This is a genomic window from Blautia intestinalis (genome assembly GCF_014297355.1).
In the GTDB taxonomy this organism is placed as follows: domain Bacteria; phylum Bacillota; class Clostridia; order Lachnospirales; family Lachnospiraceae; genus Blautia_A; species Blautia_A intestinalis.
On record NZ_JACOQE010000001.1, the window covers coordinates 173,015 to 230,685 of the forward strand.

General features: G+C 44.9%; 55 protein-coding genes and 1 riboswitch (2 of these 56 running past the window's edge). Of the genes, 51 read left to right on the plus strand and 4 right to left on the minus strand.

Annotated elements, in window-relative coordinates; genetic code table 11:
• Positions 1 to 510, plus strand: partial view of an Rpn family recombination-promoting nuclease/putative transposase gene (locus H8Z79_RS00730; RefSeq protein WP_118039328.1) — the 3' portion only. The gene continues 600 nt to the left of window position 1, outside the view; 510 of the gene's 1,110 nt are visible here — the last part of the coding sequence; its start codon lies off the left edge, out of view; its stop codon occupies positions 508 to 510.
• A 313-nt stretch (positions 511 to 823) separates the two neighbouring features.
• On the opposite strand, the gene H8Z79_RS00735 is transcribed toward H8Z79_RS00730, so the two are convergent.
• Positions 824 to 2,239 (minus strand): GH1 family beta-glucosidase, encoded by a 1,416-nt coding sequence (locus tag H8Z79_RS00735; RefSeq protein WP_118039329.1) that lies wholly within the window; start codon positions 2,237 to 2,239, stop codon positions 824 to 826.
• 42 nt (positions 2,240 to 2,281) lie between these two features.
• On the minus strand, positions 2,282 to 3,649 hold the full coding sequence (locus H8Z79_RS00740; protein ID WP_118039330.1) for an MATE family efflux transporter: 1,368 nt from the start codon (positions 3,647 to 3,649) through the stop codon (positions 2,282 to 2,284).
• Between the two features lie 171 nt (positions 3,650 to 3,820).
• Between H8Z79_RS00740 and H8Z79_RS00745 the strand changes: the two genes are divergently transcribed.
• The 30 genes from H8Z79_RS00745 (at position 3,821) to H8Z79_RS00890 (ending at position 32,959) form a co-directional block, all read left to right on the plus strand.
• A complete protein-coding gene (locus H8Z79_RS00745; RefSeq protein ID WP_118039331.1) occupies positions 3,821 to 5,821 on the plus strand; it encodes a beta-galactosidase in 2,001 nt (666 codons plus the stop codon).
• Positions 5,822 to 6,095: 274 nt separating this feature from the next.
• Positions 6,096 to 6,359, plus strand: a complete 264-nt coding sequence (locus H8Z79_RS00750; RefSeq protein ID WP_072522107.1) for an AtpZ/AtpI family protein — start codon at positions 6,096 to 6,098, stop codon at positions 6,357 to 6,359.
• Positions 6,360 to 6,383: 24 nt separating this feature from the next.
• Positions 6,384 to 6,821 carry a hypothetical protein gene (locus tag H8Z79_RS00755; RefSeq protein WP_118039332.1) on the plus strand — a complete coding sequence of 146 codons (438 nt, stop codon included), beginning with the start codon at positions 6,384 to 6,386 and terminating at the stop codon, positions 6,819 to 6,821.
• Between the two features lie 39 nt (positions 6,822 to 6,860).
• On the plus strand, positions 6,861 to 7,622 hold the full coding sequence (locus H8Z79_RS00760; RefSeq protein ID WP_015541872.1) for a F0F1 ATP synthase subunit A: 762 nt from the start codon (positions 6,861 to 6,863) through the stop codon (positions 7,620 to 7,622).
• A gap of 99 nt (positions 7,623 to 7,721) precedes the next feature.
• A complete protein-coding gene (gene atpE / locus H8Z79_RS00765) occupies positions 7,722 to 8,000 on the plus strand; it encodes an ATP synthase F0 subunit C (RefSeq protein WP_118039333.1) in 279 nt (92 codons plus the stop codon).
• A 70-nt stretch (positions 8,001 to 8,070) separates the two neighbouring features.
• A complete protein-coding gene (gene atpF, locus H8Z79_RS00770) occupies positions 8,071 to 8,574 on the plus strand; it encodes a F0F1 ATP synthase subunit B (RefSeq protein WP_015541873.1) in 504 nt (167 codons plus the stop codon).
• Complete coding sequence (atpH, locus tag H8Z79_RS00775; protein WP_015541874.1) at positions 8,571 to 9,110, plus strand: ATP synthase F1 subunit delta; 540 nt, start codon at positions 8,571 to 8,573, stop codon at positions 9,108 to 9,110. The genes atpF and atpH overlap by 4 nt, the downstream gene beginning before the upstream one ends.
• A 65-nt stretch (positions 9,111 to 9,175) precedes the next feature.
• Positions 9,176 to 10,705 (plus strand): F0F1 ATP synthase subunit alpha, encoded by a 1,530-nt coding sequence (atpA, locus tag H8Z79_RS00780; protein ID WP_118039334.1) that lies wholly within the window; start codon positions 9,176 to 9,178, stop codon positions 10,703 to 10,705.
• 23 nt (positions 10,706 to 10,728) lie between these two features.
• Positions 10,729 to 11,586: an ATP synthase F1 subunit gamma gene (atpG, locus tag H8Z79_RS00785; protein ID WP_015541876.1), complete on the plus strand. Its 858-nt coding sequence runs from the start codon at positions 10,729 to 10,731 to the stop codon at positions 11,584 to 11,586.
• A 22-nt stretch (positions 11,587 to 11,608) separates the two neighbouring features.
• The gene (gene atpD / locus H8Z79_RS00790) at positions 11,609 to 13,003 is read left to right on the plus strand and encodes a F0F1 ATP synthase subunit beta (protein WP_015541877.1); all 1,395 of its coding nucleotides are present in this window, start codon (positions 11,609 to 11,611) and stop codon (positions 13,001 to 13,003) included.
• Positions 13,004 to 13,015: 12 nt separating this feature from the next.
• Positions 13,016 to 13,417, plus strand: a complete 402-nt coding sequence (gene atpC / locus H8Z79_RS00795; RefSeq protein ID WP_015541878.1) for an ATP synthase F1 subunit epsilon — start codon at positions 13,016 to 13,018, stop codon at positions 13,415 to 13,417.
• Between the two features lie 127 nt (positions 13,418 to 13,544).
• Complete coding sequence (gene cls / locus H8Z79_RS00800; RefSeq protein WP_118039335.1) at positions 13,545 to 15,104, plus strand: cardiolipin synthase; 1,560 nt, start codon at positions 13,545 to 13,547, stop codon at positions 15,102 to 15,104.
• 348 nt (positions 15,105 to 15,452) lie between these two features.
• Complete coding sequence (locus tag H8Z79_RS00805) at positions 15,453 to 16,214, plus strand: nucleotide-binding protein (RefSeq protein WP_118039336.1); 762 nt, start codon at positions 15,453 to 15,455, stop codon at positions 16,212 to 16,214.
• Positions 16,211 to 17,494 carry a nitrogenase component 1 gene (locus H8Z79_RS00810; RefSeq protein WP_118039337.1) on the plus strand — a complete coding sequence of 428 codons (1,284 nt, stop codon included), beginning with the start codon at positions 16,211 to 16,213 and terminating at the stop codon, positions 17,492 to 17,494. Before H8Z79_RS00805 ends, H8Z79_RS00810 begins: the two co-directional genes overlap by 4 nt.
• The gene (locus tag H8Z79_RS00815; RefSeq protein ID WP_015541882.1) at positions 17,491 to 18,528 is read left to right on the plus strand and encodes a nitrogenase component 1; all 1,038 of its coding nucleotides are present in this window, start codon (positions 17,491 to 17,493) and stop codon (positions 18,526 to 18,528) included. Before H8Z79_RS00810 ends, H8Z79_RS00815 begins: the two co-directional genes overlap by 4 nt.
• A 150-nt stretch (positions 18,529 to 18,678) precedes the next feature.
• Complete coding sequence (gene hypF / locus H8Z79_RS00820) at positions 18,679 to 20,991, plus strand: carbamoyltransferase HypF (RefSeq protein ID WP_118039433.1); 2,313 nt, start codon at positions 18,679 to 18,681, stop codon at positions 20,989 to 20,991.
• A 1-nt stretch (position 20,992) separates the two neighbouring features.
• Complete coding sequence (locus H8Z79_RS00825) at positions 20,993 to 21,202, plus strand: HypC/HybG/HupF family hydrogenase formation chaperone (protein ID WP_015541884.1); 210 nt, start codon at positions 20,993 to 20,995, stop codon at positions 21,200 to 21,202.
• Positions 21,202 to 22,257 (plus strand): hydrogenase formation protein HypD, encoded by a 1,056-nt coding sequence (hypD, locus tag H8Z79_RS00830; RefSeq protein ID WP_015541885.1) that lies wholly within the window; start codon positions 21,202 to 21,204, stop codon positions 22,255 to 22,257. The genes H8Z79_RS00825 and hypD overlap by 1 nt, the downstream gene beginning before the upstream one ends.
• 17 nt (positions 22,258 to 22,274) lie before the next feature.
• Positions 22,275 to 23,291, plus strand: coding sequence for a hydrogenase expression/formation protein HypE (gene hypE, locus H8Z79_RS00835; protein ID WP_015541886.1), 1,017 nt, complete (start codon positions 22,275 to 22,277; stop codon positions 23,289 to 23,291).
• 596 nt (positions 23,292 to 23,887) lie between these two features.
• Complete coding sequence (locus H8Z79_RS00840; RefSeq protein ID WP_015541887.1) at positions 23,888 to 24,160, plus strand: TM1266 family iron-only hydrogenase system putative regulator; 273 nt, start codon at positions 23,888 to 23,890, stop codon at positions 24,158 to 24,160.
• Entirely contained in the window at positions 24,153 to 24,920 is a 768-nt protein-coding gene (locus H8Z79_RS00845) for a nitrogenase iron protein NifH (protein WP_015541888.1), read from the plus strand. Before H8Z79_RS00840 ends, H8Z79_RS00845 begins: the two co-directional genes overlap by 8 nt.
• Positions 24,914 to 26,317, plus strand: a complete 1,404-nt coding sequence (locus H8Z79_RS00850; RefSeq protein ID WP_015541889.1) for a nitrogenase component 1 — start codon at positions 24,914 to 24,916, stop codon at positions 26,315 to 26,317. The genes H8Z79_RS00845 and H8Z79_RS00850 overlap by 7 nt, the downstream gene beginning before the upstream one ends.
• The gene (locus H8Z79_RS00855; protein WP_118039338.1) at positions 26,314 to 27,552 is read left to right on the plus strand and encodes a nitrogenase component 1; all 1,239 of its coding nucleotides are present in this window, start codon (positions 26,314 to 26,316) and stop codon (positions 27,550 to 27,552) included. Before H8Z79_RS00850 ends, H8Z79_RS00855 begins: the two co-directional genes overlap by 4 nt.
• Positions 27,553 to 27,586: 34 nt before the next feature.
• Positions 27,587 to 27,874, plus strand: coding sequence for a type II toxin-antitoxin system RelE/ParE family toxin (locus H8Z79_RS00860; RefSeq protein ID WP_015541891.1), 288 nt, complete (start codon positions 27,587 to 27,589; stop codon positions 27,872 to 27,874).
• 62 nt (positions 27,875 to 27,936) lie between these two features.
• Entirely contained in the window at positions 27,937 to 28,233 is a 297-nt protein-coding gene (locus H8Z79_RS00865) for a helix-turn-helix domain-containing protein (RefSeq protein WP_015541892.1), read from the plus strand.
• Between the two features lie 228 nt (positions 28,234 to 28,461).
• Complete coding sequence (locus H8Z79_RS00870) at positions 28,462 to 28,836, plus strand: RidA family protein (protein WP_118039339.1); 375 nt, start codon at positions 28,462 to 28,464, stop codon at positions 28,834 to 28,836.
• Positions 28,837 to 29,005: 169 nt separating this feature from the next.
• On the plus strand, positions 29,006 to 29,671 hold the full coding sequence (locus H8Z79_RS00875; RefSeq protein WP_118039340.1) for a ribonuclease H1 domain-containing protein: 666 nt from the start codon (positions 29,006 to 29,008) through the stop codon (positions 29,669 to 29,671).
• Positions 29,672 to 29,751: 80 nt separating this feature from the next.
• Positions 29,752 to 30,303 carry an ECF-type riboflavin transporter substrate-binding protein gene (locus H8Z79_RS00880; RefSeq protein WP_015541895.1) on the plus strand — a complete coding sequence of 184 codons (552 nt, stop codon included), beginning with the start codon at positions 29,752 to 29,754 and terminating at the stop codon, positions 30,301 to 30,303.
• 111 nt (positions 30,304 to 30,414) lie between these two features.
• Positions 30,415 to 32,139: an ABC transporter ATP-binding protein gene (locus tag H8Z79_RS00885; RefSeq protein WP_118039342.1), complete on the plus strand. Its 1,725-nt coding sequence runs from the start codon at positions 30,415 to 30,417 to the stop codon at positions 32,137 to 32,139.
• The gene (locus H8Z79_RS00890) at positions 32,129 to 32,959 is read left to right on the plus strand and encodes an energy-coupling factor transporter transmembrane component T family protein (protein ID WP_015541897.1); all 831 of its coding nucleotides are present in this window, start codon (positions 32,129 to 32,131) and stop codon (positions 32,957 to 32,959) included. Before H8Z79_RS00885 ends, H8Z79_RS00890 begins: the two co-directional genes overlap by 11 nt.
• A 693-nt stretch (positions 32,960 to 33,652) precedes the next feature.
• On the opposite strand, the gene H8Z79_RS00895 is transcribed toward H8Z79_RS00890, so the two are convergent.
• On the minus strand, positions 33,653 to 34,327 hold the full coding sequence (locus tag H8Z79_RS00895) for an energy-coupled thiamine transporter ThiT (RefSeq protein WP_015541898.1): 675 nt from the start codon (positions 34,325 to 34,327) through the stop codon (positions 33,653 to 33,655).
• 96 nt (positions 34,328 to 34,423) lie between these two features.
• A riboswitch (TPP riboswitch) is annotated at positions 34,424 to 34,532 on the minus strand.
• A gap of 281 nt (positions 34,533 to 34,813) precedes the next feature.
• Here H8Z79_RS00895 and H8Z79_RS00900 point away from each other — a divergent pair.
• Positions 34,814 to 36,217: an alanine/glycine:cation symporter family protein gene (locus tag H8Z79_RS00900; protein ID WP_118039343.1), complete on the plus strand. Its 1,404-nt coding sequence runs from the start codon at positions 34,814 to 34,816 to the stop codon at positions 36,215 to 36,217.
• Between the two features lie 26 nt (positions 36,218 to 36,243).
• Here H8Z79_RS00900 and H8Z79_RS00905 read toward each other — a convergent pair whose 3' ends face one another.
• Positions 36,244 to 36,801, minus strand: a complete 558-nt coding sequence (locus H8Z79_RS00905; protein ID WP_118039344.1) for a hypothetical protein — start codon at positions 36,799 to 36,801, stop codon at positions 36,244 to 36,246.
• Positions 36,802 to 37,030: 229 nt separating this feature from the next.
• On the opposite strand from H8Z79_RS00905, the gene H8Z79_RS00910 reads away from it, so the two are divergent.
• The 19 genes from H8Z79_RS00910 to H8Z79_RS01000 form a co-directional block, all read left to right on the plus strand.
• Entirely contained in the window at positions 37,031 to 37,762 is a 732-nt protein-coding gene (locus tag H8Z79_RS00910; protein WP_118039345.1) for a FadR/GntR family transcriptional regulator, read from the plus strand.
• 1 nt (position 37,763) lies between these two features.
• Positions 37,764 to 38,936: an NAD(P)-dependent malic enzyme gene (locus H8Z79_RS00915; RefSeq protein WP_015541902.1), complete on the plus strand. Its 1,173-nt coding sequence runs from the start codon at positions 37,764 to 37,766 to the stop codon at positions 38,934 to 38,936.
• 27 nt (positions 38,937 to 38,963) lie between these two features.
• Positions 38,964 to 40,040 carry a histidinol-phosphate transaminase gene (gene hisC, locus H8Z79_RS00920; protein ID WP_118039346.1) on the plus strand — a complete coding sequence of 359 codons (1,077 nt, stop codon included), beginning with the start codon at positions 38,964 to 38,966 and terminating at the stop codon, positions 40,038 to 40,040.
• Complete coding sequence (locus tag H8Z79_RS00925; protein WP_015541904.1) at positions 40,028 to 40,528, plus strand: COG2426 family protein; 501 nt, start codon at positions 40,028 to 40,030, stop codon at positions 40,526 to 40,528. Before hisC ends, H8Z79_RS00925 begins: the two co-directional genes overlap by 13 nt.
• 242 nt (positions 40,529 to 40,770) lie before the next feature.
• On the plus strand, positions 40,771 to 42,204 hold the full coding sequence (gene rho, locus H8Z79_RS00930) for a transcription termination factor Rho (RefSeq protein WP_015541905.1): 1,434 nt from the start codon (positions 40,771 to 40,773) through the stop codon (positions 42,202 to 42,204).
• Between the two features lie 109 nt (positions 42,205 to 42,313).
• Positions 42,314 to 42,517 (plus strand): 50S ribosomal protein L31, encoded by a 204-nt coding sequence (gene rpmE / locus H8Z79_RS00935; RefSeq protein ID WP_015541906.1) that lies wholly within the window; start codon positions 42,314 to 42,316, stop codon positions 42,515 to 42,517.
• 107 nt (positions 42,518 to 42,624) lie between these two features.
• On the plus strand, positions 42,625 to 43,623 hold the full coding sequence (locus H8Z79_RS00940; RefSeq protein ID WP_015541907.1) for a DUF1385 domain-containing protein: 999 nt from the start codon (positions 42,625 to 42,627) through the stop codon (positions 43,621 to 43,623).
• A complete protein-coding gene (gene prmC / locus H8Z79_RS00945) occupies positions 43,610 to 44,482 on the plus strand; it encodes a peptide chain release factor N(5)-glutamine methyltransferase (protein WP_117942521.1) in 873 nt (290 codons plus the stop codon). Before H8Z79_RS00940 ends, prmC begins: the two co-directional genes overlap by 14 nt.
• A 16-nt stretch (positions 44,483 to 44,498) precedes the next feature.
• Positions 44,499 to 45,575: a peptide chain release factor 1 gene (prfA, locus tag H8Z79_RS00950; RefSeq protein WP_117942522.1), complete on the plus strand. Its 1,077-nt coding sequence runs from the start codon at positions 44,499 to 44,501 to the stop codon at positions 45,573 to 45,575.
• Positions 45,576 to 45,643: 68 nt separating this feature from the next.
• Positions 45,644 to 46,561 (plus strand): nucleotidyltransferase family protein, encoded by a 918-nt coding sequence (locus H8Z79_RS00955; RefSeq protein ID WP_117942523.1) that lies wholly within the window; start codon positions 45,644 to 45,646, stop codon positions 46,559 to 46,561.
• Between the two features lie 42 nt (positions 46,562 to 46,603).
• A complete protein-coding gene (gene glmM, locus H8Z79_RS00960) occupies positions 46,604 to 47,950 on the plus strand; it encodes a phosphoglucosamine mutase (protein ID WP_187002657.1) in 1,347 nt (448 codons plus the stop codon).
• A gap of 9 nt (positions 47,951 to 47,959) precedes the next feature.
• A complete protein-coding gene (locus H8Z79_RS00965) occupies positions 47,960 to 49,015 on the plus strand; it encodes a tetratricopeptide repeat protein (protein WP_225876895.1) in 1,056 nt (351 codons plus the stop codon).
• Between the two features lie 2 nt (positions 49,016 to 49,017).
• Positions 49,018 to 50,271 (plus strand): GTPase HflX, encoded by a 1,254-nt coding sequence (gene hflX / locus H8Z79_RS00970; RefSeq protein ID WP_118039347.1) that lies wholly within the window; start codon positions 49,018 to 49,020, stop codon positions 50,269 to 50,271.
• Between the two features lie 195 nt (positions 50,272 to 50,466).
• Positions 50,467 to 52,842 (plus strand): ribonucleoside triphosphate reductase, encoded by a 2,376-nt coding sequence (locus H8Z79_RS00975; RefSeq protein ID WP_015541914.1) that lies wholly within the window; start codon positions 50,467 to 50,469, stop codon positions 52,840 to 52,842.
• A 219-nt stretch (positions 52,843 to 53,061) separates the two neighbouring features.
• The gene (locus H8Z79_RS00980) at positions 53,062 to 53,481 is read left to right on the plus strand and encodes an amino acid-binding protein (RefSeq protein ID WP_118039348.1); all 420 of its coding nucleotides are present in this window, start codon (positions 53,062 to 53,064) and stop codon (positions 53,479 to 53,481) included.
• 7 nt (positions 53,482 to 53,488) lie between these two features.
• On the plus strand, positions 53,489 to 54,199 hold the full coding sequence (locus tag H8Z79_RS00985; protein WP_015541916.1) for an AzlC family ABC transporter permease: 711 nt from the start codon (positions 53,489 to 53,491) through the stop codon (positions 54,197 to 54,199).
• A 1-nt stretch (position 54,200) separates the two neighbouring features.
• Positions 54,201 to 54,521 carry an AzlD domain-containing protein gene (locus tag H8Z79_RS00990; protein WP_015541917.1) on the plus strand — a complete coding sequence of 107 codons (321 nt, stop codon included), beginning with the start codon at positions 54,201 to 54,203 and terminating at the stop codon, positions 54,519 to 54,521.
• 217 nt (positions 54,522 to 54,738) lie between these two features.
• Complete coding sequence (locus H8Z79_RS00995) at positions 54,739 to 55,437, plus strand: ABC transporter ATP-binding protein (protein ID WP_118039349.1); 699 nt, start codon at positions 54,739 to 54,741, stop codon at positions 55,435 to 55,437.
• A gap of 12 nt (positions 55,438 to 55,449) precedes the next feature.
• On the plus strand, positions 55,450 to 57,671 hold the 5' portion of the coding sequence (locus H8Z79_RS01000) for an ABC transporter permease (protein ID WP_118039350.1). It continues 94 nt past the right edge of the window; the window shows 2,222 of its 2,316 coding nt (coding positions 1–2,222); it begins with the start codon at positions 55,450 to 55,452; the stop codon falls past the right edge of the window.

Sequence of the window (57,671 nt, forward strand, 5' to 3'; positions counted from 1 at the left end):
GATGAAATGTCACTGGTGATGCTGATTAATAAGATACAGACAGAGGAAGATCTTTCGGAGTTCAGAAAGGGTTCGGAGGAAATGGTGGAGTCTGTTTATGGAAATGCACCAGATGAGATAAAAGAGATATACAAGAAAATATTATGGTCATTACTGATGAAATTGAAAGTACCGAACGAAGAAGCCAGTAACATCATAGGCGAGATTGGAGGTCATGGTATGGGATATCTGTTTGAGAATATGGACGAAATAGATATTGGGGCTTTAAAAAGAAATACTGCAAGAGAAAAGCAGCGAGCAGATGAAGAAAAGCAGCGAGCAGATGAAGAAAAACAGCGAGCAGATGAAGAAAAGCAGCGAGCAAATGAAGAAAAACAGCGGGCAGATGAAGAAAAACAGTTAAGGATTGAGGCTGAAAAGAGAGTAGCAGATGAGAGAAAGCAAAGGAAAACGCTTGAGGATGAAGTTGCACGTCTGAAAAAGCTGTTAGAGATTCAGGAAAAGAAGTAACATATAGAAATACCGTATCATGTTAATAAGTTTAAAACGGAAACAAATCTAATCAAAAGATATAACTAAACAGGGAAAATCAGTTGTTCATATCCATACTGAGGAGATAAAAATCAGTTGTTCCATTTCAACAAAGGCGGAGCAGAGACCTGAATGGAATCATTGAACAGTATCCTGCCACCGTAAAACCGATGCATTATCTGTATGTAAAGCCAACAAGAGCAAAAACAGATATTATGATCAACAGTGGCAGGAATAATGTAGCATTTGACCTGTTTGTATCAAAAATTGAACAGCTTCTTAAGGGGCGGAATTAAATTTCACCGTTGTTTTTTATGTAGTCACGGTACCAGTAAGCGGAATCTTTCATGATCCGCTGCTGTGTGCGGTAGTCTACATAGATAAGTCCGAAGCGTTCAGAGTAACCTTTTGACCATTCGAAATTATCCATCAGTGACCAGTGGAAATAACCACGGATATCGGCAGCGGTAGCTGCCTTTTTTAATTCACCGAGATATCTTGCGAGGAAGTCGATACGGTTCGGATCATGTACTTTGCCATCGAGAGAAACAACGTCATGGCAGGACAGTCCGTTTTCGGTAATGTAGATCGGTGTTTGGTATCTTTCGTAGAGGAAGCGCGGTCCCCAGTTGAGGCATTCCGGTGTCACCGGCCAGTCGATAGCGGTTTTCGGGAATCCTTCATAGCGTTTTACAAACTCCGGTTTGCCGTCTTTACCCATGCGGACGCACTGACCGTTGTAGATGTTCTGTCCGTACATGTCAATCGGCTGGGAGATCAGCTTCATATCTTCATCCGTGATCTTTGGAAGATATTTTTCATATTTTACGAGGCCTTCTTTCGGATACTGACCGAAAAAGACCGGATCGGACCACCAGGAAACGTTCCAGGTCCAGTTCTGCTTATCAGCAGGAAGTGAGAATAAGGCGGTTCTTGCAGCTTCAATATCCTGTGCGGATTCTGTTGCAGGATAGCACATAGATGCAGTAGGGGCATAACCGATGCAAAGCTTCTGTTTGCCATAGGCACGAAGCATCTGTACAGCTTTGCCGTGTGCTTTCAGAGCATTATGTGCCATCTCGAAAGTATCACGCAGCGGGGCCTGTACACCGGGAGCATGATCTCCGGTCAGGAAGCCGAGGCCGATGAAACACTGTGGTTCGTTTAAAGTAAAGAAATTTTTTACACGGTCACTGAAACGTTCCGCAACGAGACGCGCATAATCACCGAACCATTCTACAATCTGCGGATTGAGCCAGCCGCCTCTTTTGTAGAGTTCATATGGCAGTTCCCAGTGGTATAAAGTGACGTAAGGTTCGATATCATTTTTCAGAAGTTCGTCGATGAGAGCGTTATAAAAAGCAATCCCTTTTTCATTGACGGTACCGAAGCCATTCGGAAGGACACGGCTCCAGTCGATGGAGAAACGATATGCCTGAATGCCCATTTCTTTCATCAGTTTTACATCTTCTTTAAAGTGATGGTAATGATCGCAGGCAATTTCTCCGGTATGGTTTTCAAAGATCCTGCCTTCTTCTCTGGTAAAAATATCCCAGATGTGTGCGCCTTTGCCGTCTTCTGTTACAGCACCTTCAATCTGATAGGAACTGGTAGCTGCTCCCCATACAAAATCAGAAGGGAATTTTGCTTTATCAGAAGATGGAGATAATGATTCAGAAGAAAAATTTGTTATATTTGTATGATTCATTGTGGTCTCCTTTGATATCTATGTGATTTTTCTTACAGGGGGTTATTTCGTTTCTTTTTTGAGGATTGAATTGAACAGTGTCAGGAACGTGATCGTGGTCGCGGCGGCGGCAAGGACATCACTTACCGGCTCTGCGAGAAAGACTGCGAAGACTTTATCCGGCAGGAAGTGCGGCAGGATAAAAATCAGCGGGATCAGCAGGATGATCTTTCGCAGACAGGCAAGCAGCAGGCTGACCTTTGCCTGACCGAGAGCCATGAAACTCTGCTGGCAGCTTATCTGAAAACCAGTAGAAAAGATGCCAGCCATATAGATGCGCAGCGCCCATGAAGAATACTCTACCAATTCTTTGTTTGCAGTAAATATAGAAGCAAATATCTGAGGGAAGAGCATGATCACAGCCCAGAATGTAAAGGTATAAGCAACACATGCACAGAACTGCGTGAAAAAAGCCTTTTTGACACGTTCCGGCTTGTCCGCGCCATAGTTGTAACTGATAATCGGCTGCCCACCCTGACAGATTCCCTGAACCGGCATTGCTACAAGCAGGTTGATGCTTGTGATGATCGTCATGGCACCGACTGCTACATCCCCACCGTAGCGGGAAAGACTGTTTGTGAAACTGATCGACAGAAGACTTTCTGTAGACAACATGACAAATGTTGAAATACCGAGTGCAAGGCACGGACCGAATACACGAACTTCGAGACGCATGTTTTCTTTCGTTAATCGTAAGATTGTTTTCTTTCCGGTCAGGAAGCGAAGAATCCAGATGGCGCCGACTGCCTGACTGAGTACCGTGGCAAGTGCGGCACCTCGTACTCCCATTCCCAGAACAAAGATAAAAACCGGATCAAGGATGATATTGATCACAGCACCGATGACGGTGGTCATCATACTGATCTTTGCAAATCCCTGTGTAGTGATAAAAGGATTCATACCAAGTACGATCAGTACAAAGAAACTTCCGAGAATATAAATTCTTGCATAAGCTGTGGCATAGGACATGGTTGCACTGCTTGCACCGAAAAGTTTTAATAAGGTTGGTGCACTTATGTAAAAGAGAATCGTCAGAATAACGGCAAGCCCTGTCAGCAAAGTAAAACAGTTACCGACGATTTTTTCTGCCGTATCATGGTCTTTCTTTCCCATAGCGATTGCAGCACGCGGCGCCCCACCTGAACCGACCAGCATGGCAAAGGCATTTAACAGCATAAGGATTGGTGCAAAAAGCCCGACACCGGTGAGGGCAGCCGCGCCGATCCCCGGAATATGCCCAATATATATCCTGTCTACAATATTATAAAGCAGGTTGATGACCTGTGCGACAACGGCAGGGATCGCCAGCTGCGCCAGTAGTTTTGGGATGCTTCCCGTTTCCATGGGATTTGTATTGTTTTGATTCTGCATGATGATCGTCTCCTGAAAATGATATAAAACAATTATATATAAAAATCAGGTTCTTGACAATAAAGGGCAAAATAGAAATAGTATCCTGAATCTCAGAGAAAATAATGTCAAATATCGATCAACTATGTTAAAGTATAACTAAGGAATAAAAAAGAGAGGGACAGGAAACCAATGAAAGAATTACTGTACGGAGCAGCATATTACGATGAATATATGCCATATGACCGGCTTGAAAAAGATGTTGCCATGATGAAAAAGGCTGGGATCAACACCATTCGGATTGCAGAATCAACGTGGAGTACATGCGAGCCGCAGGAGGGTGTCTTTGATTTTTCGCATGTGACCCGTGTGATGGATGCGATGGAAGAAGCGGGAATCAACGTCATCATTGGGACTCCGACTTATGCGGTGCCGACATGGATGGTGAAAGCTTATCCGGATGTGCTTGCAGAGACTGTCAAAGGACGGGGCATTTACGGTGCAAGACAGATTATGGATATCACACATCCGGTCTATCGCTATTATGCGGAACGCGTGATCCGTAAACTGATGGAAGTTTCGGCACACCGAAAATGTGTGATCGGATTCCAGCTTGACAATGAAACGAAATATTACGGAACTGCGGGTAAAAATGTTCAGCTTGGTTTTGTCAAATACCTTAGAGAAAAATTCAACAACGATCTTAATGCACTGAATCATGAGTTTGGGCTGGATTACTGGAGCAATCGGATCAATGCATGGGAAGATTTTCCTGATGTGCGCGGAACAATCAATGGAAGCCTTGGTGCGGAGTTTGAAAAATATCAGCGCAGCCTTGTTGAGGAGTTCCTTGGCTGGCAGGCAGAGATTGTTTCAGAATATAAGAGAGAAGATCAGTTTATCACCCACAATCTGGATTTTGAATGGCGTGGCTATTCCTATGGTGTACAGCCGGATGTAGATCATTTTAAATGTGCGAAGCACCTGACACTTGCCGGTGTGGATATTTATCATCCGACACAGGATACACTTACAGGTGCTGAAATCGCTTTTGGCGGGGATCTGATTCGCTCCCTGAAAAACGATAACTACCTTGTGCTGGAAACGGAAGCACAGGGATATCCGGGCTGGACTCCGTATGACGGGCAGCTCCGCCTGCAGGCATACAGCCATCTGGCAGCAGGAGCACTTGGCGTCATGTACTGGCACTGGCATTCCATTCATAATTCTTTTGAGACGTACTGGCGGGGACTTCTGAGCCATGATATGGAAGAAAATGCCGTTTACCGCGAGGCATGTATTATAGGAAATGAGTTTAAAAAATTATCTCCCGTTCTGTCTGGCTTTAAGAAAAATAATAAAGCTGCAATTATGGTGAATAATGAATCTCTGACCGCGCTCAAATGGTTCGGAATCGAAGCGGACGCTGCCGGAAATAATGGAATCAGATATAACGATGTGGTACGCTGGATCTATGATGCCCTCTATAAAATGAATATTGAGTGTGACATTATTTATTCAGAGAGTACGGATATCGAAAAATATAAGGCAGTCATCCTGCCGGCAATGTACGTGGCTGATGAAAAGCTCCTGAAGTGTCTGAAAGATTATACAATGCACGGAGGCACACTGATCGCTACATTCAAGACAGCCTTTGCCAATGAAAATGTAAAAGTATATCAGGACAGACAGCCACATATTTTAAACGAAGTGTTTGGCATATATTATCAACAGTTTACATTTCCGAAAAATGTGACTCTGACCGGATTTGAGAGCGGTGCGCCGGCGGCGGAACATTTTATGGAACTTCTGATGTCGGAAGGTGCGGAAACTGTTTTGTCATATCAGCATTCAAACTGGAAAAAATATACCGCGGTTACGCGTCATGCATATGGCAAAGGTGAAGCGTGGTATATCGGATGTATGTTTGAAGAAAAGTACCTGCAGCAGTTATTTGTCCGGATTCTGGGAGAGAACGGAATCCATGCGGCAGCGCCGGAACAGTTTCCGGTGATCGTCCGCGAGGGCATAAATGAAAAAGGTGAAAATATTCGCTTTTACCTGAATTATGCATGGGAAGAGCAAATAATTAAAGTTTCAGAGAAATTCAGTACAGTACTCGGTACAGCAGATGAGGAACACCGGGAAGTTTCTCTTGGCTCATGGGATGTATGTATCATAAAAATCGGGTAAGAATAAGAAAATAAAACAGAGTTACAGAAGAGAGGTTTTGTTCCATTTTGGGACAAAATCTCTTTTTTGTACCATGACTGTGGATGGAGCCTTATGTTATAATCCTGACATTCAAAAAACAAAGATGTTATAATTCTAACAAAAATATTTTGAGGAAAACAAAATTATTTGAATAAATTATACAAATGCATTGAGATTTTGAGCTTGCTGTGGTAATATTTGACTATGCGAAAAAGAAAATATAGACAAATATTGGTAAAAAAGGAGAATAATATTGAAACAGTGGTCGGAGATCATGCGTAATGTCACAATGCTGTCCCAGCTGGGACTTTCATTTATCACACCACTTCTTTTGTGTCTGGCGCTCTGCTGGTTCATTATTTCAAAGACAGGTGTGGGCGGCTGGATCTACATCCCTGGATTTTTCTTCGGAATGGGCGGATCAGCTACTGTGGCATATAAATTTTATCTTTCTGTAAACAGACAGAACAAGAAACAATCAAAAAGTAAAAAAATATATTTTAACAGACATTCATAAACATCTAAATGAAGGACAGAATAAATGAAAGGAATGGAAACTATGAGTGGTTTACTGGAAAATGTGCAGCCGGCAGTAAAGAAGGAAACAAAGAGGGTCGTGATGATCACAGGAGCAGGACTGATCCTGATGTGGATTCTGTTTGCGATACTTCATTACACAATGCCGGATAAAGTACCATTTGATTATACGGTAATTTTAGGAGGTATCGGTGGCGGCATGATCGCAGTCCTGAATTTTTTTCTGATGGGGCTTGCAGTACAGAAAGCTGCGTCAGCCACAGATGAGGGGACAGCGAGGATGAAGCTCAAAGCCAGCTACTCGCAGCGTTTTATGATGATGATTCTATGGGTGATCGCTGCAATCGTTGCTCCGTGTTTTCAATTTGTAGCGGGAATTGCTCCACTTCTGTTTCCGGGAACGGGACTGAAATTTGTGGGGATATTTCATAAAGCAAACTAGGAGGGGAAAATCAGAAAGAGACGGGAGGTGAGTGAATGTATGGAACTGGATATTAATGGGGCAAGGATATTTTTCACTTTACCCATTGACCTGCCGGTTCTGGGACAGTTAAAAATCAGCGAGACCATGATCATAAGCTGGATCGTTATGATTCTGATCACAGGTTTGTGTATTTGGCTGACACATGATCTCAAAGAAGAAAATATTTCCAAACGGCAGGCAGTAGCAGAGCTTCTGGTTGAACAGGCGAACAAATTCGTTATAGGTAACATGGGAGAGAAATTCAGATACATGATTCCATTTGTTGCAGCACTTTTCGCAACAAGTGTTGTATCAAACCTGATCAGCCTTGTCGGACTTCGAAGCCCGACATCAGATCTGTCTACAGAAGCAGCGTGGGCGGTTGTGGTATTTATCATGATCACTGCGCAGAAAATCAAGACCAGCGGTTTTGGCGGTTACTTAAAGGGATTTACACAGCCGATTCCGGTTATGACACCATTTAATATTCTTTCCGAACTGGCAACACCGGTCAGCATGGCATGCCGTCATTTCGGAAATATTCTTTCCGGTGTTGTTATCAATGGCCTGATCTATGGGGCGCTGGCAGTGGCAAGTTCCGCACTTCTGGGGTTGATCCCGGGACTTGTGGGTGATGTTCTGTCACAGATACCTGTTCTTGATGTAGGTGTGCCGGCAATTTTATCTGTATATTTTGACTGGTTCTCAGGAATTATGCAGGCATTTATTTTCTGTATGCTGACAGTTATGTACATTGCGAATGCTGCAGAAGAAGGTTAGGGATTTTGAGTGCGGGGCACTCGCAGAAACAAGGGATAACGTAACTGTGAGGGTACTGAACAGTTACGGATGATTAATTTATTACAGGAGGATTTTACTATGGATTTTCAGTTATTGGCAAAAGGTATCGCATTAGCAGGTTGTGCAATTGGAGCTGGATGTGCGCTGATCGCAGGTATCGGCCCTGGTATTGGTGAAGGTAATGCTGTTGCAAGTGCGCTGGAAGCAATCGGACGTCAGCCGGAGTGCAAAGGTGATGTTACATCTACTATGCTTCTTGGTTGTGCAATCGCAGAGACAACCGGTATTTATGGTTTTGTAACCGGTCTTCTTCTTATCTTCATAGCACCGGGCATGTTCATGAATTTCCTTGGATGATCGAGAATATAAGGTAAAGGCAGAAGGCTGCAGCGGACAGATCAGGCGGCAGCAATAGGAGGTTACAAACATGCAGGTACAGGAATTAGTAGGAATTGTGCCTTGGAATTTTATAGCGACGATCTGCAACCTTTTTATTCAGGTGTATCTCATCAAACGTTTCCTTTTTAAGCCGATCAATGAAATGCTGGACAAGCGTAAGGCAAAAGCCGATGCCGAGATCCAGGATGCAGTGAAGGCCAAAGAAGAGGCTCAGGCCATGAAAGCTGAGTACGAAAAGAATATGCAGGAAGCAAAAGAACGGGCGAATGAAATCGTGATGACAGCACAGAAAACAGCGGCTGTTCAGAGCGAAGAGATGCTCAAAGAAGCTTCCAGTCAGGTAACTGCCATGAAAGAAAAGGCAGAGAAAGACATTGCACAGGAGAAACGTAAAGCTGTCAATGAGATCAAGGGAGAAATTGGCGGTATGGCTGTTGAGATCGCCGGCAAGGTAATCGAGCGCGAAATTAATGAAGAGGATCACACGAAACTGATTAATGATTTTATTGAGAATGTAGGTGAGGCATCATGACACAAGCTGCCAAAGTTTATGGTGGCAGTCTGTATGATCTTGCTGCCGAGGAAAAGCTCGATGGACAGATCATGGAGCAGATGAATGAAATCAGACAGATCTTTCGGGAAAATCCAGAATATCTGAAATTACTGGGAGAGCCGGCAATTCCGCTGGAGGAGCGGATAAAGATGCTGGACGAGGCATTTGGCGGACAGATAGAACTGTATCTTTTGAATTTTCTGAAGCTTTTGTGCGAAAAGAAAATCTTAAGAGAATTTGCCGGATGCTGCGAGGAATTTAGACGGCGGTATAATACCGACCACGGAATTGTGGAAGCGGTAGTCACCGGCGCAGTGAAATTAAAAGATGACCAGATGGAAGCGCTGAGCGCCAAACTTGAAAAAGTCAGCGGTAAGAAGATTCATCTGACACAGAAAACAGACCCGACCGTACTTGCCGGTCTTCGTGTAGAGATGGAAGGCAGACAGCTTGACGGAACAGTGCAGGGACGTATTTCAGATATTACAAAAAAATTGAATGAAGTAGTGGTGTAATAAAAAGTAATAGCAAACGATAACAGGCTATGAAGCTATAAAATGTTAAAGGATGGAATGGACACATGCAATTAAAACCTGAAGAAATATCCAAAGTCATCCGAAGCCAGATAAAATATTATGAAAATGCCATTCAGCAGAATGAGACAGGTACGATCCTGATGGTTGGTGACGGAATTGCCCGGGCCAGTGGACTCGTAAACTGTATGGCGGGTGAACTGCTGGAATTTGAAGACGGAAATTTCGGCATGGCACAGAACCTTGAAGAAAACAGTGTTTCTATCGTAATATTTGGCTCCGATGAAAATATTGGTGAAGGTCAGACCGTAAAGCGTACAGGCAAGGTTGTGTCTGTACCAGTTGGTGAAGCAATGATCGGACGAGTAGTAAATGCTCTGGGACAGCCGATTGACGGTGCAGGACCTGTTGATACAAAAGAATTTCGACCGGTAGAGACGAAAGCACCGGGAATCTGCGAAAGACGTTCCGTATATCAGCCTCTCCAGACCGGTATTAAGGCAATCGACTCCATGATTCCAATCGGTCGTGGACAGCGTGAGCTGATCATTGGTGACCGTCAGACCGGTAAGACAACGATTGCGACAGATACGATCATCAACCAGAAAGGTAAAGATGTGATCTGTATCTACGTAGCCATCGGACAGAAACGTTCTACAGTTGCTTCACTGGTAGAAAATCTCACCAGAAACGGTGCGATGGACTATACCATCGTAGTAGCGGCAACGGCTTCTGAATCCAGCCCGATGCAGTATATTGCTCCGTACTCAGGATGTGCGATGGGTGAATACTTTATGAATAAAGGAAAAGATGTGCTGATCATTTACGATGATTTAAGTAAGCATGCGGTTGCTTACCGTGCACTTTCTCTTCTGATCCGTCGTCCACCGGGACGTGAGGCATACCCGGGTGACGTTTTTTATCTGCATTCCAGACTGCTGGAACGTGCAGCAAAACTTGACGACGAACATGGCGGCGGTTCACTTACAGCACTGCCGATCATTGAAACACAGGCAGGCGATGTATCTGCCTATATTCCGACAAATGTAATTTCCATTACAGACGGACAGATCTTCCTGGAAACAGAACTTTTCCATTCCGGTATCATGCCGGCGGTAAACCCTGGTATTTCCGTATCACGAGTTGGTGGAGATGCGCAGATCAAAGCAATGAAAAAGGTTGCCGGTACTCTGAAACTGATTTATTCTCAGTATCGTGAGCTGCAGAGTTTTGCTCAGTTTGGATCTGATCTGGATGCTGATACGAAGGCACGTCTGGAACAGGGCGCACGTATCGTGGAAGTTCTGAAACAGAGCCAGAATGCACCTGTTCCGGTAGAAAAGCAGGTAGCGATCCTGTATGCAGTTACCAAAGGTATCCTTGAGAAAGTAAAGGTAGAGGATGTCAATGCATATGAAACAGGACTGTATACGTATCTTGATACAGATGCTGCCGGACTTGAAGTAATGCAGCTGATCAGCTCCACAGGCAAACTTGAGCCGAAGACCGAAGAAAAACTGCGTCAGGTACTGGAAGCATATACAGAGAATTTCCTGAATACAAGACCTGAAAAATAATGTGATTAGGAGGGTATGATCATATGGCTGGAAATATGAAAGCTGTAAAGCTGCGTATCAAAAGCGTACAGAGTACGATGCAGATTACCAAGGCCATGGAACTTGTAGCATCCTCCAAACTGCGTAAGGCAAAGGAACGTGCAGAAACCTGCCGTCCGTACTTTACAGAGCTGCATGAGACACTAAAAGACATTTCAAGAGAAAATATTGATTTTTCCTCCGTATATGCCAGAGAGTCATCCAATCCCCGTTACTGTTATGTAGTGATTGCCGGTGACAGAGGCCTGGCAGGCGGATATAATGCAAACCTTTTTAAATGTCTGGAAGCAGCAGCGGAAGGTAAAGACTATATGGTTCTGCCGATTGGCAAAAAAGCAGTTGAGTATTTCAGACAGAGGGGCATTGAATGCCTGACAGACCGTTTCGCAGAGATTGCAGATGTTTCGGTTGCGGACTGTTTTGAGATCGCAAATATGCTTTGTGAAGAATTCCGAAAAGGAACGTTTGGGCATATTGAACTGTGTTATACAGTTTTCACATCAATGCTTTCCCAGCAGCCGGATGTATTTTCCATACTTCCAATGACTGATATCAGGGAAGAAAGCGGCGGCAGAGTAGACACGAAAAATCTGATTCTCTACGAGCCGAATGCGGAGGTTGTGTTTGATGCCATCGTTCCGGAATATCTGGCGGGTCTGGTTTATGGCGGTGTGTGCGAAAGTACTGCCAGTGAACTTGCAGCCAGACGTATGGCCATGGACGCTGCGACCAGCAATGCAGAAGAGATGATCGATAAACTCAATCTGTATTACAACAGGGCACGACAGGCCAGCATCACGCAGGAGATCACGGAGATTGTTGCAGGTGCGGAAGGGCTTTAAAATATCATAGGAGACTTAAAACATGAGTGAAAAACACATTGGCGAAGTAGTACAGGTCATCGGTCCAGTTCTGGATATCCGCTTTGCGCACGACGAACTCCCGGCTCTTCTCAATGCCATAGAAATAGAATCAGACGGCGCAAAGCTGACAGCCGAGGTAGCGCAGCAGATTGGCGACGATGTCGTAAGATGTATTGCCATGAACTCTACCGACGGTCTTGTCCGGGGCACGAAGGCAGTAGATACCGGCGGCCCGATCACAGTTCCGGTAGGAGATGTCTGCCTGGGACGAGTATTTAACCTTCTCGGAGAGCCTGTAGACAATCAGCCGGCTCCGGAAGCAAAGGAACGCTGGTCTATTCATCGTCCGGCACCTTCTTATGAAGAGCAGATGCCGGCAACGGAGATCCTGGAGACTGGCATCAAAGTTGTTGACCTGATCTGCCCTTATGCAAAGGGTGGTAAGATCGGTCTGTTCGGTGGTGCCGGTGTAGGTAAGACAGTCCTGATCATGGAATTAATCCACAACGTAGCAACTGCTCATGGTGGTCTGTCTGTATTTACCGGTGTTGGAGAGCGTACCCGTGAGGGTAATGACCTTTATAATGAAATGAAAGAAAGCGGAGTTATTGACAAAACAGCTCTGGTTTACGGTCAGATGAATGAACCGCCGGGAGCACGTATGCGTGTCGGACTTTCAGGACTTACCATGGCGGAGTATTTCCGTGATGAGAAGAATCAGGATGTGCTTCTTTTCATTGATAATATTTTCCGTTTTACACAGGCTGGTTCTGAGGTATCTGCACTTCTCGGACGTATGCCGTCCGCAGTAGGATATCAGCCGACACTGGCAACAGAGATGGGAAATTTACAGGAGCGAATCACTTCTACACGTAAAGGTTCCATCACATCGGTACAGGCTGTCTATGTACCTGCCGATGACTTGACAGACCCTGCTCCGGCAACGACATTCTCACATCTGGATGCGACAACTGTACTTTCCCGTGAGATCTCCAGTCAGGGTATTTACCCGGCAGTAGATCCTCTGGATTCCACAAGCCGTATTCTTTCACCGGAGATTGTCGGAACCGAGCATTACGAGATAGCAAGATCTGTACAGAGAGTGCTTCAGCGTTACAAAGAACTTCAGGATATCATCGCTATCATGGGTATGGATGAGCTTTCTGAAGACGATAAACGTACGGTAAGCCGTGCACGTAAGGTACAGAGATATTTGTCTCAGAGCTTTTCTGTAGCAGAGCAGTTTACCGGTATGCCTGGTAAATATGTTCCGCTGAAAGAAACTTTAAGAGGATTCAAGATGATCCTTGACGGAGAATGTGACGACATTCCGGAGAGCTGTTTCCTGTTTGCCGGCACTATTGATGAAGTATTTGAAAAAGCTAAGAAGCAGTAAAGGAGGTGTCTTATGAGTACCTTCCCTTTACGGATCGGAACACCGGACGGTCTTCTTTTTGAAGGAGATGTGGAGCGCGTGGTCTGCAGAAGTGTAGGCGGTGATCTTGCCATTCTTGCAAGACACTGTAATTTCTGCACTGCCCTTGGTATGGGCGAAGCCAGCGTAGTCATGGAGGACGGAACCAGACGGACAGCGGCCTGCATCGGTGGAATGCTCTCTGTGATGAACGGAACCTGCCGCCTTCTTGCTACCACATGGGAATGGAAAGAAGATATCGACGCAGAGCGTGCGCAGGCGGCAAAAAAACGCGCCGAAGAAATGATCGCCAAAGGCGGCCTCACCGACCAGGAATATAAGATGGCATCTGCAAAACTGCAGAGAGCACTGGTGCGTCTGAGTGTAAAAGAATAGAATGTATTTTTTCGGGGAGGGCTGTAGCTCTCCCTGAAGTTTTCTGTGTTTGCGATTCTGTCATAAAGTGCTATGATGTGTATCACAATCATAAAAATGAACTGTCAGAGAAAAGGGAGTGGAGTTTATGAAGGATACGACGCTTGAGGGCAGAGCGAAAACGAAAAACGGTGTAACCAGGCTTGTTTTTTCAGTTGTGTGCATTTTACTGGAAGCGATATTTGTTTTACTGTTGTTTACAGGACTGAATCGTTACGCAGAGGCAATCAACCTGTGTACAAGGATATTGGGATTGATTGTCATTTTAAATATGTATGCATCTCCGGTTACCTCGACGATCAAGATGCCGTGGATTTTCCTGATTATGGTATTTCCGATTATGGGACTTACATTGTATCTGATGGTTGGTCTGAACGGCGGTACGAGTAAGATGAGGAAACGTTATAAAGATATCGATGAACGGCTTTTACTGTTGCTTCCGAAGAATCATAAGATTCAGGAAAAATTACAGCATACAATCCCAAAAGCGGGAAATATTTCTTCATATATACAGAGAAATGCCCGTTACCCTGTATATCAGAATACAGATGTAACTTATTATGACGAGGCTTTGAAGGGACTGGAGGCACAGCTTGAAGAACTGGCTAAAGCAGAGAAATTTATCTTTATGGAATATCATGCGATTGAGGATGCCGAGGCCTGGCAGAGGATTCAGCATGTTTTGGAAGAGCGTGTACAGGCCGGTGTGGAAGTCAGAGTATTTTATGACGATATGGGATCAATTGGTTTTATTAATACAGATTTCATCAAAAAGATGGAAGCAGTCGGAATATGCTGCCGGGTTTTTAATCCGTTCATGCCCGGTTTAAACCTCTTTCTGAACAACCGTGACCATAGTAAGATCACCGTTATTGACGGTAAAGTCGGATTTACCGGTGGATATAATCTGGCAAATGAGTACTTTAATCTGACACATCCGTATGGTCAGTGGAAGGATACCGGAATCCGTCTGGAGGGGGATGCGGTACGTTCCCTGACAGTGACGTTTCTTGAGATGTGGAATGCAATCAGTGACAAGGATGAAAACGACATGGATTTCGCACAGTTTTTACCGGAATATCCATATGAAGCCCAACAGACCGGTTTTATTCAGCCATATGCGGACAGTCCACTGGATGATGAGCAGGTTGGTGAAGAGGTTTATATCAGCATGGTGGATAAGGCAGAAAAATATTGCTGGTTTATGACACCGTATCTGATCATCACGGATGAAATGGCCCACGCAATGACACTTGCCGCCAAACGGGGCGTGGATGTCAGGATCGTTACTCCCGGAATTCCGGACAAAAAGCTGGTATACAGTGTCACCAGATCGTTTTATCATGAATTGGTCAAAGACGGAGTACGCATTTATGAGTGGAGTCCGGGCTTCTGCCATGCCAAAATGAGCGTCGCTGATGACTGTATGGCGACCTGTGGAACAATCAATCTGGACTATCGAAGTCTGTATCATCACTTTGAAAACGGCTGCTTTATGGCAGACTGTGATGCAGTTCTGAATATCCGGAATGATCTGCAGGAGACAATGAAAGAGTGCCGGGATGTTACCGAAAAATACTGCAGCGGACGCAGCGCATATCTTCGTCTGGGACAGCTGTTTATGAGGTTGTTTGCGGGGTTGTTATAATTGACAGGTTTGTATGAAAGCAGCCGGTTTGTTATGATAAAATAACAGAATAAATACCTGTTAGCGTTGACTCACTGCGCTTTTGTAAAGTACAATAAAGTCAGATAAAAACGTAAAATAGAAAGAAAAGAATGAAAACAGAACAGACTCTGACGGCAAGGAATCATCCGAGCGGGAATAGGTGTTTATGTGAAATTTACAGGTTACTGCGAGTGAATAATACAGTGACATTTACAGGACTTCTCTACCCTGACGGTGGAGGAGTCCTTTTGTATACCAAAGAATGCAAGGGAAGGTTTTTCGGGTGGAATCTGTAAGAGCTGTTTTTTAGGAGGAGGGTATTTACAAATGCTGAAAGTAGCGATTTATGGAAAGGGAGGCATCGGAAAATCAACCGTGACTTCTAATCTGGCGGCGGCTTTCGCATCCATGGGAAAGAAAGTCATTCAGATCGGATGCGACCCGAAGGCAGATTCAACGATCAATCTGCTTGGCGGAGAACCGCTTCGTCCTGTCATGAATTATATGCGTGAGGAGGACGAAGAACCGGAGACTCTGGAGGATATTTCGAAAGAAGGATTCGGTGGGGTACTCTGTATCGAAACCGGTGGACCGACACCGGGACTTGGGTGTGCCGGAAGAGGAATCATTGCAACTTTTCAGTTGCTGGAAGACCTGAGATTATTCGAAACATATCAGCCGGATGTCGTGCTCTATGATGTTCTCGGTGATGTTGTCTGCGGCGGGTTTGCAGCTCCGATCCGTGAAGGATATGCAGAAAAAGTTCTCATCGTGACCTCAGGTGAAAAGATGGCATTATATGCGGCAAATAATATTTCAAGTGCAGTACGGAACTTCGAAGACCGGAGTTATGCGCGGGTTTTCGGTATTGTTCTGAATCATCGAAACGTAGAAAATGAAACAGAAAAAGTACAGGCATTTGCACAGAAAAGCAACATCCCGATCGTAGGTGAGATACCGAGAAGTGACGAAATTATTCGCTGGGAGGATCAGGGTAAGACCGTGATCGAGGGAGATGAAGATTCTGAAATCAGTCGGAGATTTTTTGATCTGGCAGAAATGCTTCTGAAAGCAGAGGAAGAAGAATGAGAGAGGCCTATTATTGTACAGTAAAAGAATTGAATGATTCTGGTAAAGAGAATATCCCGGATCAGTTTAAGTCAAATATGCATCTGATCTACAGTTCACCGGCAACGCTTGCCTTTAACTCGCCGGGAGCGGAAGGATTTGGTGTAAAGCGTGCCGGGCTTGCTATTCCGGATTCGATTATGTTGATCGTGGCGCCGGGCTGCTGTGGACGGAATACATCTCTGATCAGCTCCATGCGTGAATATGATAATCGATTCTTTTATCTGATGATGGATGAAACAGACATTGTAACGGGACGTCATCTCAAAAAAATTCCGAAGGCAGTTGAAGAGGTCTGTGCGGGACTTGAGAAAAAGCCCTCAGTTGTTATGATCTGCATTACCTGTGTGGACGCGCTGCTCGGTACCGATATGGAGCGTGTCTGTCGTAAAGCAGAGGAACGGGCGGGACTTCCGGTACGTCCGTGTTATATGTATGCACTGACTCGTGAAGGGCGAAAACCGCCGATGGTGCATGTACGGCAGTCATTATATTCTCTTCTCGAACCGGCGAAGAAAAAGGGAAATGTCGTTAATCTTCTGGGATTTTTTTCACCGCTCGTGGATGACTGTGAGTTGTATGAGCTGCTGCACAGTGCAGGAATAAAAACGATTCATGAGATTTCCAGATGCCGGGATTTTGATGAATACAAAACCATGGCCGAGGCGAATTTCAATCTGGTTCTTCATCAGGAAGCAAGAGCCGCGGCAGAGGATTTTCATGAGCGCCTGAGGATACCGTTTATTGAACTCCGGCGGCTGTATCAGACTGATAAAATAGAAAACCAGTATCAGGCATTCGGTTCGGTATTGGGAGTTGCTTTTGATACAGATGCATACCGCAGGGAGGCAGAGCAGGCTGTGGAACATTTCCGTAAGGTTCGTCCGGATGCATCCTTTGCAGTCGGTGAATGTATGAACGGTGATCCGTTTGAAATGGCACTGGCACTTCTGAAATATGGATTCAAAGTACCGGAAATTTATGGAACAATCACGATAGAGAACTTTGTTTATATGAAACATATTGCCGAGTTAAGCCCGGATACAAAGGTATTTTCCAATATGGAGCCGACCATGCTCTATTATGATCCGAAGAAGAGCGGGGTGAATATTACCATAGGAAAGGATGCGCTTTATTACCATCAGGGATGCCCGGGAATTATGTGGAATCAGGATGAGCAGCCGTTCGGATTTGCCGGGGTGAGAAGATTGTTTGAGGCACTTAAGGAGGTGGCAGAATGAGAGGACTTCGGAAATATCTGACACCGTTTGCACCGGATCAGTCCGGTGCGGTATCGGTGCTTTTTGAACTTGGTGGTATCGTGGTGATCTGCGATGCGGGAGGCTGTACCGGCAATGTCTGTGGTTTCGACGAGCCACGATGGTTCGAACAGAAAAGTGCGATTTTCAGTGCAGGACTTCGCGATATGGATGCCATTCTGGGGCGCGATGACCGCCTTGTGGCAAAGCTCGCGGATGCGGCAGAGAAAGTGGATGCTGCTTTTACGGCAGTGATCGGAACACCGGTTCCGGCTGTGATTGCAACGGATTATCTGGCACTCAGACGCATGACAGAAAAGAAAATGAATCTGCCTGTTCTCACTGTGGATACAGATGGAATGGAGCTCTATGATAAGGGGGAAGAAAAAGCTTTTCTGGAGCTTTTTAAGACTTTTGCAGTAGAAAAATATCCTGTGGATGAGCATAAAATCGGTGTTCTGGGAATGACACCGCAGGATGTCAGTGACCTTGCTGCCGCGGATAAAATACGGGAGCTGTTTCAGCGAAAATATGGGCAGAAGGCGGTTTGCTACTGCATGGGAGACGGACTTGAAGAAGTAAAAAAAGTGTCCTCGGTAAGCAAAAATATCGTAGTTTCTCCGGCAGCACTTGCGACAGCAAAATATCTGGAAAAAACATTCGGAACAGCATATGAAATTTATTATCCGCTGGTGGAAGATTTACTTCCGGAGATGGATTATACGGGTAAAAGAATACTTGTCGTGCACCAGCAGGTGATTGCCGGTTCTATCCGAAAAGAACTGCTGAAACGAGGCGCAAAGGCGATTCAGACGGCGTGCTGGTTTATGATGAAAAAAGAACTTCAGGCAGATGGAGATGTGATTCTTCGTGATGAAGATGCCTACATAGAACTGGTGCAGAATGGTGAGTTTGATATTATTTTTGCAGACGAATGTATGGATCGGATGACACCAAAATTTGATGGAACATTTGTGAATACAAGGCATTTTGCGGTGTCCGGGAAACTGATATAGTGTCAGATAAACAATAAAAAACCAATAGAACAGTAAATAAAAACCTGTTGAATTCTGACTGCCGGAATAAAAATCAGACAGAAAATTGGTTTTGTCTGAGATGGCAGACATTGAATGAAAAGTGTAAATTTGACAGGTGGGAGTGAGCATATGAACCAGGAAATCACCAGACAGATCCGGGTCTACGGGATCGTACAGGGGGTAGGATTCCGACCGACTGTCAGCCGTCATGCAATGTCATGGGGCGTTCGGGGAAATGTCAGTAACAAAGGGCCTTATGTGGAAATCTATGCGCAGGGATCAGAAGAAAAAGTAAAAGGATTTATCTCAGATATTCAGAATCATCCACCGCGGAGGGCGGCAATCCTGAAGATAAATGTGGAAAACGTAGAAGAGTCTGAGACTTATACACAGTTTGACATTATCGAGAGTGAAAAAACAAAAGGAGAAATTTTTGTTTCACCGGACATTGCAATCTGTGAAGAATGTAAAGAAGAAATGTTTGACCCGAAAAACAGGAGATACCTGCATCCGTTTATCAACTGTACCTGCTGCGGACCGCGTCTTACTATTCTGGATGCGCTTCCTTATGACCGGGAACGGACAAGTATGAAAGAGTTTCCGATGTGTCCGGAATGTGCCGGTGAATACCATGATCCGGAGACTAGAAGGTACGATGCACAGCCGGTATGCTGCAACGACTGTGGACCGGAGGTCTATCTGATCGGACGAAGTGAGCGGGGCAGGGATGCGATCACGTTTGCAAGAAAGACAATCGCAGATGGAGGAATCGTTGCAATTAAAGGAATCGGAGGCTTTCATCTTTGCTGTGATGCGTCAAATGAAACAGCAGTCATTCGCCTGCGACAGCTCAAACGCAGACCGATGAAGCCTTTTGCTGTGATGGCCAAAGATATGGAAATAGTAAAAAAAGAATGTGAAGTATCTGAAGAACAGGGGAAGATTCTCGATGGACATCAGAAGCCGATTATGCTCCTTGATAAAAAGAAAAATGCTCAAATCCTTTGTCCGTCGGTAGCTCCGGGCAATCCGAAGGTGGGAGTAATGCTCCCATATGCACCGGTACAATTATTGATTTTTACATATGATGACGGAATCGAAATGCCGGAATTTCTGGTGATGACAAGTGGCAATACTTCCGGTGCACCAATCTGCCGGGATGACCATGAGGCAGAGACAGAATTGTCCGGATTCTGCGACTGTATGCTGTCACATGACCGTAAGATACGCATTCGCGCAGACGATTCAGTGATGGATTTTTACGAGGATAAACCATACATGATCCGCCGTTCCAGAGGATATGCACCGCTGCCGTTTATGGTATCCACACCATACCGGGGACAGGTGCTTGCCATTGGCGGAGAACTCAAGAATTCTTTTTGCATCGGTGTGGATAACCGTTTTTATCCATCTCCATATGTGGGAGATCTGGAAGATCTGCGTACAGTGAAAGCACTTCAGGAAACGGTCGGTCGACTGGAAACACTTCTGGAGGTCGAGCCGGAAATCGTATGCTGTGATATGCATCCGAAATATAATTCGGTAATGGTTGCCGAAGAACTGGGATTACCGGTGGTGAAGGTTCAGCATCATTATGCACATATTCTTTCCTGTATGGCAGAAAATGACTGTGCGGAGCAGGTGATCGGAGTTTCTTTTGACGGTACCGGATATGGAACAGACGGAACCATCTGGGGAGGTGAAATCCTTCTGGCAGATCTGCATGGATTTGAAAGAACCGGGAGTGTGATGCCGTTTTTGCAGATCGGCGGCGATGCATCTTCGAAAGAGGGATGGAGGATTGCAGTTTCACTGGTCTACGGAATAACAGGAGACAGAGAAAAGGCTGCTGAAATAATAGAAAAGTTAGCTCTTTGTACGAAGCAGGAAGCAAACGTGCAGTTTACCATGGCAGACCGTAAGATCAATGCTGTGATGTCAACAAGTGCCGGGCGGTTGTTTGACGGCGTGAGTGCGATACTTGGAATCTGCAGCAAATCTACATTCGAAGGCGAGGCTTCCATGGCACTGGAATTTGCCGCGGAAGGGTATAAGGAAACATTACCTGAAAAGAGTAAGCAACGAATTTTGGAAAGTGACAGGTTACTGCTCAATACAGAATCCTTAATAAAAGAAATCATGAATCGTCGTTTAAATGGTGAAGATTCAGGCAGACTGGCATACTTTTTCCATCAGGAACTTGCTTATCAGATCATCGATGCCTGTGTACAGATCAGGCAGCAGAATGGATGCAATAAAGTGGCATTGAGCGGCGGCGTTTTTCAGAACCGGCTGCTTCTGGAGCTGACAGATCATGGACTTAAAGATCAGGGATTTGAGGTGCTGAAACATCAGCTTGTGCCGCCAAATGACGGCGGAATCGCACTCGGACAGGCGGTGTATGCGATGGAATATTTGGAGAAAAATAAAGGGAGGCTTTAACATGTGTGTTGGATTATCAGCAAAAGTTGTAAAAATAAGTGACGGAACAGCAGTAATAGATGCCGGAGGTGCCAAAAGAGAGGTTTCTGCACAGCTTCTGGAAGATCTGGAACCGGGTGATTATGTAATGGTTCATGCCGGTGTGGCAATCGCAAAGATCACAGACGAAGATGAAGATGAGACCGATCAGCTTATGGAGGAACTGCTGTAATGGAAGAAGAAAAAAAGAAAACAGCGCGAGAGATCATAGAAAATTATGATGGTCCGAAAGTACGGATCATGGAAGTGTGCGGGACACATACACATGAAATTTTCCGCCTTGGAATCCGTAAACTTCTGCCACCGCAGGTCGAACTGATCTCAGGACCGGGCTGTCCTGTCTGTGTGACACCGGTCGGATTTATTGACGAAGCAATCTGGCTTGCACTGGAAAAAGGCGTGACAATCTGTACGTTTGGCGATCTGGTGCGTGTACCGGGAACGAAGATGAGCCTTGCAGGAGCAAGAGAAAAAGGAGCAAAGATACGCATCGTATATTCTCCTGCAGATGCAGAAAAATATGCATCAGAACATCCGGAGGAGCAGGTGGTTTTTCTTTCGGTGGGCTTTGAAACGACCACTCCGGCAGAGTGTCTTTCTGTAAAAAAAGCGAAGAAAGACGGGCTTATGAACTATTCACTTTTGATGGCAAACAAGACTATGCCACAGGCATATGAAGCTTTAAAAGGAAGTGCAGATATTTTCCTTTATCCGGGACATGTGAATGCAATAACAGGCACAGAACTCTGTGAAAAGCTGACAGAAGATGGTGTCAGTGGTGTGGTTGCCGGATTTACAGCGAAGGAACTTCTCACCGCGCTGGCGGTTGCACTGGTGAAATTTCAGGAAGGAAAACCGTTTTTTGTAAACTGTTATCCGAGAGTGGTAAAAGCAGAAGGAAGCCGGGAGGCACAGCAGCTTACCGATGAAATGACCGAAGCCTGTGACAGCGAATGGCGAGGATTGGGAGTGATTCCGGGGTCAGGTGTCTGTCTGAAAGAAGATTGGAGTGCATTTGACGCGAGAAAGAAATATGATATTCCACCGATTCAGGGCAAGGCAAATCCGGCCTGTCGATGTGGAGATGTCCTGCAGGGAAAATGTAAACCTTCAGACTGCAAAGTATTCGGCAAGGTCTGTACCCCGCAGCATCCGGTAGGTGCATGTATGGTCTCGAATGAAGGAGCATGTTCGGCATTTTATGCATATGGTGATACCCAATATTAAGAAAAGAGGATAATCCTATGAGCAGTTTAAAAGATAAAACAGTAACGATGGCACATGGTGCCGGCGGTCGTCAGACCTCTGAACTGATCGAGCAGATTTTTGCAGCGCATTTTGCAAATCCGGATCTGACTGCTGATGATGCGGCAGTTCTGACACCGCCGGCTGGCAAAATGGCTGTTTCAACAGATGGATTTATTGTTTCACCGGCATTCTTTCCAGGCGGAAATATCGGTAAACTCTCTATCTGTGGAACGGTAAATGACCTTGCATGTATGGGAGCAAAACCATTGTATCTGACCTGCGCGTTTGTCATTGAAGAGGGATTTCCGATGGAAAAACTGGAAGAAATCGCGGCTGCAATGGAAAAAACGGCAGCAGAAGCAGGCGTACATATTGTATCCGGTGATACGAAGGTGGCCGGTAAAGGACAGGTGGACGGTGTATTTATCACAACGACCGGAATGGGTCAGATCGAAGCTGGTGTAAAAGTAGGTGGAACTCTTGCACAGCCGGGAGATGCGATCATTGTAACCGGTGATGTGGGAAGGCATGGCTGCACGATCCTTCTTGCAAGAGAGGATTTCGGAATTGAAGCAGATGTCACGAGTGACTGTGCACCGCTCTGGAAGACAGTTGAAGCGGTGATGAATACGACACATGATCTGCATGTGATCCGGGATGCGACACGTGGCGGGGTCGGAACTGTTCTTTATGAGATTGCAGGACAGAGCAATGTCGGAATCCGACTGGATGCAGCGTCTGTACCCGTTGCCCCGGGAGTAAAAGGTGTCTGCGGAATGCTCGGATTGGAACCGCTTTATCTTGCCTGCGAAGGCCGAATGGTGATCATGGCACCAAAAGCTGAGGCAGAAAAAATTGTCGAAACACTCCGTCAGTGTCCGTATTCCAAAGACGCTGCAATCATCGGAGAAGTCACCGCGGATCAGCCAGGCAAAGTGGTCATGACCACCGAGATTGGAACGCAGGCACTGCTCCCACAGCCGGGCGGAGAACTGTTGCCGAGAATCTGTTGAGTTAGGGGAAAAAGATATATTTATAGAATATCTGCCCTGAGACAGCAAACAGGCTCCCTGACACACTGCGATTTCTGTTCATTACGTGCGCTTATTTGCTGCCATTCACGCAAACTCGGCTGCGCCTCAAACAGTGCGTTCGGTGGCAGCAGCTAACACGTAATTCACGACGAAATCTCCGTTTACCGTCAGGAGAATCCTGTTTTTCTGTTCAGGGCGCTATATCGTGAAATATATGTTTGCGGCAGATAAAAATCTATCAACAGCAGCAGAACTGTCAGTTCAAGTATTCTCTCGTGACTGTTCAGTACTCGCATAGTTGTGGGGCAAAATACCTGCTGAATTGTTATATTCTATCAAATTTAAACAGACTTCGAAACGCCCGGACAGGACAGTTTGACTGACGGCAAACGGAAATTTTGTCGAGAGGACCGTGCCAGCTGCTGTCACCGAGCACACTGTCTGAGGCGCAGCCGAGTTTGTGCGAATGACAGCAAACAGGCGCACGGGACGAACAGAAATTGCAGTGTGTCAGGAAGACTGTCCTGTCCGGGCGTGAAGACATACAAGATATAAATTTTAAGGAGAGATAACATATGGATACACGAGTAGCAGTAATCTCCATTATCGTAGAGAACAGTGATTCCATCGAAACCCTCAACCAGCTTCTTTATGATGCCCGAGATCACATCATTGGCCGCATGGGCATCCCGTACCGCGAAAAAGGAATCAGCATCATCAGCATCGCCATTGATGCCTCACAGGATATCATCAGTGCCCTTTCCGGAAAAATCGGCCGTTTGAAAGGCGTATCCACCAAGACCGCATATTCCAATGTGATCACACATACGGAGGAAAAACATGATTAAAATTGCAGTATACGGAAAAGGCGGAATCGGTAAATCTACCACCGTTTCCAACGTGGCAGCAGCCCTTGCCGAAAAGGGCATGACTGTGATGCAGATCGGCTGCGATCCGAAGGCGGATTCTACGATTCAGCTGCGTCATGGCAGAGAAATGCACACAGTACTTGATCTGTATAATGAAAAAAAACAGAATTTAAAATTAGAAGACATGACTATGATCGGGTATCAGGGTGTGATCTGCGTGGAAGCAGGCGGCCCGACACCGGGACTTGGCTGTGCAGGACGAGGTATCATCACAGCTCTTGAGAAGCTGAAAGAAACAGGAGCATACGAGATCTATCAACCGGACATTGTTCTCTATGATGTTCTTGGTGATGTCGTCTGCGGTGGTTTTTCCATGCCAATGCGAAAAGGTTATGCCGATAAAGTATTTATCATCACTTCCGGAGAAAATATGGCGATCCATGCCGGAGCAAACATCGCCATGGCAGTGCAGAACTTCAAAAACCGCGGCTATGCATCTCTCGGAGGCATCATTCTGAACCGGCGCAATGTCAAACGGGAAGAAGCAAAAGTACAGGAACTGGCAGATGATTTTGAGACAACTGTTGTCGGAAAACTTACCAGAAGCGAACTTGTCACGGATGCGGAAGAACAGGGAAAAACGCTGATGGAATGCTATCCGGACAGTGAGATGGCAGAGGAGTACCGTACACTGACAGAAAATATCCTGAAAATCTGCAGGGAGGATGGGTTATGCTGAAACGAATCGGCGGAGAAATAAATCCGGAGGGTGCAGTCACGACGATCGGTGAGGCTGAACTTCCTGTGCCGTTTCCGCTCGGGCTGGAATTTAATTCACCGGTACATGGCAACTGGAATATCGTACATACCGGGATGCTGATGCCCGAGGCCATACAGATTTATGTCTGTGCGGACAACTGTATGCGCGGGGTGGTGCTCACAGCGGCGGAAATGAACGCGGCAGGCCGTTTTTCTTTTGTAATTGTAGAAGAAGAAAATCTTCTGAACGGAAATCTCGAGGATGTTACGATCGAAGGTGTGACCGATGTTTTAAATAAAACAGAAGAAAAACCAAAAGCGGTATTACTCTTTACAGTCTGTCTCCATCATTTTCTCGGATGTGATCTGGACAGGGTATACGAAGAACTGGAAAACCGTTTTCCGGAAATTGTTTTTGTACGTTGTTTTATGGATCCGATCATGCAGAAACATGGGCTGACACCGGACCAGAAACTGCGAAAAGCATTATATGATCCGGTGGAAAAAAAGTCACCGGATGAAAAAGTCGTCACCCTTGTCGGAAGCGATTTTGCACTGGATGAAACCTGCGATATTAAACGTCTGCTGAGATCCGGCGGATATACATTAAAAGAGCTTACGGCCTGTACAAACTGGGAAGAGTATCAGGAACTTGGCAGTGGAAAAATGTTGATTTCCTGCTATCCTCCGGCAAAATACGGTGCAGAGATGCTGGCAGGACGATTACAGCGTACACATCTGTATCTGCCGGGAAGTTTTGATTATGAAGAAATTAAAGAAGAGATCCGGACATTTGCAGAGACAGTGAAAAACTCAGTCGGAAATGCAGAAAAAAATGATAAAGGAGAGAGCTCACGGAATACAGAAAGCTGTATGAGTTCCGAAAATATTGAAGCATTTTTTCAACGGGAGATTGTTCTTTGTGAAGATGCTCTTAAACATGCAAAATCTATCATCGGCAACACCCCGGTTGCTCTGGATTATCTGTATCATCCGAGACCGCTCGGACTGGCAAAACTGCTTCTTACACATGATTTTAACGTAACTACAATCTATCTCGACAGTATCAGCGCGGAGGAAAAAGAAGCTTTTGACTGGCTGAAGACGTACTGTCCGAACCTTGAGTTACGCGCTACGATCCATCCGAAGATGCGTGTTATTCCGAGAGAAACTGAGGGAAAAATCCTCGCCATCGGACAGAAAGCAGCGTGGTTTACGGGAAGTAAAAACTTCGTTAATATGGTGCAGGGCGGTGGTCTCTGGGGATTTGACGGAATCCGCAGGACAGCGGAAATGATGACAGAAGCATTTCTTGAAGAAAAAGATACGGAAGATCTGGTTGTACGTAAAGGATGGGGGTGCGAAAGCTGTATATGAGACAGTCATATCGAATCATACCGGTTTATACAGCGGACGTTTCTGGAGTGTGTTCCGCACTCTACGAGCTTGGCGGCATGGTAGTCATGCACGATCCGTCCGGCTGTAATTCTACTTACAATACTCACGATGAGATCCGCTGGTACGAACAGGACAGCCTGATCTACATTTCCGGACTGACCGAGATTGACGCCGTGATGGGAAATGATGCAAAGTTTATCAGGGATATTGAGGAGACTGCACGGGAATTACAACCGAAATTTATTGCACTTGCCGGTTCGCCGATTCCATTTATGAATGGGACAGATTTTCCGGCAATTGCACAGGTAATTGAGACAGAAACAGGAATCCCGGCATTTGCAATCCCGACAAATGGGATGCATGATTATACGTACGGTGCCGGGCTTGCGCTGGCAAAGATAGCAGAACGCTTTGTGCAACCAAGTGGCGCAGCAAAAGTAACAGGTGCAACAAGAACTGACATCTCTGATGTAACATCAACAGGCAGATCTTCCCATACACTCAATCTTCTCGGAGTTACTCCTCTTGACTTCGGCCCGCAGCAAAACGCAGACTGCATGAAACAAATTCTCGCAAAGCACGGATGGCAGGTAACATCAATCTGGGCAATGGGAGATTCGCTGGAAAATTTAAGTCATGCGGCAGAAGCAGAAGTTAATCTTGTCGTATCATCTGTGGGACTGGAGACTGCAAAAATACTAAAAGAAAAATTCGGTACACCATATGTTATCGGCACACCGGTTGGTGATTTTACAGAAGATCTTGTAATGGCGCTGGAACAGGTGACGAACAATACAAATAAAAAGAAAAAATCATCTGAGGAAGAATCCACATCAGGCGGTCAGGATGAACCGGAAATTCCATATCTTCGGAATCGCCTGTCAACTTCGCCGGAAATTACACTTATCGGTGAAGCTGTGACAATGGGATCACTGGCAGCTGCAATTGAGAAAAAATATGAAAAAGCGGTTCGCGTACTTTGCCCGCTGGAGACAAACGCAGGACTTCTTGCACCAGCTGACCATATCACAAAAGGCGAGGAAGAAGCGGAAAACTATCTGAAGGATGCAAAAATCATCGTCGCCGATCCACTGTATCGGCCAATCTGCCCTTCTCATAGCCAATTCTATGATCTGCCACATATCGCATTTTCCGGAAGGATTTACCTGAAGAGATATAAAGATATCTTGACGAATACAACATATTTGTTGTAAAATGAGCTAAAGAAACTATAGAAGGGACTACAGAATGAAAGTACATAGTTATTTTTCAGAGACTGGAAGAGATTTAATTATGGAATATATAGATTCCCTTACAGAAGATGAAAGAATTGATGCACTATCCGTTCTGGAATGTATAGAAAAAGATGAATTTGAAGAAATATTTTTTAAGCGCTGGGAAAAGAAAATATATGAAGTCTATTTCAGAAAACATAATCGTATATTTTATGTGACAGTGGACAAAGAAAATATTTATTTACTGCATGCGTGTCGAAAACAGAAAAACCAGACAGAAAAAAGGATAAAAATATTATAAAAAAGCGTGCTAAGGAATTAGGAAGATTATTAAATAAAAAGATTATCTGAGGAGAAAAGAAGATGGCATTTAAAGAAATAAATGTTAGCAGAGAAATTGAACAAAGATGTACTGATTCTCCTGAATTTAAAAAGACATGGGAAGAAAGCAGAGCAGAATATAAGCTGATCGGAGAGATGATCAGTTTACGGAAACAGGAAGGAATAACTCAGAGTCAGCTGGCTGTAATAACAGGTAACAAACAGCAGGTGATATCAAGAATTGAACAGCGCGAACATGTTCCTTCATTAAAATTATTTAGTAATATTCTGGATGCGCTTGGTTATGAAATAAAAATAGTTAAAAAACAGACACCATAAAGCAGGTAGCAACAGCGCCTGCAGCAGGCGATGCAATTTCAGAGAGGAAAACTGATATAAAAAAGAGGAATTGGAACGTGGTGCAGAACTGATACAAAAGGTATGTTTTGGCGGAAAGCCACTGAAAACATATAAGTAAAGAAAATTTGCGGATATTCATCAGAACCTGCATTGACTGTGCTGAAGATCAGTGCTAAGATGAGAAAAACGAAAAATGGAGGACTAATCATGAAAACTCTTGAAACAAAAAAGGCTCCGGCAGCAATCGGACCATATTCTCAGGCTAAAGTTGTAGGAAACTTTGTATTTGCATCAGGTCAGATCCCGGTTGATCCGGCAACAGGTGAAGTTGCAGGTGACAAGATCGAGACTCAGGCAGAGCAGTCCTGCAAAAATGTAGGCGCTATCCTCGAAGAAGCAGGCCTTACATTTGACAATGTTGTAAAGACAACATGTTTTCTTGCTGACATGGCTGATTTTGCAGCATTTAATGCTGTTTATGAAAAATACTTCACAAGCAAACCGGCACGTTCCTGTGTTGCAGTAAAACAGCTTCCGAAGAATGTTCTGTGCGAAGTAGAAGCAATCGCAGTTGTTGAATAATTTTCAGACTGTATTTGGTTCAGACTGGATCATGTAATAAAGAGAAGACCATTCCGGAGACGGAGTGGTCTTCTTTTTTGTTGTGTTTTTTTGGCGGGCAGGTATAATAGAACTATCGTAACTGAGAGGGTGCTGAACAGTTACGCTATCAAATTATGCAGGAGGCAGCATGGCTAAGAAGAAATTTTATGCAGTAAGACAGGGCAGAAAGACCGGGATGTTCCTTACCTGGGATGAATGCAAAAAGCAGGTAATGGGGTATCCCGGGGCGATATACAAAAGCTTTGGAACGGAGGCGGAAGCGAAAGAGTATCTGGGAATCGATGCTGAAGCTGCGGCGAGCAGGCAAATAGGTGGCGATTCAGCGGCAAATATGGCAGATTCAGGAGCTTCCGGTGATGTCCGGAACGGAGATTCCGACGCAGTCGAAATTTATGTAGATGGAAGTTACTATGCGGGAACAAAAGAATTTTCCTATGGTATGGTCGTCCTGATCAATGGAAAAGAGGAAAAATTTTCTCAGAAGATGACAGACCCGGAGCTTGCACAGATGCGAAACGTAGCAGGTGAGATCAAAGGAAGCGAAGCTGCGATGCAGTATGCACTGGATCACAAAATTCCTTCTATTATTATATATCATGATTATCAGGGAATCGCGAGCTGGTGCAACGGTGATTGGAAAGCCAACAAACCGGGTACGATCGCGTATCGTGATTTTTATCAAAAGGCAAAAGAAAAGGTACACATTGAATTTTGTAAAGTAAAAGGTCATTCCAACAATAAATATAATGACATGGTAGATGAACTTGCAAAAGAAGCCCTTGGAATCCATTGACAAAAACCTTATAAAAGACTTATACTATCACTGTCTCCGGCATGACCGGAGAACATGTACTTTTTGAGGAGGATATAATCATGAAAAACAACAGCAGTATCAAAACCGTTGTTGCCGTCGGAATTGGCGCAGCACTGTTCTTTGTACTGGGACGTTTTGTCGCAATACCGAGCCCGGTACCGAACACAAACATCAGCCTTCAGTATGCAGTACTTGCACTTCTGGCTGCAATGTACGGACCGGTAGCAGGCGGTCTGATCGGCTTCATCGGTCATGCACTGATCGACCTGTCATGGGGCGGAAGCCCGTGGTGGAGCTGGGTAATCACTTCCGCATTTGTTGGTGTGGTTATCGGCCTGTTTGCAAAGAAACTGAACGTTCAGGAAGGCGAATTCGGTAAAGGTAAAGTTGCTGTATTCGTAGTTTCCAACGTGATCGCACATGTGATCGGATGGGTAGTTGTAGCTCCGGTACTTGACATCCTTATTTATGCAGAGCCTGCAAACAAGGTATTTGCTCAGGGTGTATTTGCCGCAGTTTCCAACACAGTTACAGGTGTGATTGTAGGCGGACTTCTGATTCTGGCATACACAAAGACCATTGCAAAGAAAGGTTCCCTTGATCAGGAATAAGATATGATGACAAAGCCTTCTCATCTAGCTTTTATGGCTTGTGAAAAGGCTTTTTCTATGCTGTTGTTTTTGGATTATTTTATTGTAATAATATAATTTTGAGGTGTTTAAATGACTGAAAAAAAATCCCCTGTTATTTCATTCAAAGATTTTTCATTCCAGTACCGGGCGCAGAAGAAGCCTACACTGACAGGAATCAATCTGGATATTTATCCGGGTGAAAAGGTGCTGATCGCAGGACCTTCCGGCAGTGGTAAGAGTACACTGGCAGGATGCATTAATGGTTTGAATCCTTTTTCCAATCCGGGAGAATGCAAAGGTACGCTGACCGTGGATGGTGTGAATGCACCGCACAGCAGTATTTTTGAGCTGTCTGCCCACGTGGGAACTGTTTTGCAGGATCCGGACGGACAGTTTATCGGACTGACAGTAGGTGAAGACATTGCTTTCGCTCTGGAAAACAGCTGTACGCCTCAGGATGAAATGCATGCGATCACCCGTCATGCCGCAGAGCTTGTCGGAATCGAAAACCATCTGGATTATGCACCGCACGAGCTGTCCGGCGGACAAAAACAGAGAGTCAGCCTTGCGGGTGTTATGGTCGATCAGGTCAAAATCCTTCTGTTTGATGAGCCACTGGCAAACCTTGATCCGGCAACCGGCAAGCAGGCGATCGAGCTGATCGATGAAATTCAGAAAAAAACAGACACGACGGTTCTGATCATTGAACATCGCCTTGAGGACGTGCTCTGGCGTAATGTGGACCGTATCGTACTGGTCAATGACGGAACGATTCTTGCGGATCTGACACCGGATGAACTTCTTTCTACAAGTCTGCTCAGTGACAACGGTATCCGCGAGCCGCTTTATGTGACTGCAATGCGTTATGCGGGAATTGACATTACGAAAGAAAAGAAACCGGCGCATGTGGATTCTGTTGTGCTGAATGAGGGAGATCGTAAGAAGCTGAGAGAATGGTTTGAGGCACAGCCGCTTCCGGAGGATGCAGGGGAGCGCGAAAAACTTCTGGAAGTGAAACATTTAAGTTTTGGATATACGAAGGGACAGCAGACGCTTCGAAACGTCAGTCTGTCGATTGACAAGGGCGAGATGGTCAGTATTGTGGGGCGAAACGGTGCCGGCAAATCAACATTTTCAAAGCTGATCTGTGGATTTGAAGATCCGGATTCCGGGGAAATTACCTTTCACGGTAAAGATCTTTTGAAAGAAAATATCCGTCACCGTGCAAAATATATCGGATATGTCATGCAGAATCCGAATCAGATGATTTCCAAAACTATGATCTATGATGAGGTGGCGCTGAGTCTTCAAAAGGCTGGGATGCCTGAGGCGGAGGTTCGTCAGAAGGTAGAAGATACACTGAAAATCTGCGGACTTTATCCGTTTCGTAACTGGCCGGTATCGGCGCTTAGTTTTGGACAGAAAAAGCGTGTGACGATCGCAAGTGTGCTGGTGCAGGATCCGGAACTGATCATTCTGGATGAACCGACTGCCGGACAGGATTTCCGTCATTACACAGAAATCATGGAGTTTTTGCGTAAGTTGAATGAACGTGGCGTGACGGTTGTGATGATTACGCATGATATGCATCTGATGCTGGAGTACACACCGCGTGCACTGGTATTCTCAGATGGACAGCTGATTGCGGATCGCAGAGCTTCGGAAGTTCTGTGTGATCCGGAACTGATCGAGAGAGCAGCACTGAAAGAAACGAGTTTGTTTACGCTGGCAAATCAGTGTGAGATCACACCGCCGGAAGCATTTGTAGAAAGATTTATCGGAGAAGACAGGGAGGTGCGAAAGCATGGCCGCTAAGACGGTATTGAATTATCTGGATCGCGACAGCATGGTACATAAGATGACAGGAACCACGAAGCTGGCATTTTTCCTGTTGTTCACGTTCGCAAGTATGATCACATACAACATATGGGTGCTGCTTGGGCTGTTCGCAGTAAGTTTTGTGGCATTCAAGCTCAGTAAAATCAAATACAGGGAAGTCCGTTTTATGATGATCTTTATGCTGGTCTTCCTGCTCCTGAATAATTTGTTCATTTTCTTATTTGATCCGAATCAGGGAACGAATCTGTATGGAACAAGACATGTGCTCTGTCATCTTTTCTGGAGATACGATGTGACGGCGGAACAGTTGTTTTATATGTTGAATATTTCACTGAAATATTTTGTGGCACTGCCGGTAGCAATCTTATTTATTTCGGCAACGAATCCGAGTGAATTTGCGGCGAGCCTGAACAGTATCGGAATTTCTTATAAAGTAGGATATTCTGTGGCAATCGCACTTCGTTACATCCCTGATATTCAGAGAGACTATCACAGTATCAGTCAGGCGCAGCAGGCGCGAGGCGTGGAACTCGGCAAGAATGAGCATTTCTTCTCACGACTGAAAAACTCGGTCAATATCCTGCTTCCGCTGATCCTGACGAGCCTGAACCGGATTGACACCATTTCCAATGCCATGGAACTTCGTGGATTCGGAAAGAATAAGAAACGTACCTGGTATACCAGAAGACCATTTGCCACACGGGATTTTGCAGCACTCGGGCTGGGTGTGGTGCTTTTGGTGGTGAGCCTGATGGTAACTATTAAGTTTGGACGATTCTATAATCCTTTTGTATAAAAGAATTATATATCAGATGGGAGTCAATCCTTCCCATCTGATATAGCCTCCGGCAGGATTACAGAGGCATTCTTGAATTTGGAAAATAAGAAAGTTGAAAGGAAAAATGACCAGGAGAAGAGTAAGCTGGGCGGAAGTTCACTAAATTTGTGTGGGGAAATGACCGGGAAATGAGTAAGTTGGCAGGAGACCAACGGAAATTGAGTAAACTGGATGACCATGATATAGGTAAGTTAGGATAGGGTACATAAATCTGGGAAAAATGGATGGTTTGGATTACATTTGCCTAAATGAGAGTCAATACAAGCTTTGAAATTAGATGGTCAAAATTGTCAAAGTTTGTGTTAGAGTCAACCGAACCCATAGAATGAAAGAATAGCGGGAAATCTTCTTCATACGACAGAAGAAGGATCCCGCTATCTTTCTATACAATTCATATTTGATGAACCAAGAATTACTTATGTTTTATGCCCAGAGGGTGCAAGGGGACTGGCGTAAAGTTTCCTTGTAGTTTTCTTGTATTCCAATGCATAATGTCGGATACAAAGGTCGTTCCGTTGACTCTTCCATATATCAGATGTGAAATGGCTCCCACCTCTCGCAACAAGAATGCTTCGGCATTCTTGAATTCAATATAAAACGGGTCTCAGTGAAGCAAATCTGAGAAGAGAAATATCAATATACATTGACGGGTTACAGGGAAGTACCCAGTGCCGCTTTCTTGACCTGTGCCAATGCTTTGGAAACCGCCGGAATAGAAATCACGATCACAGTGATAATTCCCTCAGCAAGCAGATAGCTGTAGTTATATACGATCGGGTAGATCGCAGTCAGTGATTTCGGGAAGTTATCCGGCATGTAGCTCATCCAGTACAGATATCCGCCAAGTGCGTGAAATGCACCTCTTGCGATAACTGCTACAATGTATCCCTTAAGCAGTCCATGGCTCTGTTTTGCAAAAAATCCTGCAACACCAAGTGCGGCGAATGCAAGAATGTAATCACAGCAGACCTGGAAGAAGGAAAGCACATATGGTTCCTGGATAAACTGCAGGATTCCATAAGCAAGTCCGACTGTAATACCAGTTCCAACACCGTACCAGTTAGCAACCAGCACGATGAAGAGCATGCTGCACAGAGTAACACTTCCGCCCCATGGCAGAGTAAAAATCTTCAGATAAGAAGTGACAAAAGCAAGCGCCATTGCTACAGCACAAAATACAAGTTGTCTGGTGGTAAGTTTGTGCTTTTCAGAGTGCTTGCCTGCAAAGCAGATCGCAGCCAGAAACAAAACAATTCCTGCGATGATCGCGATGGCATATCCGGCTGTTGTCAGGCCACCTTCGCTTGTAACCATAAAGTTAAACATAAAATAAGACCTCCCTCGTCTTCGATTGAAAACAAAGGAGATCATGAAATGTCACTGACCGGTTATACTTGCAGTAATCTGGTCCGAATACATTTTTTTGAATCTCATCTAACGCATCCCTACGCTGGCATTATCCAAATCAGGTTATGGGTCGAAGTTGTAAACTTCCTCTCAGCCTGTTGTACAAGCTCCCCTGTTATCAATCCGTATGTAATTAAAAGTATCTGAATAAAAATCCATCAGATAAACTTATTATAAACAAATATATCAGAACCGTCAAGTAATCTGGCAAATCAATCGGATTCGGTGCTGTAAGGTAGAAGATCAGATCATTTAATATTTTTGACTTTAAACTCTAAAAGTGCTTGTGTTTATAGGCTACTATGAGCTATACTATTATGGTATCTGTCCGGGAATCAGGCTGTTGTAGACGACGTGAGCAGCATGTATCCCGGATGTTGTGAGAAATGGAAGAGGGTTTAAAGTATGATCGTTAATTTGATAGAGAAAGTATATAGTTTTCTGTGGGGAGATCTGGTGCAGATTCCACTGCCGGGCGGCAGCACTCTGGGGATTTCGCTTCTGATTATATTACTGATTCCTACAGGAATTTATTTTACGGTTCGGACGCGTTTTCTGCCGATTCGCCTGTTTCCGGATATGGTGCAGGCACTGGTTGAGAAGAAACAAGACAAAAACAGTCTGTCTTCATTTCAGACACTGATCGTTTCGACGGCAACCCGTGTCGGTATGGGAAATCTGGTCGGCGTTGTTGCGGCGATTTCAGCAGGCGGCGCCGGTGCGGTCTTCTGGATGTGGGTGACGGCAATTATCGGTTCGTCGACGGCTTTTATTGAAGCGACGCTGGCACAGCTATACAAAGAAAAAGACCCATTGTACGGTGGTTACCGAGGCGGTCCGGCATATTATATTCATGCATATGTAGAAGAAAAACAGAAGAAAAAGAGAAACAAAGTAGTGATTTCCGTGTTGTTTGCAATCTCCGGTCTGATCTGCTGGTGCGGTATCAGTCAGGTGATCAGCAATTCTGTTGTTTCTTCTTTAAAAAATGCATTTTCAATTCCGCCGATCTATACGACGGTAGTACTTGTTGCTGTGGCTGCTGTGATCGTGCTTCGTAAAGATGCGACAGTTAAGATCCTGGATATGGTAGTGCCGGTTATGGCGGTATGTTATTTTGCAATCACGATTCTGATCATTGTGATGAATATCGGAAGTCTGCCGGGGGTTTTTGCAAGGATCTTCGAGGAAGCGTTTGGACTTCGACAGGCAGCAGCGGGTGGTTTTGGCGCAGTCCTTATGAATGGAATCAAACGTGGACTGTTTTCGAATGAAGCAGGTTCCGGATCTGCTCCGTGTGCGGCAGCAGCGGCAGAATGTGACCAGCCGGTCAAAGCCGGACTGGTACAGGCACTCGGAGTATTTGTGGATACGATCGTGATCTGCAGCTGTACAGCATTTATCATGCTGCTTGCGCCGGAAGATAAAGTTACCGGACTTTCCGGAATGGATCTTCTGCAGACAGCAATGGAACATCATCTTGGCCGTTTTGGTGTGATCTTTATTGCGGCGACGCTGTTTTTGTTCAGTTTTTCGACGTTTCTGGGCATCCTTTTTTATGCGAGAAGCAATGTTGCATATCTTTTCGGAGATAACTTGGCTTCACAGACTGCGTACAAAATACTTGCGCTTGTGATGCTGTTTATCGGTGGTCTTGCGGCTTATACATTTGTGTGGGATCTGGGTGATGTCGGAATCGGACTGATGACGGTCTTTAATATCATCATTCTTTATCCGCAGGGTGAGAAAGCTCTAAAAGAACTGAAAGAATACGAAAAAGCAAAGAAAAAAGAATCCCCCACTCAGTAATGAGTGAGGGGTTTTTGAGGTTAAAATCAATAATAATCAACTGCGGTTACAACTTCGCTTCCGGATGTGAAGTCTGTTGTAACGGAGAAGTTGTTGTAGGAATAAACACCACCTACTTCGTTGCCGTTTGCATCATATGCCGGCTCATATTCAATCGGGGAACCGTATGTATCCATAAAGGAAGTGAAAGAATTTCCAACAGCGGAAGAAGCATCTCCTGAGGATGCGCCTGCGCCGGATGCACTTGAATCAGAACCGGTGTCAGTTCCCGTGGAAGCGTCAGTAGTGGAAGTGCCGTCTGCAGAAGTGGTTCCATCGGATGCAGTTCCATCGGTTGTAGTTCCGTCAGCGGCTGTTGTGCCTGCAGCAGCGCCATCAGCAGAAGCGGCAGGGGTTACGGTCGGGGCCGGTGTAGCTGTAGGAGCCGGTGTGGCTGTAGGAGCCGGTGTAGCGGTGACTTCTGCTTCTGGAGTTATGGTTACAGCCTGGCTGTCAGCAGGATCCTCTGCGGAGAAACCGCAGCCTGCCATAGTGATCGATGCGGCAGCAATTGCTGAAAAGAGCAAAATGTTTCTTTTTTTCATAAGATAATCTCCCTTACTTAAAAATAATGTCTACTTCCATTATGCGTTCTTTTTTCAACTTGTCAATATAATATAGAAAAAGTTTAGAAATAAAACACAAAATGTACATAAGAGGTTATTGTGAACGGAGTGAACAGCAACCGTAAAAGAATCCAGTTGGAACACGATGGAAGACTTGCCGACAACTGCCGGAAATGATATATTAGTAGAGAATGCAGGAGGTGGGGATATGTTTAAAGAAATCGGAGATGAGCGGACGTTTAACGGAATATTGAATCAGATTACAGACAATATTCAGAGCGGGCGTCTGAAAGCGGGAGATGCACTTCCGGCAGAACGAACGATGGCAGAGACGATGGGAGTGTCTCGACCGGCAGTACGTGAGGCGCTCAGGGCGCTGGAGTTACTTGGAATCATCAAACCGGTACCGGGCGGTGGCAATTATATAGCGGATGATCTTGACAGCTGGCTGATCGGGCCGTTATCAATTCTGTTTAAGCTGAATAACAGTTATTTCAGACAGAATCAGCAGCTCCGTGCAGCACTGGAGAGAGAAATGGCAATTCTTGCGGCAAGGAAATGCACACCACTTGACGCTGCGGAACTTCTCAGAATCCTGACACAGATAGATTCTACGGAAGATGAGATTCGTCGGGGTGAGCTGGATAAAGAATTACATACAAAGATTGCGAAGATTGCAGATAATCCGATGATCTACAGTGTGCTTGCAGCAGCGGACCAGCTTACCGATAATATTATTTCAGGAACGCGGGAATATATCATGCGGAAAAACAAGTCGGCCGCTGAAATTGATGAACAGCATCACAGACTTGTGGAAGCTATCATAAATAATGATGACAAGCTGGCAGAGCTTTGCATGTCGGAACACATGGACACAATTGAGAAATGCATAGATGAAATGCAGCAAAATAAATCGCAGGGATATACAGGAGAAAAATAAAATGGATTACGCAAAAGAATCACTGAGATTACACAAAGAATGGAAGGGTAAGATCGAAGTCGTTACACGTGTACCGGCAGAAAACAAAGAAGATCTTTCGCTGGCTTATACACCGGGTGTAGCACAGCCGTGTCTGGAAATCCAGAAAGATATTAATAAATCCTATGAACTTACCAGAAGGTGGAATTTGTGTCTGGTTGTTACAGATGGTTCCGCGATCCTCGGACTCGGCAACATCGGACCGGAAGCCGGAATGCCGGTCATGGAAGGTAAATGCGCACTCTTTAAAGCATTTGGTGATGTTGATGCTTTTCCTCTGTGTATCAAGAGCAATGATGTTGATGAGATCGTTAATACAATCTATCTGATCTCCGGATCTTTTGGAGGTATCAACCTCGAAGATATTTCTGCTCCGAGATGTTTTGAAATCGAAAAGAAACTGAAAGAAAAATGTGACATTCCGGTATTCCATGATGACCAGCACGGAACTGCAATCGTCGTGGCTGCCGGTCTTACTAATGCACTTCGTTATGTACATAAAGAGTTTTCCGAGGCAAAGGTTGTAATCAACGGAGCTGGTTCCGCCGGTATTTCTATCTGTCGTCTGCTTCTTGAACTTGGAATCGGTGATGTGGTTCTTGTTGACCGTAATGGTATTCTTGCACCGGGTGAAGAATGGATGAATCCGGCACAGAAAGAAATGGCAGAGATCACAAACAAAGAGCGTCTGCACGGCGATTTGAAGACTGCCATGAAAGGCAGAGATATTTTTGTCGGTGTATCTGCACCGAATATCGTAACTTCGGAGATGGTAAGCACGATGGCAGATGATGCAATCGTATTTGCAATGGCAAACCCGACACCGGAAATCATGCCGGATGAAGCAAAAAAAGGCGGCGCGAAGGTTGTGGCAACCGGACGTTCTGATTTCCCGAACCAGATCAATAACGTACTGGTATTTCCGGGTGTATTCCGTGGTGCATTTGATGTGCGGGCAAGTGATATCAATGAAGAGATGAAGATTGCCGCATCAAAAGCAATTGCGGCACTGATCAGTGATGAAGAGCTGAGTGCGGACAACATCATTCCGAAGGCTTTTGACAAGCGTGTCGGACCGGCAGTAGCTAAAGCTGTTGCAGAGGCTGCCGGAAGAACGGGTGTTGCACGCATCTGATTTAATAAAGAAGGGACAGACTTTAGAATGAACAACTGGGAAAAAAATATCCGCAGGGTAGTTCCGTATACACCGGGGGAGCAGCCGAATCAGCAGGATATGATCAAATTAAATACAAATGAAAACCCGTATCCACCGGCACCGGGGGTAGCAGAGACGCTTAAAAATATTGAAACAGATGCACTGAGGCTTTATCCGGATCCCGTCGCAAAGGATCTGGTTCATGCAATCGCAGGTGAATATGGTCTTTCAGATGAGCAGGTGTTTGTCGGCGTTGGATCAGACGATGTGCTTGCAATGAGCTTTCTGACATTTTTTAACAGTGAAAAACCAATCCTCTTTCCGGACATTACGTATTCTTTCTATGATGTATGGGCTGATCTGTTTCAGATTCCGTATGAACGGCCGGAACTGGACGAACACTTCCATATAAAGAAAGAAGATTATTTCCGCGAAAACGGCGGCATCATTTTTCCAAATCCGAATGCACCGACCGGTGTGTCCCTGCCGCTTGATGAGATAGAAGAAATTATTTCTCATAATCGGGATGTGATCGTGATCGTAGATGAGGCATATGTAGATTTTGGTACAGAATCAGCACTTTCCCTGATCGATAAATACGAGAATCTGCTGGTCGTTCAGACATTTTCCAAATCAAGATCCATGGCAGGCATGCGTATCGGATTTGCAATGGGAAGTCCGAAACTGATTGCTTACCTGAATGATGTGAAATATTCGTTCAACTCTTATACGATGAACCGCACATCGATTGAAGCAGGTGTGGCGGCAATCAAAGATCAGGCATATTTTCACAAGACCTGTGATAAAATCATAGAGACAAGAGAATGGACAAAGCAGGAGCTGAAAAGACTTGGCTTTTCTTTTGAAGATTCCAAAGCCAACTTCATTTTTGTTTCTCATGCGAACTGTCCTGCCAAACAGCTGTTTCAGGCATTGCGCGAACAGCATATTTATGTACGTTATTTTCCGGGTGGAAGAACAGATAACCACCTGCGCATTACAATCGGAACAAGAAAAGAAATGCAGACTTTCCTTGATTTCGTAAAAGAGTATTTCAAAAAGGAGAATTTATGGAAGTTTTAGTTCATTGGTTTACGGATAACCTGTCACAGCACATTTCAAGGGAGATGGTCATATTTATCATTTCCATGATCCCGATTCTGGAGCTTCGAGGAGGGCTTCTGGCGGCATCACTTCTGAAAGTATCCGCAGCAAAAGCCATTCCGATCTGTATTATTGGAAATATTATCCCGATTCCGTTTATCCTGCTTTTTATCCGTCAGATTTTCAAACTGATGAAAAAAACAAAGATTTTCCGCGGACTGATCGAAAGACTGGAAAAACGTGCCATGGGAAAGAGTGACCAGATCAAACGATATGAATTTCTGGGTTTACTTTTGTTTGTGGGAGTGCCGCTTCCGGGAACCGGTGCATGGACAGGTTCTCTGATCGCATCCCTTCTGGAAGTCGATATCAAGAAGTCATCTGTTGCGATCTTCTGTGGGCTGATCATGGCGACCGTGATCATGTATGTGGTTTCTTATGGAATCGTAGGTAATCTGCTCCACTAAAGTATTACTGTTTACACGTAATATTCCGCGAGGTGTTTTGCCATGAATATGGCAAAATCCCGAGACATACTCTATCTGCTGGACAGAAGTTTCAAGTTGTGATAAAATATTCTTAAGTATCCAAAAGAAAGCTCTCTCAGAGTTTTCTTTTGGCATTCTGAAATTCATGTCGAGTCAGACAGATATTCCTGAATAACTGGTATCAAATAAATAGGCCTTGAAAAGACTGAGAGGATTTTTATATGAGAGAAAAATATGAATCGTTGTCCCTTGCTACATTAAAAGATCTTGCAAAGGCAAGAGGATTAAAGGGAATTTCTACTTTGAGAAAGCCGGAACTGATAGAGCGCATGCTCGAAGAAGACGAAAAAGAAAAGGCATCTTCAGGCAGTGCTGAAGCTAAGAATACAGAATACAGACAGGAAGAGCCCGCCAAAGAAGAAAACCGTGTCCGGGAATCGCGTGCTTCTTATGATACATCAGAAAGAAAGAATTATCAGGAACGTACAGAGTATACCCACAAAAATCCGGCGGAGACAGCCCAGCTTGACAGTGGCGAGAAGGCAAACGGCATTCTGGAAGTACTTCCGGATGGTTATGGATTTATCCGCTGTGCCAATTATCTGCCGGGTGAGAATGACATTTATGTATCTCCATCCCAGATCAGACGTTTTAACTTAAAGACAGGAGACATCGTACAGGGAAGTATCCGCATCAAGACGCAGGGTGAGAAGTTCAGTGCACTTCTTTATGTAAACTCTATCAATGGTTTCCCTCCGAGTGAGGGTCAGAGGAGATATAATTTCGAAGATATGACTCCGATTTTCCCGAATGAGCGTCTGCGTATGGAGCGCCCGGGCGGTACAGTTGCAATGCGTATCATGGATCTGTTAAGCCCGATCGGTAAGGGCCAGCGAGGAATGATCGTATCTCCGCCAAAAGCAGGTAAGACTACGCTTTTAAAAGATGTTGCGAAGTCACTCCTTAAAAACAACCCGTCCATGCACCTGATTATTCTGCTGATTGATGAACGTCCGGAGGAGGTTACCGATATCAAGGAAGAAATCCAGGGGGATAATGTTGAAGTTATTTATTCTACATTTGATGAGCTTCCGGAGCATCACAGACGTGTTTCTGAGATGGTAGTTGAGCGTGCGCGCCGTCTGGTAGAGCATAAGCAGGAGGTAACAATCCTTCTTGATTCTATCACCAGACTTGCCAGAGCATACAATCTCTGCGTGACACCGAGCGGAAGGACTTTGTCCGGTGGTCTTGATCCGGCAGCGCTTCATATGCCGAAGAGATTTTTCGGTGCAGCCCGTAACATGAGAGAAGGCGGAAGTCTGACAATCCTTGCGACAGCACTTGTCGATACCGGAAGCAAGATGGACGATGTTATCTACGAGGAATTCAAGGGAACCGGTAACATGGAACTTGTACTTGATCGTAAATTACAGGAAAAGAGAGTTTTTCCGGCAATCGATATCCAGAAATCCGGAACGAGACGTGAAGATCTGCTCCTGACAAAGGACGAGCAGGAGGTTGTGTACAACATGCGCCGTGCACTCAACAGCCTCAAGGCAGAAGATGCAGTAGAACAGATTCTGAACATGTTTTCACGTACCAAAAACAATGCTGAATTTATACAGACGGCAAAAAAACAGAAATTTTTATAAACAGCTTGCATTTGCAATTTCAGTATGTTATAATCAGAAAGCTGCGAAATAGTAAATTCGTCAAATTAATACGAATAGAAAATAGAAGAATTATAGAGAGGTGAAAATCATGCGTGAAGGAATCCATCCGAACTACTATCAGGCAACTGTAACCTGCAACTGCGGAAACACATTCGTAACAGGATCTACTAAGAAAGATATCCATGTAGAAATCTGCTCTAAATGTCATCCATTCTACACAGGACAGCAGAAAGCAGCTCAGGCTCGCGGACGTATTGATAAGTTCAACAAGAAATACGGCTTAAACAAATAATCAGACAAGATAACGAAACAAGAGACAGGTTGAGGTTGGGGAAATCTCAGCCTGTCTTTGCTTTTCTGGCAAAGTATGCAATATAATATATTTTTATGGAGTGATATATGAAACCATCGAATATCGGCGGTCAGGCGGTAATGGAAGGCATCATGATGCGGCATAAGGACAAATATGCTGTTGCAGTGCGCCGCCCTGATAAAGAAATAGAAATAAAAGTAGAAGACTATAAATGTACCTTCGGTAAAGCAGGATTTCTGAAATGGCCGATCATCCGCGGTGTGGTGAGTTTTGTGGACGGTCTGGTTGTCGGTACGAAATGCCTGATGTATTCTGCAGAGATTGCAGGAGATGAGGAGGACGAGAAAGAAGCAGCAAAAAATGCAGCACTTTCCGAAGAAGAACTTTCCGCAAAGAAAGCCAAAGAAGCGAAGCAGTTTCAGTGGCTTCTTTACATAACAGTGGCAATTTCAATCATATTTTCCATAGCTGCATTTATGTTGCTGCCATATGCACTGGCGAGTCTTCTCCGCAGGATCGGAGCATCCGAATTCGGAGTGACGGTTGCCGAAGCATTTGTGAAGCTTGCGCTTTTCCTTGGGTATATGTTCCTGATCTCCAGAATGAAGGATATCCAGAGAACTTTTATGTATCATGGAGCAGAGCATAAGTGTATCAACTGTGTGGAACACGGACTTCCGCTTACGGTCGAAAACGTTATGGCAAGTTCCAGACAGCACAAACGCTGCGGTACAAGCTTTCTGTTTCTGGTCATGCTGGTAAGTATCTGCCTTCATTTTGTGTTTGTACTTGTTCCGGTTTACTGGGTGCGTCTTTTCGGACGTCTTCTGATGGTGCCGGTCGTATCCGGTATTTCCTTTGAGATCATCCAGTGGGCCGGCAGAACCGACACGAAATTTGCAGACATGATGAGCAAACCGGGTCTTGCAATGCAGAAGCTGACAACGAAAGAACCGACTGCCGATATGGTTGAAGTAGCAATTAAGGCAGTTGAAGCGGTTTTTGACTGGAAAGATTACCTGAAAAGAGAATTCGACTGGGTTGACCCGGAAGAAAATAATGGAGAAGAACATGCGGACATATAAAAAGGTACTGGAGGATGGAATACATCTTCTGGATGCGGCCGCGATCGAAGAAGCCGGGTTGGACGCCTGGCTTCTTCTGGAGTATGCGGCAGATATCAACCGTGCCTGGTATTATGCACATATGGATGAAATGCTGGATAAAAAGACAGAATCACGTTATCTGGAGATGTGTGCCAAACGTGCACAGCATATTCCATTGCAGCATATTACCGGCAGGGCTTATTTTATGGGATATGAATTCTGCGTAGATGAGCGTGTGCTTGTGCCAAGACAGGATACGGAAGTACTGGTTGAAACGGCACTTACTCATTTGAAGGAATGCCGTGCGCCAAAGATTCTTGACATGTGCACCGGATCAGGCTGTATTTTACTAAGTTTTCTGATGGAGAGACCGGATGCAGTGGGAACCGGTGTGGATATATCGGAGGGGGCACTTGCTGTTGCAAAGCAGAACAGAGTACACCTGCAGCTTGAAGATCGTGCAGAATTTGTGCAGAGTGATCTGTTTTCCGGTGGCTATTTTAAGAAAAACAGTGGAAATACAGTCACAGAATATGATATGCTTATCTCGAATCCGCCCTATATCCCGTCGGGAGAAATTCCGGGGCTTATGGAGGAGGTGCGTTCCCATGATCCGGTGCTTGCGCTGGACGGGAAAGAGGACGGACTGTTTTTTTACAGAGAGATCACCGCACAGGCAGGGAAATATCTGCGAGCGGGCGGCTGGCTGATGTATGAGATCGGCTGTGATCAGGGAGAGTCCGTTTCGAAAATCATGAAGACAGATAATTTTATCAATGTAGAAGTGATACAGGATCTGGCAGGACTGGACAGAGTTGTGATCGGACAGAAAAAGTAAATACAGGAGGAACAGGATGTTTGATAAATTAGAGGATCTGCTTGTTCGTTTTGAGGAAGTTCTGAATGAGCTTGGTGAACCGGGAGTGACTGACAATCAGGAGCGTTTTCAGAAGCTGATGAAAGAACAGAGCGAACTGCAGCCTATTGTAGATACCTATAAAGAATACAAAGAAAATAAAGAAACCATTCAGGACAGCTTATCGATGCTGGAAGAAGAAAAGGATGAAGAAATGCGTGAAATGCTGAAAGAAGAACTTTCTGATGCAAAAAAACGTGTGGAAGAACTGGAAAAAGAATTAAAGATTCTTCTTCTTCCGAAAGACCCGAATGACAGCAAGAACGTTATTGTTGAGATCCGTGCAGGTGCCGGCGGAGATGAGGCAGCCCTGTTTGCAGCGGAGATTTACCGTATGTATGTCAAATATGCAGAATCACGTCGCTGGAAGACAGAGATGATGAGCCTCAATGAGAACGGCATCGGTGGATTTAAAGAAGTTACCTTTATGATCCAGGGGCAGGGCGCATATTCCAGACTGAAATATGAGAGTGGTGTGCACCGTGTACAGAGAGTTCCGGAGACAGAATCCGGCGGACGTATCCATACATCCACCTGCACCGTTGCAATCATGCCGGAGGCAGAGGAGATTGACTTCCATCTGGATATGAATGACTGCAAATTCGATGTGTTCCGTGCATCAGGAAACGGTGGACAGTGTGTCAACACCACAGATTCTGCGGTACGTCTGACACATATCCCGACAGGAATCGTAATTTCCTGTCAGGATGAAAAATCACAGCTTAAAAATAAGGATAAGGCGCTGAAAGTTCTGCGTTCCCGTCTGTATGAGATGGAACTTGCGAAGCAGCATGATGCAGAGGCAGAAGCGAGAAGAAGCCAGATCGGTACCGGAGACCGCTCTGAGAAGATCCGTACCTACAATTTTCCGCAGGGTCGTGTGACGGATCATCGTATCAAACTGACACTGCACCGTCTGGATGCGATTCTCGGCGGAGATCTGGATGAGATACTCGACAGTCTGATTGCAGCGGATCAGGCAGCAAAACTCAGTACTTTAAATGAAGAACAGTAAAAGAATGTAATATGTATGTGTAAATGATGTGGGAAAATATTTACACTATGTAACAGGAGGGAATTTACATGAAAAAAACAGCATTGGTAATCATGGCAGCAGGAATCGGAAGTCGCTTCGGAAAGGGCATCAAGCAGCTTGCACCGGTAGGACCGAATGGTGAGATCATTATGGATTATTCCATTCATGACGCGCTGGAGGCAGGATTTAATAAAGTTGTCTTTATTATCCGTAAGGATCTGGAAGAAGAATTCCGCCGTGTCATCGGAGAAAGAATCGAAAAGATCACAGAAGTAGAATATGCATTCCAGTCACTTGAGAATCTTCCGGATGGATTCAGCAAACCGGCAGACCGTACCAAACCATGGGGAACCGGCCAGGCAGTCCTTGCCGCACGGGAAGTGCTGGATGAGCCTTTTGTTGTAATCAATGCAGACGATTACTATGGAAAGGAAGCATATGTAAAAGTACATGAATATCTGGTACAGGAACAGCCGCAGGATGATAAAATCCATATCTGTATGGCAGGATTCCGCCTTGGAAACACACTGAGTGATAACGGAAGTGTTACACGTGGTGTGTGCCACATCGAAAATGGTGCACTGACAGGTGTTACAGAGACACATAATATCTTTAAGACTGCTGAAGGCGCTGAAACACGCAGCGATGACGGTACAGTAGAGAAACTGGATGTTAAGAGCCTGGTTTCCATGAATATGTGGGGACTTACTCCGGCATTTATGGATACACTGGAAAAAGGTTTTGTTGAATTTCTTGAGGATCTGAAGCCAGAAGATATTAAGAAAGAATACCTTCTTCCGGTTATGATCGACGAGCTGATCCAGAAGGGAGCAGCAACTGTCGATGTACTGGAGAGCAGGGACACCTGGTTCGGTGTAACTTATCAGGAAGACAAGGCTTCTGTGACAGAGGCTTTTGCTGAACTGGTCAAAAAAGGAGTTTATCCGGCTGATCTTTACAAATAAGCAGGACAACGCATTAGATATGCGCGGATAAGGAGGAAAATAATGGGCAAATATTTTGGAACAGATGGTTTTCGTGGGGAAGCAAATATACAGTTAACAGTAGATCATGCTTTCAAAGTCGGCAGATATGTTGGCTGGTATTATGGTCGTGAACACAAAGCCAAAATTGTAATCGGCAAAGACACCAGACGCAGCAGTTATATGTTTGAATATGCGTTGGTTGCCGGTCTGACTGCTTCCGGAGCAGACGCGTATCTGCTTCACGTAACGACAACACCGAGCGTTTCCTATGCAGTCCGCACAGAGGATTTTGACTGTGGAATTATGATCTCTGCAAGCCATAATCCATTTTACGATAATGGAATCAAGCTTCTGAACGGCAACGGACAGAAGATCGAAGCAGAAGTAGAGGCAAGAATCGAGGCATATCTGGATGGTAAGATTGAAGATCTTCCATATGCAACACGCGAAGATATCGGACGTACTGTAGACTTTGCTTCCGGACGTAACCGTTATATCGGTTACCTGATCTCTATCCCGTGCCGTGACTTCAAAAACATCAAAGTCGGACTGGACTGCTCAAACGGAAGTTCTTCTGCAATCGCAAAGAGTGTATTTGACGCACTCCGTGCAAAAACTTATGTGATCAACAATGAGCCGGACGGAACCAACATCAACCGTGGCTGTGGTTCCACACATATCGAAGTACTGCAGAAATATGTGGTTGAGAATGGTCTGGATGTCGGTTTTGCCTATGATGGAGATGCAGACCGCTGTATCGCCGTAGACCATAAGGGAAATATCATTGACGGCGACAAGATTCTGTATGTATGTGGTAAATTCCTGAAATCTCAGGGCAAATTAAACGGCAATACTGTTGTTACGACCGTTATGTCCAACATGGGACTTTATAAAGCATTTGAGAGTGAAGATATCAACTATGAGCAGACTGCTGTAGGTGACAAATACGTGGCTGAAAATATGCTCGAAAACAACTACAGCATCGGTGGTGAGCAGTCCGGACACATTATTTTCAGCCGTTATGCAGCTACCGGTGACGGAATCCTGACTTCTCTTATGATCATGGAAGCCTGCGTAGAGCAGAAGGCAACTCTCTGTGATCTTGCAAAAGAGATGAAAGTATATCCGCAGATCCTGCGCAACGTGCGTGTAGCTGATAAGAAGACTGCAAGAGAAAACCCGAAGGTTGTCGAAGCAGTAGAGGCAGCTGCAAGAGCACTGAGTACAGAAGGACATATTCTTGTAAGAGAGAGTGGTACAGAGCCGCTGATCCGTGTCATGGTAGAAGCCGGAACAGAAGAAATCTGTGCAGAGCACGTAAATAACGTAGTACGTGTCATGGAAGAAGAAGGACTTGTTGTAGAATAAAGGATATTGATGAATAAAAAAAGAATTATAACAATGGGAACAGCCGGTCTCTGCATGTTGATGCTGACCGGCTGCGGAGGGAAGGACAGGAAGACTTACGATCAGGCTGTGGCAGACCTTGAGCAGGGAAGTTATGACTATGCGCTGGAAGGTTACAAGTCTTCAATTACTGCCGGATATAAAAGTGCGCAGTCGTATCGCGGAGCGGGTATTGCATGCCTTCATCTTGGTAATTATCAGGATGCGATCGACTACCTTACCAGTGGGCTGAATGATGAAAAGGCGGGCAAAACATTAAAAAAGGACATGCTTGCTTACCGTGCGACCGCAGAGCTGAAATCAGAGCTTTTTGATGCTGCAATGGCAGACTGCCAGACCATCGCAGAAGATTACACGATGGATGCAGATACGTATTATCTGACTGGTTGTGTGGCACTTGCCATGGATTCTTACGATGAGGCATCCTCTAATTTTACTGATGCGTACAATGCCGATACGTCCTATGAGATGGCAATCGAGATCTACGAGGCATATATTGAAAAAGACATGGAGGCAGACGGTACACGTTATCTGGAAACTGCATTAAAGACAGAGGCCAAAACTGCAGACGATTACTGCGACCGCGGAAAAGCTTATTACTATATGCAGGATTACAGCAATGCAAAGAAAGAGCTGACAGAAGCAGTCAACAAAAAGAGTACCGAGGGAATCCTGCTTCTCGGTATGGTTTATAAAGCGCAGGGAGATACTGCCAATGCACGGGCCATGTACCAGCAGTATATTGAGACGGAGGGAAGTTCTTCAGCAAAAGGCTACAACGGTCTTGCGCTCTGTGATATCGATGAAGGCAATTACGACAATGCGCTGACAGATATTACAAATGGTCTTGCGGATGCTTCGACAGAGGAGATGCAGGATCTTCTGTACAATGAAGTTGTGGTCTATGAGAAAAAACTGGATTTTGCTACGGCATTAAGTAAGATACAGGAATATCTTAAAATGTTTCCGGATGATGAAAACGCATCCAAAGAGCTTATTTTCCTTCAGTCGAGAAACGGAGGCTGAGTATGCGGTTTTATGAGTTTAATGATGTTGAGGAACGGGTCATTCTGATCGGCGTACAGACCAGTGAAGATGAAGATGTCGCTGCGTCTCTTGACGAACTGGAAGAACTGGCGGAGACCGCCGGTGCAGTAACCGTGGCAAAAGTGATCCAGAATCGTGAGGCTGTCCACCCCGGAACTTACATCGGCAAAGGTAAGATTGAAGAAATTGCGGCACTTATTCAGGCATATGACGCAAATGGCGTGATCTGTGATGATGAACTATCACCGGCACAGCTCAATAACCTTGAGCGTGAACTGGACTGCAAAGTAATGGACCGTACACTTCTGATCCTTGATATATTTGCGGCGCGTGCAGTGAGCAGTGAGGGAAAGATTCAGGTCGAGCTTGCACAGCTCCGTTACCGTGCAGCGCGTCTTGTAGGTTTACGTGAATCTCTGTCCAGACTTGGCGGCGGAATCGGCACGCGAGGTCCGGGTGAGAAAAAGTTGGAGACAGACCGACGTCTGATCCGAACCAGAATTTCAGCACTGAAAGCCGAGTTATTTCAGGTTGAGAAGCACAGGGAACTGATCCGTGGCAAAAGAAGCCGCGGAAATCTGAAGACGGCAGCGATTGTCGGCTATACCAATGCGGGAAAGTCCACGCTTTTAAATACATTGACCGGAGCCGGAATCCTCGCAGAAGACAAGTTATTTGCGACACTTGATCCGACGACAAGAGTACTGGAATTAAAAGATGGGCAGCAGATACTTCTGACTGACACCGTCGGATTTATCCGGAAGCTTCCGCATCACCTCGTAGAAGCCTTTAAAAGCACGCTGGAGGAGGCAAAGTATGCTGACTATATTATTCACGTCGTAGATGCGTCAAATCCGCAGGCTGAGCTTCAGATGCACACGGTATACGAGACTCTTCGTGAACTTGGTGCAACCGGAAAGAAGATTATCACTCTTCTGAATAAGCAGGATAAGGTAAAAGATGTCCGGATCCGGGATCTTCAGGCAGATTATACTGTAAAATGTTCTGCCCGTTCCGGCGAAGGTCTGGAAGAATTAAAAGACGTTCTCGCAAAAATTCTTGCTGAAAGTCAGATTTATCTGGAAGAATTATTTTCTTATAAAGAGGCAGGAAAAATTCAGCTGATCCGTGAATACGGAAGCCTTCTTTCGGAGGAATATACAGCCGACGGAATCGCCGTAAAAGCCCGTGTTCCTGCGGAAATCTTCGTTTCCGTGCTCCCTGAAAGTCACTGAAAATACAAATAAAAAAGTTTTTTGGATAACACCATATAGTTGTGGAAAAGATAAAATAACACAATATATGGTGTTTTTGTATATTGACGAAACGGGAAGAGTTTGCTACAATAGGCCTACAGCGCATAAATCACATGGGAACATGTGGTCGTAAATAGATACAGATGCAGCAGTAGAGGGAGGTTTGATTTAAGTATGTTTCAGGTAGTTAAGCGTGATGGTGAAATCGCGGAATTTCAGATGTCAAAAATCACTGCAGCGATTGATAAAGCATTCGACGCCAAAGAGAAAGTTTACAGCAAGGATATGATCGATCTGATGGCACTCCGTGTGACCGCAGATTTTCAGAATAAGATTACTGATGGCAAGGTGACCGTGGAGGATATTCAGGACAGTGTGGAGAATGTTCTGATCCAGGCAGGCTACAGTGATGTGGCGAAGGCTTATATCCTTTACCGCAAGCAGAGAGAAAAGATCCGCAATATGAAATCTACGATTCTTGATTACAAGGAGATTGTAGACAGCTACGTAAAGGTTGAAGACTGGCGTGTAAAAGAAAATTCCACCGTAACCTATTCTGTCGGTGGACTGATCTTAAGCAATTCCGGTGCCGTAACTGCAAATTACTGGCTTTCCGAGATTTATGACAATGAGATCGCAGATGCGCACAGAAATGCCGATATCCATATTCATGATCTGTCCATGCTGACCGGATACTGCGCAGGATGGTCTCTGAAACAGCTGATCAAAGAAGGCCTTGGCGGTATCGAGGGCAAGATCACTTCCGCACCGGCGAAGCATCTGAGTGTACTGTGTAATCAGATGGTCAATTTCCTCGGCATCATGCAGAATGAATGGGCCGGTGCACAGGCATTTTCTTCTTTTGATACTTATCTGGCACCATTTGTTAAGGTGGACAACTTAAGCTATCATGAAGTAAAGAAATGCATTGAATCATTTATCTATGGAGTCAATACACCGAGCCGATGGGGTACACAGGCACCATTTTCCAACATTACTCTGGACTGGACGGTTCCGGATGACCTTGCAGAGCTTCCGGCAATCGTTGGCGGCAGGGATATGGATTTCAAGTACAAGGACTGTAAGAAAGAAATGGATATGGTTAATAAGGCATTTATCGAAACCATGATCGAAGGTGATGCCAACGGACGTGGATTCCAGTATCCGATTCCAACCTACTCCATCACAAAAGAATTTGACTGGTCCGATACAGAGAATAACCGTCTGTTATTTGAAATGACTGCGAAATACGGAACACCGTATTTTTCCAACTATATCAACAGCGATATGAAACCGAGCGACATCCGCAGCATGTGCTGCCGTCTCCGTCTTGATCTTCGTGAACTGCGTAAAAAGAGCGGTGGATTCTTCGGTTCCGGAGAGAGCACAGGTTCCGTTGGTGTCGTAACGATCAACATGCCGCGTATCGCATATCAGTCAAAGACTCCGGAAGAGTTTTACCGCAGACTGGATCGTCTGATGGATATTTCTGCGAGATCCCTTCACATCAAGAGAGAGGTCATCACGAAACTCCTGAACGAGGGACTTTATCCGTACACCAAACGTTATCTGGGAAGTTTTGACAATCATTTTTCAACTATCGGCCTGATCGGAATGAATGAAGCCGGACTGAATGCCGCATGGCTTGGCTGTGATATGAGTGATGAACGTACGCAGAAATTCACAAAAGAAGTACTGACACATATGCGTAACCGTCTTTCTGATTATCAGGAAGAATATCCGGGTGAGCTGTTCAATCTGGAGGCAACTCCGGCAGAGTCCACTGCATACCGCCTTGCCAAACATGACCGTAAACGCTGGCCGGATATCCGTACCGCAGGAAGCAAGGGTGATACTCCGTATTACACCAACAGCTCCCATCTTCCGGTGGAATTCAGCTCCGATATCTTTGATGCACTGGATATTCAGGATGAGCTTCAGACACTGTATACGTCCGGTACTGTATTCCATGCATTCCTCGGTGAGAAACTTCCGGACTGGAAAGCTGCGGCATCTCTTGTACGTAAGATCGCAGAGAACTACAAGCTTCCGTATTATACGATTTCTCCGACCTACTCTGTATGTAAGGAGCATGGTTATTTAAGCGGTGAGCATTTTACCTGCCCGAAATGCGGCAAGAAAGCAGAAGTTTACAGTCGTATCACAGGATATTACCGTCCGGTACAGAACTGGAACGACGGGAAGGCACAGGAATACAAGAACCGTACATTATATGATGTGCTTCATTCCAAACTTAAGAAAGTTCATACAAGTATGGTGACACTGACTGACGATGATGTAAAGATCGAGCCGCTGGAAACGCATAAATACCTGTTTACTACAAGTACCTGTCCGAACTGCCGCATGGCAAAGAAGATGCTGGAAGGCGAAGACCTCGAGATCATCGATGCAGAGAAAAATCCTGATATGGCACGCCAGTTTGGAATCATGCAGGCACCGACGCTGGTTATTACCGATGGTGAACACCTTAAGAAATATGTAAATGCATCCAATATCCAGAAATATGTGGATGAAGAGCTGGATGCCTGATCCGCTGTGTGGATAAGCATAAGGAAATAATACTTAATGAAAGAATAAAGATCCTCGTGAGGCAAGAGTGCTTCACGGGGACCTTTTTACGTTACAGGAAATTACTCCGTAATGTTTCTGCAAAGGTTTACATTTAGAAAAAACGTGAGTATAATGATATTCATTGGTATATTATGCAATATAGACTAATTTTTATGCGAGGGACGAGGAGAGAGAATAATGATTAAACAGAACATCGTATTTATTGAAAATAAAGCAGGAAGTCTTCAGAAAGTAACCGATCTTCTGGCAGAGGCGGGAATCGATATTTATGGATTCGCATGCTTTGATGCGCCGGAATTTGCGCTTTTCCGTATGGTGACAAACCAGGCAGACGAGGCAGAAAAAATCCTCACAGAGAACGGATATATGAACCGTGTGACAGAAGTTATTGCCGTAGATCTCAAGGATGAAGTCGGCGGACTGAACACGGTACTGCAGGTACTTGGCAACTGTAATGTAAATCTGGATTATATTTATACATCCTATCATAGAGGAAACAGTCTTCCGATCATGATCCTTCAGACAGACGATGTATTTGTAACTGAAAATGTGCTGAGCAATAATGGATTCCGCGTATTAAATTCTCTGGAGGGCTGAAACCGTCATGAATAAATCCGCTTTTCAGAAGGGACTGAAAGATGGAATACCGATCGGACTTGGGTATTTTGCAGTCTCTTTTACGTTTGGTATTATGGCAATACAGGCGGGCTTAAGTGCATTGCAGGCGGTACTGATCTCTCTTACCAATCTGACATCGGCAGGTCAGTTTGCGGGTATCGGGATCATTGCTGCCAGTGGTTCCCTATGGGAGATGGCACTGACTCAGCTGGTCATCAATCTTCGGTACTGTCTGATGTCTTTTTCACTTTCACAGAAACTGGAAAAGGGTGTGTCAAACGGTCACCGTCTGACAGTTGCCTTTGGTGTGACTGACGAGATCTTTGGTGTCAGTGCAAGTCAGGAGGGAAGAATCAGTCCATGGTATAATTATGGTGTGATGTGTGTGGCAATTCCAGGATGGACACTCGGAACTCTTGCCGGTGCCGTATCGGGAAATCTGCTTCCGGATTTTATGGTCAGCGCACTGAGCGTCGCAATCTATGGTATGTTCCTTGCAGTTATCATTCCACCGGCAAAGAAGAACCGTGCCGTGCTTGGTGTTGTGATCGGAGCTATGGCAGTAAGTACTTTATTTGCGACTGTGCCTGTACTGAATAAAGTATCAACCGGTTTTGTGATTATTATCACAACCGTACTTGTGGCAGGAATTGCAGCATACTTCTGTCCGATCGAAGAAAAGGGGGAGGCAGACTGATATGAAACCGAATGTATATATCTATATTCTGGTGATGGCAGGTGTGACTTACCTGATACGTATGCTTCCGCTTGTACTTTTTAAGAAGGAGATCACCAGTTCTTATGTAAAATCTTTCTTATATTATGTGCCGTATGCCTGTCTTGCGGCGATGACATTTCCGGCGATCCTTACCGCAACAGCAGGCGGCATTATTTCCGGTGCCGCAGGACTGATCGTGGCGCTGATTGCAGCCTATCGTGAAAAGAGCCTTCTTACGGTTGCATTGTTTGCGTGTGCAGCGGTGTTTGTGGTAGAGAGGATCATGGGATTTTTAATGTAAATAATATGAAATACTTTCCGGCTTTGCTTCTGGCAGAGCCGGATTTTTACGTTATAAGAAATTACTCCGTAATGTTTATGTACGAAAAAATGTACCTCTTTTTCGAAAATAGTTAGTTCGGACAAATATTCTTGACAAACAAGATAGCCTGAACTAACATAAGTATAGATGCGACTAACTAAAAACGGTCAGAAATCAAGGGGAAAAGGAGAAATATATGTTTTTGGAAATAAGAGGAATCAAAAAGTCATTTGGTTCAGGTGACAGTAAAGTGGATGTGCTGCGTGGTCTGGATCTGGACATTGCAAAAGGAGAATTCTGTGTTCTTCTGGGACCGTCCGGTTCCGGTAAGTCCACGCTTTTAAATATTATCGGCGGAATCGAAAGTGCCGATGATGGCAGCATCTCTATTGAGGGAGAACGACTTGCCGATATGAAAGAAAAGAAATTATCACAGTACCGAAGAAAGCATCTGGGCTACATTTTTCAGATGTACAACCTGATCCCAAATCTTACTGTGCGTGAAAATATCGAAGTCGGAGCATATTTAAGTGACCGCCCTCTGGACGTAGATGAACTTCTGCATACACTGGGGCTTTTTGAACATCAGAGAAAACTTCCGAACCAGCTGTCCGGAGGCCAGCAGCAGAGGACGGCAATCGGCCGTGCTATCGTAAAGAATCCGGATATCCTGCTCTGTGATGAACCGACAGGTGCGCTTGATTACAATACATCCAAGGAAATTCTGAAGCTGATCGAAACTGTTAATCAGAAATATGGAAATACGGTCGTTATGGTTACGCATAATGATGCGATCAAAGATATGGCAGATCGTGTGGTCAAGCTTCGAGACGGTATGATCCGTAAGAATTATCAGAATGAACATAAGATTCCTGCGACGGATCTTGAATGGTAAGGGGGCGATAGTATGAAAAGTCCTCTGAGAAAAAGGCTTCCCCGTGAGCTTAAGGGAGAATTCGGAAAATATCTGGTAGTCTTTATTCTGATGGTTGCAACGATCGGACTGGTTTCTGGTTTTCTGGTTGCAGATGGGAGTATGATTCATGCATACAATGAAGGCTTTGAGAAATACAATATCGAAGATGGCAATTTTCGTCTCGGAGAGCGTCTGTATCGTGGACAGAAAGAGGCAATCGAAGAAGAAGGCGTCAAAGTCTATGAGAACTATTATATAGAAGATTCTCTTTCAAATGGCAGTACGATGCGTTTCTTTAAGAACCGTACAGATGTCAACAAAGTCTGCCTGATGGAAGGCAAACTTGCGGAAAAGACAGGTGAGATCGCAATCGACCGTATGTATGCAGACAATAATGAGCTGAAAGTCGGAGACACGATCGATGACGGCGAGAAGAGCTGGAAAATCACTGGTCTGGTTGCTTTGTCTGATTACAGTTGTCTGTTTCAGAACAACAGCGACACGATGTTTGATTCCGTAAAATTCGGTGTCGGTGTTGTGACAGAAGAAGAGTTTGATACTCTGAATCAGGACAAACTACAGTATAATTATGCGTGGATATATAATGAAAAACCACAGACAGAGCTTGAGGAAAAAGAAGTTTCCGAAGACCTGATGAAAGCAATGGGTAAAGTTGTTACGCTGGAAAGCTTTGTGCCACAGTATCAGAACCAGGCAATTATTTTTACCGGTGATGACATGGGAAGTGACAAGGCGATGATCGCGATACTTCTTTATATCATTATTGTGATTATGGCATTTGTATTTGGAATTACGACCAGCAACACGATCGCAAAGGAAGCCGGTGTGATCGGAACACTCCGGGCTTCCGGATATACCAGAGGAGAACTGCTTCGTCATTATATGACATTGCCGGTTATTGTAACGCTGGCGGGAGCTCTGGTTGGAAATATTCTGGGTTATACTGTATTCAAATATGTATGCGCCGACATGTATTATGGAAGCTACAGCCTGCCGACATATAAGACGATATGGAATGCAGAAGCGTTTGTTCTGACGACTGTTGTTCCGGTTATCATTATGTTTGCAGTCAATTATGCAATTTTGCACCAGAAACTGAAACTTTCACCACTCAAATTTTTGCGAAGGGATCTGTCTGCAAAAAAGCAGAAGAGAGCTCTTTACTTAAGTCCAAAGCTTAAGATCTTCAGCAGATTCCGTCTTCGCGTGATCTTTCAGAACATCAGTAACTATCTGGTACTCTGTATCGGAATTATTTTTGCAAACCTGCTTCTGATGTTCGGACTTCTGCTTCCGTCGGCTCTGGATCATTATCAGATGGAAATCCAGAATAACATGCTTGCGAAATATCAGTATATGCTTTCCGTGCCGGTCAGTGTGATGGGCGGAAGCAACAAACTGGAAGGTATGCTGGATATGCTGTTGTTTTCTCATGATACAGAGACGGACAATGAAGATGCAGAAGAATTCAGTGCGTATTCTCTGAATACACTGCCGGGTAAATATAAGAGTGAAGAGGTTACTTTGTATGGCATCCATGATGACAGCAAGTATATTGATGCGGATTTTTCAGATGGTGTATATATTTCGCAGGCTTATGCAGATAAATTCCTGCTGAAACCCGGTGATACGATCACACTCAAAGAAAAATATGAAGATGATGAGTACAGCTTCAAAATAGGCGGAGTTTATGATTACAACGGTGGTCTCTGTATCTTTATGTCGCAGAAAGAACTGAATCAGACATTTGATTTTGACGATGACTATTTCAGCGGATATTTCAGTAACTCGGAGATTACGGATATTGACAGCAGTTATATCGGTTCTGTGATCGATCTGGACGCACTGACCAAGATTTCCAGACAGCTCAATGTCTCTATGGGAAGTATGATGGGACTGGTCAATGTATTTGCAATCGCAATCTATATGATCCTGATCTATCTGTTATCAAAGATCATTATCGAAAAAAATGCCCAGTCGATCTCTATGACAAAGATTCTGGGTTATACGAATGGAGAGATCAGCAGGCTTTATATTCTGTCAACATCCCTGGTGGTCATCCTTTGTCTGCTTATCAGCCTTCCGATCGAGACAACGATCATGGAAGTTCTTTTCAGAGAGATGATGCTGCAGAGTATTTCCGGCTGGATTGCACTGTGGATCGATCCGATGATCTATGTGAAGATGTTTGG

Bases quoted from the DNA above. Each gene is read 5' to 3' on its own strand.
- H8Z79_RS00745 (WP_118039331.1), top strand. From the start codon at position 3,821: ATGAAAGAATTACTGTACGGAGCAGCATATTACGATGAATATATGCCA.
- cls (WP_118039335.1), top strand. From the start codon at position 13,545: ATGAAGGATACGACGCTTGAGGGCAGAGCGAAAACGAAAAACGGTGTA.
- atpG (WP_015541876.1), top strand. From the start codon at position 10,729: ATGGCTGGAAATATGAAAGCTGTAAAGCTGCGTATCAAAAGCGTACAG.
- H8Z79_RS00980 (WP_118039348.1), top strand. From the start codon at position 53,062: ATGATTAAACAGAACATCGTATTTATTGAAAATAAAGCAGGAAGTCTT.
- H8Z79_RS00840 (WP_015541887.1), top strand. From the start codon at position 23,888: ATGGATACACGAGTAGCAGTAATCTCCATTATCGTAGAGAACAGTGAT.
- H8Z79_RS00755 (WP_118039332.1), top strand. From the start codon at position 6,384: ATGAAAGGAATGGAAACTATGAGTGGTTTACTGGAAAATGTGCAGCCG.
- H8Z79_RS00825 (WP_015541884.1), top strand. From the start codon at position 20,993: ATGTGTGTTGGATTATCAGCAAAAGTTGTAAAAATAAGTGACGGAACA.
- H8Z79_RS00995 (WP_118039349.1), top strand. From the start codon at position 54,739: ATGTTTTTGGAAATAAGAGGAATCAAAAAGTCATTTGGTTCAGGTGAC.
- prmC (WP_117942521.1), top strand. From the start codon at position 43,610: ATGCGGACATATAAAAAGGTACTGGAGGATGGAATACATCTTCTGGAT.
- rpmE (WP_015541906.1), top strand. From the start codon at position 42,314: ATGCGTGAAGGAATCCATCCGAACTACTATCAGGCAACTGTAACCTGC.
- H8Z79_RS00850 (WP_015541889.1), top strand. From the start codon at position 24,914: ATGCTGAAACGAATCGGCGGAGAAATAAATCCGGAGGGTGCAGTCACG.
- H8Z79_RS00990 (WP_015541917.1), top strand. From the start codon at position 54,201: ATGAAACCGAATGTATATATCTATATTCTGGTGATGGCAGGTGTGACT.
- H8Z79_RS00880 (WP_015541895.1), top strand. From the start codon at position 29,752: ATGAAAAACAACAGCAGTATCAAAACCGTTGTTGCCGTCGGAATTGGC.
- H8Z79_RS00875 (WP_118039340.1), top strand. From the start codon at position 29,006: ATGGCTAAGAAGAAATTTTATGCAGTAAGACAGGGCAGAAAGACCGGG.
- H8Z79_RS00940 (WP_015541907.1), top strand. From the start codon at position 42,625: ATGAAACCATCGAATATCGGCGGTCAGGCGGTAATGGAAGGCATCATG.
- glmM (WP_187002657.1), top strand. From the start codon at position 46,604: ATGGGCAAATATTTTGGAACAGATGGTTTTCGTGGGGAAGCAAATATA.
- H8Z79_RS00740 (WP_118039330.1), bottom strand. From the start codon at position 3,649: ATGCAGAATCAAAACAATACAAATCCCATGGAAACGGGAAGCATCCCA.
- H8Z79_RS00760 (WP_015541872.1), top strand. From the start codon at position 6,861: ATGGAACTGGATATTAATGGGGCAAGGATATTTTTCACTTTACCCATT.
- H8Z79_RS00915 (WP_015541902.1), top strand. From the start codon at position 37,764: ATGGATTACGCAAAAGAATCACTGAGATTACACAAAGAATGGAAGGGT.
- H8Z79_RS00895 (WP_015541898.1), bottom strand. From the start codon at position 34,327: ATGTTTAACTTTATGGTTACAAGCGAAGGTGGCCTGACAACAGCCGGA.
- H8Z79_RS00865 (WP_015541892.1), top strand. From the start codon at position 27,937: ATGGCATTTAAAGAAATAAATGTTAGCAGAGAAATTGAACAAAGATGT.
- H8Z79_RS00975 (WP_015541914.1), top strand. From the start codon at position 50,467: ATGTTTCAGGTAGTTAAGCGTGATGGTGAAATCGCGGAATTTCAGATG.
- prfA (WP_117942522.1), top strand. From the start codon at position 44,499: ATGTTTGATAAATTAGAGGATCTGCTTGTTCGTTTTGAGGAAGTTCTG.
- hflX (WP_118039347.1), top strand. From the start codon at position 49,018: ATGCGGTTTTATGAGTTTAATGATGTTGAGGAACGGGTCATTCTGATC.
- H8Z79_RS00965 (WP_225876895.1), top strand. From the start codon at position 47,960: ATGAATAAAAAAAGAATTATAACAATGGGAACAGCCGGTCTCTGCATG.
- hypE (WP_015541886.1), top strand. From the start codon at position 22,275: ATGAGCAGTTTAAAAGATAAAACAGTAACGATGGCACATGGTGCCGGC.
- H8Z79_RS00955 (WP_117942523.1), top strand. From the start codon at position 45,644: ATGAAAAAAACAGCATTGGTAATCATGGCAGCAGGAATCGGAAGTCGC.
- H8Z79_RS00805 (WP_118039336.1), top strand. From the start codon at position 15,453: ATGCTGAAAGTAGCGATTTATGGAAAGGGAGGCATCGGAAAATCAACC.
- H8Z79_RS00815 (WP_015541882.1), top strand. From the start codon at position 17,491: ATGAGAGGACTTCGGAAATATCTGACACCGTTTGCACCGGATCAGTCC.
- H8Z79_RS00985 (WP_015541916.1), top strand. From the start codon at position 53,489: ATGAATAAATCCGCTTTTCAGAAGGGACTGAAAGATGGAATACCGATC.
- atpA (WP_118039334.1), top strand. From the start codon at position 9,176: ATGCAATTAAAACCTGAAGAAATATCCAAAGTCATCCGAAGCCAGATA.
- atpF (WP_015541873.1), top strand. From the start codon at position 8,071: ATGCAGGTACAGGAATTAGTAGGAATTGTGCCTTGGAATTTTATAGCG.
- H8Z79_RS00855 (WP_118039338.1), top strand. From the start codon at position 26,314: ATGAGACAGTCATATCGAATCATACCGGTTTATACAGCGGACGTTTCT.
- rho (WP_015541905.1), top strand. From the start codon at position 40,771: ATGAGAGAAAAATATGAATCGTTGTCCCTTGCTACATTAAAAGATCTT.
- H8Z79_RS00905 (WP_118039344.1), bottom strand. From the start codon at position 36,801: ATGAAAAAAAGAAACATTTTGCTCTTTTCAGCAATTGCTGCCGCATCG.
- hisC (WP_118039346.1), top strand. From the start codon at position 38,964: ATGAACAACTGGGAAAAAAATATCCGCAGGGTAGTTCCGTATACACCG.
- atpD (WP_015541877.1), top strand. From the start codon at position 11,609: ATGAGTGAAAAACACATTGGCGAAGTAGTACAGGTCATCGGTCCAGTT.
- atpH (WP_015541874.1), top strand. From the start codon at position 8,571: ATGACACAAGCTGCCAAAGTTTATGGTGGCAGTCTGTATGATCTTGCT.
- H8Z79_RS00885 (WP_118039342.1), top strand. From the start codon at position 30,415: ATGACTGAAAAAAAATCCCCTGTTATTTCATTCAAAGATTTTTCATTC.
- H8Z79_RS00845 (WP_015541888.1), top strand. From the start codon at position 24,153: ATGATTAAAATTGCAGTATACGGAAAAGGCGGAATCGGTAAATCTACC.
- H8Z79_RS00900 (WP_118039343.1), top strand. From the start codon at position 34,814: ATGATCGTTAATTTGATAGAGAAAGTATATAGTTTTCTGTGGGGAGAT.
- H8Z79_RS00925 (WP_015541904.1), top strand. From the start codon at position 40,028: ATGGAAGTTTTAGTTCATTGGTTTACGGATAACCTGTCACAGCACATT.
- hypF (WP_118039433.1), top strand. From the start codon at position 18,679: ATGAACCAGGAAATCACCAGACAGATCCGGGTCTACGGGATCGTACAG.
- H8Z79_RS00890 (WP_015541897.1), top strand. From the start codon at position 32,129: ATGGCCGCTAAGACGGTATTGAATTATCTGGATCGCGACAGCATGGTA.
- H8Z79_RS00735 (WP_118039329.1), bottom strand. From the start codon at position 2,239: ATGAATCATACAAATATAACAAATTTTTCTTCTGAATCATTATCTCCA.
- atpC (WP_015541878.1), top strand. From the start codon at position 13,016: ATGAGTACCTTCCCTTTACGGATCGGAACACCGGACGGTCTTCTTTTT.
- H8Z79_RS00870 (WP_118039339.1), top strand. From the start codon at position 28,462: ATGAAAACTCTTGAAACAAAAAAGGCTCCGGCAGCAATCGGACCATAT.
- H8Z79_RS00910 (WP_118039345.1), top strand. From the start codon at position 37,031: ATGTTTAAAGAAATCGGAGATGAGCGGACGTTTAACGGAATATTGAAT.
- H8Z79_RS00860 (WP_015541891.1), top strand. From the start codon at position 27,587: ATGAAAGTACATAGTTATTTTTCAGAGACTGGAAGAGATTTAATTATG.
- hypD (WP_015541885.1), top strand. From the start codon at position 21,202: ATGGAAGAAGAAAAAAAGAAAACAGCGCGAGAGATCATAGAAAATTAT.
- atpE (WP_118039333.1), top strand. From the start codon at position 7,722: ATGGATTTTCAGTTATTGGCAAAAGGTATCGCATTAGCAGGTTGTGCA.
- H8Z79_RS00810 (WP_118039337.1), top strand. From the start codon at position 16,211: ATGAGAGAGGCCTATTATTGTACAGTAAAAGAATTGAATGATTCTGGT.